The sequence below is a fragment of the Pseudomonas sp. GL_093 genome (assembly GCF_057837605.1).
The window spans coordinates 6,279,159-6,335,488 of sequence record NZ_CM174448.1 but is presented as its reverse complement, the minus strand read 5'-3'; the positions used below and the strand labels follow the sequence as shown (position 1 = coordinate 6,335,488).

The window sequence follows — 56,330 nt, the reverse complement described above, 5'->3', positions numbered from 1 at the left end:
TGGACTGATACTGACACTGAGGTGCGAAAGCGTGGGGAGCAAACAGGATTAGATACCCTGGTAGTCCACGCCGTAAACGATGTCAACTAGCCGTTGGGAGCCTTGAGCTCTTAGTGGCGCAGCTAACGCATTAAGTTGACCGCCTGGGGAGTACGGCCGCAAGGTTAAAACTCAAATGAATTGACGGGGGCCCGCACAAGCGGTGGAGCATGTGGTTTAATTCGAAGCAACGCGAAGAACCTTACCAGGCCTTGACATCCAATGAATCTGCTAGAGATAGCGGAGTGCCTTCGGGAACATTGAGACAGGTGCTGCATGGCTGTCGTCAGCTCGTGTCGTGAGATGTTGGGTTAAGTCCCGTAACGAGCGCAACCCTTGTCCTTAGTTACCAGCACGTAATGGTGGGCACTCTAAGGAGACTGCCGGTGACAAACCGGAGGAAGGTGGGGATGACGTCAAGTCATCATGGCCCTTACGGCCTGGGCTACACACGTGCTACAATGGTCGGTACAGAGGGTTGCCAAGCCGCGAGGTGGAGCTAATCCCAGAAAACCGATCGTAGTCCGGATCGCAGTCTGCAACTCGACTGCGTGAAGTCGGAATCGCTAGTAATCGCGAATCAGAATGTCGCGGTGAATACGTTCCCGGGCCTTGTACACACCGCCCGTCACACCATGGGAGTGGGTTGCACCAGAAGTAGCTAGTCTAACCTTCGGGAGGACGGTTACCACGGTGTGATTCATGACTGGGGTGAAGTCGTAACAAGGTAGCCGTAGGGGAACCTGCGGCTGGATCACCTCCTTAATCGACGACATCAGCTGCTCCATAAGCTCCCACACGAATTGCTTGATTCATTGAAGAAGACGATAAGAAGCAGCCCTAACAGGTTGTAGCTTAGTTGGTTGGAACGCACCCCATGCTCTGTGGTAAAGAGCAGGGTGAGGTCGGCCTTAAAGCTCGAAATTGGGTCTGTAGCTCAGTTGGTTAGAGCGCACCCCTGATAAGGGTGAGGTCGGCAGTTCGAATCTGCCCAGACCCACCAATTTTGTGTGGGAACCTGTAGAAATACGGGGCCATAGCTCAGCTGGGAGAGCGCCTGCCTTGCACGCAGGAGGTCAACGGTTCGATCCCGTTTGGCTCCACCACTACTGCTTCTGTTTGTTGAAAGCTTAGAAATGAGCATTCCATCGTGATGATGGTGAATGTTGATTTCTAGTCTTTGGCTAGATCGTTCTTTAAAAATTTGGGTATGTGATAGAAAGATAGACTGAACGTTACTTTCACTGGTAACGGATCAGGCTAAGGTAAAATTTGTGAGTTGCTCTTAATTGAGTATTATCGAATTTTCGGCGAATGTCGTCTTCACAGTATAACCAGATTGCTTGGGGTTATATGGTCAAGTGAAGAAGCGCATACGGTGGATGCCTTGGCAGTCAGAGGCGATGAAAGACGTGGTAGCCTGCGAAAAGCTTCGGGGAGTCGGCAAACAGACTTTGATCCGGAGATGTCTGAATGGGGGAACCCAGCCATCATAAGATGGTTATCTTAAGCTGAATACATAGGCTTAAGAGGCGAACCAGGGGAACTGAAACATCTAAGTACCCTGAGGAAAAGAAATCAACCGAGATTCCCTTAGTAGTGGCGAGCGAACGGGGACTAGCCCTTAAGTGGCTTTGAGATTAGCGGAACGCTCTGGAAAGTGCGGCCATAGTGGGTGATAGCCCTGTACGCGAAAATCTCTTAGTCATGAAATCGAGTAGGACGGAGCACGAGAAACTTTGTCTGAATATGGGGGGACCATCCTCCAAGGCTAAATACTACTGACTGACCGATAGTGAACTAGTACCGTGAGGGAAAGGCGAAAAGAACCCCGGAGAGGGGAGTGAAATAGATCCTGAAACCGTATGCGTACAAGCAGTGGGAGCCCACTTTGTTGGGTGACTGCGTACCTTTTGTATAATGGGTCAGCGACTTATTTTCAGTGGCGAGCTTAACCGAATAGGGGAGGCGTAGCGAAAGCGAGTCTTAATAGGGCGTCTAGTCGCTGGGAATAGACCCGAAACCGGGCGATCTATCCATGGGCAGGTTGAAGGTTGGGTAACACTAACTGGAGGACCGAACCGACTACCGTTGAAAAGTTAGCGGATGACCTGTGGATCGGAGTGAAAGGCTAATCAAGCTCGGAGATAGCTGGTTCTCCTCGAAAGCTATTTAGGTAGCGCCTCATGTATCACTGTAGGGGGTAGAGCACTGTTTCGGCTAGGGGGTCATCCCGACTTACCAAACCGATGCAAACTCCGAATACCTACAAGTGCCGAGCATGGGAGACACACGGCGGGTGCTAACGTCCGTCGTGAAAAGGGAAACAACCCAGACCGTCAGCTAAGGTCCCAAAGTTATGGTTAAGTGGGAAACGATGTGGGAAGGCTTAGACAGCTAGGAGGTTGGCTTAGAAGCAGCCACCCTTTAAAGAAAGCGTAATAGCTCACTAGTCGAGTCGGCCTGCGCGGAAGATGTAACGGGGCTCAAACCATACACCGAAGCTACGGGTATCACTTAGGTGATGCGGTAGAGGAGCGTTCTGTAAGCCTGTGAAGGTGAGTTGAGAAGCTTGCTGGAGGTATCAGAAGTGCGAATGCTGACATGAGTAACGACAATGGGTGTGAAAAACACCCACGCCGAAAGACCAAGGTTTCCTGCGCAACGTTAATCGACGCAGGGTTAGTCGGTCCCTAAGGCGAGGCTGAAAAGCGTAGTCGATGGAAAACAGGTTAATATTCCTGTACTTCTGGTTATTGCGATGGAGGGACGGAGAAGGCTAGGCCAGCTTGGCGTTGGTTGTCCAAGTTTAAGGTGGTAGGCTGGAATCTTAGGTAAATCCGGGATTCTAAGGCCGAGAGCTGATGACGAGTTACCCTTTGGGTGACGAAGTGGTTGATGCCATGCTTCCAAGAAAAGCTTCTAAGCTTCAGGTAACCAGGAACCGTACCCCAAACCGACACAGGTGGTTGGGTAGAGAATACCAAGGCGCTTGAGAGAACTCGGGTGAAGGAACTAGGCAAAATGGCACCGTAACTTCGGGAGAAGGTGCGCCGGTGAGGGTGAAGCATTTACTGCGTAAGCCCATGCCGGTCGAAGATACCAGGCCGCTGCGACTGTTTATTAAAAACACAGCACTCTGCAAACACGAAAGTGGACGTATAGGGTGTGACGCCTGCCCGGTGCCGGAAGGTTAATTGATGGGGTTAGCTAACGCGAAGCTCTTGATCGAAGCCCCGGTAAACGGCGGCCGTAACTATAACGGTCCTAAGGTAGCGAAATTCCTTGTCGGGTAAGTTCCGACCTGCACGAATGGCGTAACGATGGCGGCGCTGTCTCCACCCGAGACTCAGTGAAATTGAAATCGCTGTGAAGATGCAGTGTATCCGCGGCTAGACGGAAAGACCCCGTGAACCTTTACTATAGCTTTGCACTGGACTTTGAATTTGCTTGTGTAGGATAGGTGGGAGGCTTTGAAGCGTGGACGCCAGTTCGCGTGGAGCCAACCTTGAAATACCACCCTGGCAACTTTGAGGTTCTAACTCAGGTCCGTTATCCGGATCGAGGACAGTGTATGGTGGGTAGTTTGACTGGGGCGGTCTCCTCCTAAAGAGTAACGGAGGAGTACGAAGGTGCGCTCAGACCGGTCGGAAATCGGTCGTAGAGTATAAAGGCAAAAGCGCGCTTGACTGCGAGACAGACACGTCGAGCAGGTACGAAAGTAGGTCTTAGTGATCCGGTGGTTCTGTATGGAAGGGCCATCGCTCAACGGATAAAAGGTACTCCGGGGATAACAGGCTGATACCGCCCAAGAGTTCATATCGACGGCGGTGTTTGGCACCTCGATGTCGGCTCATCACATCCTGGGGCTGAAGCCGGTCCCAAGGGTATGGCTGTTCGCCATTTAAAGTGGTACGCGAGCTGGGTTTAGAACGTCGTGAGACAGTTCGGTCCCTATCTGCCGTGGACGTTTGAGATTTGAGAGGGGCTGCTCCTAGTACGAGAGGACCGGAGTGGACGAACCTCTGGTGTTCCGGTTGTCACGCCAGTGGCATTGCCGGGTAGCTATGTTCGGAATAGATAACCGCTGAAAGCATCTAAGCGGGAAACTAGCCTCAAGATGAGATCTCACTGGGACCTTGAGTCCCCTGAAGGGCCGTCGAAGACTACGACGTTGATAGGTTGGGTGTGTAAGCGCTGTGAGGCGTTGAGCTAACCAATACTAATTGCCCGTGAGGCTTGACCATATAACACCCAAGCAATTTGCGTCGAAAGGCCAGATTGCGGTGTGTGAAGACGAAACGAACCGAAAGTTCGAGATACTCACAAAACACCTGCTGTCACATACCCAATTTGCTGAAGCGAGACCAACAGGTCACGACTCAGTACCCGAATTTCTTGACGACCATAGAGCATTGGAACCACCTGATCCCATCCCGAACTCAGCAGTGAAACGATGCATCGCCGATGGTAGTGTGGGGTTTCCCCATGTGAGAGTAGGTCATCGTCAAGATTAAATTCCGAAACCCCTATCTGCGTATGCAGGTAGGGGTTTTGTTTTGCCCGCAGAAAAACTGACCTGTAGGGTTTCTATGCAATGGCGCGGGGCATGGCTATCATGCGGGCCTCATTGTGAGGCGAGACTTGCATGCTGACATTGTTAAAGCTTCTTAAAGATGGCCGATTCCATTCGGGTCAGGCCTTGGGCGTCGCCTTGGGTGTCAGTCGTAGTGCCGTTTGGAAGCAGCTTCAGCATTTAGAAGCTGAGCTGGGATTATCCATTCATAAGGTGCGGGGTCGCGGCTATCAACTGGCTGCGCCATTGACGCTGCTTGATCCTGTCGAGATAAGAGAGCAGGCGCCTTCTTGTGATTGGCCCATCCTGGTTTTCGATTCAATTGATTCTACTAATGCCGAGGCTTTGCGCGCCATAGAGCGGGGGCAGGCGGCACCCTTTCTGGTGCTTGCCGAACGGCAAACTGCGGGGCGCGGGCGGCGTGGACGTAAATGGGCGAGTCCATTTGCGGAAAACATCTATTACAGCCTCGTGCTGCGTATTGAAGGTGGAATGCGTCAGCTGGAAGGCTTGAGTCTTGTTGTTGGGCTCGCCGTCATGCAGGCCCTGCGTGAGCTTGGTATTTCGGGGGCTGGATTGAAGTGGCCCAACGATGTTCTGGTTGGTCAGAAGAAGATCGCCGGGATATTGCTCGAGCTGGTGGGAGACCCTGCTGATGTGTGTCACGTTGTGCTGGGTGTGGGAATTAATGTGAATATGCAGATTACCGATGAGGTAGATCAGCAGTGGACGTCCATGCGGCTAGAGTCGGGCAAGGTGTTTGATCGAAATCACTTGGTCGGGGAATTGGGCGCGATGCTCCAGGCATATCTGTCTCGTCATCAAGCCGACGGATTTTCAGCTATCCAGGCAGAGTGGGAGCAAAATCATCTCTGGCAGGGACGGGCCGTGTCGTTGATCGCAGGTGTTAACCATATAGATGGCGAAGTGCTGGGTATTGATAGTCAGGGTGCTCTGCGCTTGAAGGTGGGTGGTGTGGAAAAAGTCTTTAGTGGTGGTGAGCTCAGTCTGAGGTTGCGTGATGATTCTTGAGCTCGACTGCGGAAACAGTTTTATCAAGTGGCGTGTGCTCGACGCGGATGTTCGGCGGGTGATTGGCGAGGGCGTCGTTGATTCGGATCTCGCTTTGTTGGAGAGCTTGAAAGCGCTCAAGGGTCTCGCTCTCAAGTTTTGCCGGTTGGTCAGTGTCAGGACCGCAGAAGAGACCAGTGCACTGGTTTCTCTGCTGACAGAAGCTTTTGGTGTGTCGGTGGCATGTGCAGCGCCATCCCGCGAGATGTCCGGAGTTCGTAATGGCTATGAGGAGTTCGAGCGGTTAGGGCTCGACCGTTGGCTGGCGATGCTTGGGGGATTCCAACTGGCTTCGGGTGCGTGCCTTGTGCTTGATTTTGGTACGGCTGTTACTGCGGACTTCATCTCTAGGGATGGAGAGCACCTCGGAGGATTTATATGCCCGGGAATGCCTCTGATGCGAAACCAATTGCGTACCCACACCCGTAGAATTCGTTATGGCGATCTAGCCGCCGAGCGCGCTCTGGAAAGTCTTGTTCCTGGTCGGACAACTGTCGAAGCTGTCGAGCGGGGATGCTCATTGATGCTGAGAGGCTTTGTCCTGACGCAGCTAGAGTTGGCGCATAGCTATTGGGGAGATGATTTTGCTGTGTTCCTCACTGGAGGAGATGCAGACCTGGTTTCCGAGATCGTGCCTGAGGCCAGGGTGGTTCCTGATCTGGTGTTTGTAGGTTTGGCTATGGCGTGTCCCTTGTCGTGAGGTTTTTATGCGTTGGTTGTTTCTGCTGCTGCTTGTTCTCAATGTGTTCTATTACGTCTGGCACCAGCAAGAGGCTCCTCTGCGTGCGAAGGATGTAACCCCTTTGAATTTATATAGGGGTTCGCAGCAGGATATTCGCTTGTTGAGTGAAACGACTGACGCGGCTCGTGATAAAGGAAAGCCTACCCAGGCAGACGATGGATGCCTCTATCTTGGCGGTTTTACTCGTCAGGAGGCAGCTCAGGCGGTTGAGCGGCGATTGAGCGGCATGGAAATCAAGTTTGAGTCCTTGCTGAGGCCTCCCGCCGACTCTGATGGTTACTGGGTGCGTGTGGCACCAGAAAGCCGGCGTTGGCTGGATGATTCGCAGCTGAAAAACCTTTCTAGAGAATTCAATGAGTTAAAACATAAAATAATGCCGTGCGAGGGGGTTGCACCCGCCGAATAGTTTGCATAGAATGGCGCCCGCTTCGCAGTGAAGACCTTTAACGGTTAACACCGCAAAGTGATGTCAACGCAGCTAACCTCAGGTTTTTAATGAGAAAATGCTTGACAGAAGGCTGGCATGATATAGAATGCCGGCTCGCTTAGGAGGGGTTCCCGAGCGGCCAAAGGGATCAGACTGTAAATCTGACGTCTACGACTTCGAAGGTTCGAATCCTTCCCCCTCCACCATTTTTAGCGAGAGCTGCAAGCTCGCGGGTATAGTTTAGTGGTAGAACCTCAGCCTTCCAAGCTGATGATGCGGGTTCGATTCCCGCTACCCGCTCCAAGTTTGCAGATCCTGCACAGCGTTACGCTCTTGTAGCTCAGTTGGTAGAGCACACCCTTGGTAAGGGTGAGGTCAGCGGTTCAAATCCGCTCAAGAGCTCCATATAACAAGGCAGATATGAAAATATCTGCCTTTGTTTTAATGGCTTGTTTGACCTGCTTAATTCTTCTCCTAGGGGTGGTTTTGATGGCTAAGGAAAAGTTCGAACGTAATAAGCCGCACGTCAACGTTGGTACCATTGGTCACGTCGATCACGGTAAAACAACTCTGACTGCTGCTTTGACTCGCGTCTGCTCCGAGGTTTTCGGTTCGGCAAAGGTTGACTTCGACAAGATCGATAGCGCCCCTGAAGAAAAAGCTCGTGGTATTACCATCAACACCGCTCACGTTGAGTACGATTCGGCTGTGCGTCACTACGCACATGTTGACTGTCCAGGTCACGCTGACTACGTAAAAAACATGATTACCGGTGCTGCTCAGATGGATGGTGCGATTCTGGTTTGCTCGGCCGCTGATGGTCCGATGCCGCAAACCCGTGAGCATATCCTTCTGTCCCGCCAGGTTGGCGTTCCGTACATCGTTGTCTTCCTGAACAAGGCTGACATGGTCGATGATGCTGAGCTGCTGGAGCTGGTTGAGATGGAAGTGCGCGACCTGCTGAGCACTTATGATTTTCCGGGTGATGACACTCCGATCATCATTGGTTCGGCGCTGATGGCGCTGAATGGTCAAGACGACAACGAGATGGGCACTACTGCTGTCAAGAAGTTGGTCGAGACTCTGGATAGCTACATTCCGCAGCCTGAGCGTGCTATTGATAAGCCGTTCCTGATGCCGATCGAGGATGTTTTCTCGATCTCCGGTCGCGGTACTGTTGTGACTGGTCGTGTTGAGCGTGGCATTGTCCGCATTCAGGAAGAGGTTGAGATTGTTGGTCTTCGTGACACTGTCAAAACTACTTGCACTGGTGTTGAGATGTTCCGCAAGCTGCTCGACGAAGGTCGTGCTGGCGAGAACTGCGGCGTATTGCTGCGTGGTACCAAGCGTGATGATGTTGAGCGTGGCCAGGTTCTGGTTAAGCCGGGCACTGTCAAGCCGCATACCAAGTTCACTGCTGAAGTTTACGTTTTGAGCAAGGAAGAGGGTGGTCGTCATACGCCATTCTTCAAAGGCTACCGTCCACAGTTCTACTTCCGGACCACTGACGTGACCGGTAACTGCGAACTGCCGGAAGGCGTTGAGATGGTGATGCCAGGTGATAACGTCCAAATGACGGTCACTCTGATCAAAACCATCGCAATGGAAGATGGTCTGCGTTTCGCCATTCGTGAAGGCGGTCGTACCGTCGGCGCTGGTGTCGTTGCTAAGGTTATCGAGTAAATTGTTGTAATGTCTTTTTCGGGCCGGCATAATGGTCGGCCTGATTTTGTTTTAGGTCAGTAGCTCAATTGGCAGAGCGACGGTCTCCAAAACCGTAGGTTGGGGGTTCGATTCCCTCCTGACCTGCCAGATTCACTTGGTGTGTCTGGCTTTCTTTTCACAGGATCTTCATAGATGACTCCTAAAGCTGAAGCTCAAGGCTCTCGCTTCGATCTGCTCAAGTGGCTAGTAGTAGTTGCTTTGGTGGTTGTTGGCGTTGTTGGCAATCAGTATTACTCTGCTTCGCCGATCCTGTACCGCGTACTTGCTTTGCTCGCCATTGCTGCTGTAGCTGCCTTTGTAGGCCTGCAGACGGTCAAGGGCAAGTCTTTCTTTGTACTGGTTAAGGAAGCTCGCACCGAGATTCGTAAAGTCGTATGGCCAACTCGCCAAGAAACCACGCAGACCACGTTGATTGTTGTGGCTGTTGTTCTGGTTATGGCGTTGCTGTTGTGGGGGCTTGATTCCCTGCTCGGCTGGCTTGTTTCCTTGATTGTCGGCTAAGGGTGTCCCGTGGCTAAGCGTTGGTACGTTGTGCATGCTTACTCCGGTTACGAGAAGCATGTCATGCGCTCGTTGGTAGAGCGCGTAAAGCTGGCTGGCATGGAAGATGGCTTCGGCGAAATTCTGGTTCCCACTGAAGAAGTGGTTGAAATGCGTAATGGCCAGAAACGCAAAAGCGAGCGCAAGTTCTTCCCAGGTTATGTGCTGGTTCAGATGGATATGAATGAGGGTACTTGGCACTTGGTCAAGGATACTCCTCGGGTGATGGGCTTTATCGGCGGTACTGCGGATAAACCTGCACCTATTACTGATAAAGAGGCAGAAGCGATTCTGCGTCGCGTTGCTGATGGTAGCGACAAGCCGAAGCCGAAGACGTTGTTCGAGCCAGGTGAGTCGGTGCGTGTCAATGACGGTCCGTTTGCCGACTTTACCGGCACGGTCGAAGAAGTTAACTACGAGAAGAGCCGGATCCAAGTGGCAGTGCTCATTTTCGGTCGCTCTACTCCGGTAGAGCTAGAGTTCAGCCAGGTCGAAAAGGTCTAGCTGAACAAGCATCCCAACCCCGCAGCCCTAGGCTGTGGGGTTTTGTCGTCACTGGGATAAACGCGCAAGTAACCGGGGAGCCTTTCGAGGCGTTCGAACCCGTAATTGGAGTGCCTCATGGCCAAGAAGATTACCGCTTACATCAAGCTGCAAGTGAAGGCCGCTCAGGCTAACCCAAGCCCACCTGTTGGTCCTGCTCTGGGTCAGCACGGCGTGAACATCATGGAATTCTGCAAGGCTTTCAACGCCCGTACTCAGGGTATTGAACCAGGTCTGCCGACTCCAGTGATCATCACTGTCTACAGCGACCGTAGCTTCACTTTCGAAACCAAATCCACACCTGCTTCGGTTCTGCTGAAGAAAGCTGCTGGTCTGACTAGCGGTTCCGCTCGTCCGAACACAGTTAAGGTTGGCACCGTTACCCGTGCTCAGCTGGAAGAAATCGCGAAAACCAAAAACGCGGATCTGACTGCAGCTGATATGGACGCGGCCGTGCGTACTATCGCCGGTTCTGCTCGTAGCATGGGCCTTAACGTGGAGGGTGTGTAATGGCTAAGTTGACCAAGCGTCAAAAGGCTATCGCCGGCAAAATCGAAGCAGGCAAGTCCTACAACTTTGTAGACGCTGCTGCTCTGCTGGCTGAGCTGTCGACCGTCAAGTTCAGCGAGTCGTTCGACGTTGCTGTAAACTTGGGCGTTGACCCGCGTAAATCCGACCAGGTCGTTCGTAGCGCTACTGTGCTGCCACACGGCACTGGCAAGACCGTTCGCGTTGCTGTGTTCACCCAGGGTCCAGCTGCTGAGGCCGCTTTGGCTGCCGGCGCTGACCGTGTAGGTATGGACGATCTGGCTGCCGAAATGAAAGGCGGCGACCTGAACTATGACGTAGTTATCGCATCCCCGGATGCAATGCGCGTTGTTGGTCAGTTGGGTCAGATCCTGGGCCCACGTGGCCTGATGCCTAACCCTAAAGTCGGCACCGTAACGCCAGACGTAGCTACCGCGGTTAAGAACGCCAAGGCTGGTCAGGTTCGTTATCGCACCGACAAAAACGGCATCATCCACACCTCCGTTGGCAAGGTTGGCTTCGACGCCGTCAAACTGAAGGAAAACGTTGAAGCCCTGATCGCTGATCTGAAGCGTATCAAGCCTGCTTCCTCGAAAGGTATTTACGTCAAGCGCGTTACCCTGAGCACCACCATGGGTCCAGGCCTGGTCATCGACCAAGGTTCGCTCGACGCGTAAGACACAGGTTGGCGCAAGCGATTGCGCCAATTGAAAGATTGGGGTCCCTGCCTGGCGGGGGCTATCCAAGACCGTAGGCGACGCAAGTCTTAAACCTCAAGCCTACGCAGATGGTGCTCCCGGTTCCTTACCGAATCAGACACCAAAACGACATCTGGCCTCGGTTGGATGAAACGGTAACAAGCAGGAGTTTTTCCCGTGGCAATTAAACTTGAAGACAAGAAGGCCATCGTCGCTGAAGTCAACAAGGCTGCCCAAGTTGCTCTGTCCGCTGTCGTGGCTGATGCCCGTGGCGTAACAGTAGGCGCTATGACCGGACTCCGTAAAGAGGCTCGTGAAGCTGGCGTTTACGTACGTGTTGTACGTAACACCCTGCTCAAGCGCGCCGTTGCTGGCACTCAATATGACGTGCTCAACGACGTGTTCACCGGCCCGACCTTGATTGCATTCTCCAAAGATCATCCGGGCGCTGCTGCTCGTATCTTCAAAGAGTTCGCAAAAGGTCAGGATAAGTTCGAGATCAAGGCAGCTGCGTTCGAGGGCAAGTTCCTCGCAGCTAATCAGATCGACGTACTGGCAAGCCTGCCGACCCGTGACGAAGCAATTTCTCAGCTGATGAGCGTGATTCAAGGCGCAACCAGCAAATTGGCTCGTACTCTGGCGGCTCTTCGCGACCAGAAAGAAGCTGCCGCAGCCTAAGGCTGAGCGACTCCTTTCAGCGTTTATTGTTTATTTCGATGGCCGCGTAGGCTGTCACCCCAATACAGGAATTTATAGTCATGTCTCTGACTAACGACCAAATCATCGAAGCAATCGGCGAAAAATCCGTTCTGGAAATCGTTGAGCTGATCAAGGCCATGGAAGAGAAGTTCGGCGTTTCCGCTGCCGCTGCTTCCGCTGGTCCAGCTGCTGTCGCTGCCGTTGTTGAAGAACAAACTGAATTCAACGTCATGCTGCTGGAAGCTGGCGAGAAGAAAGTTAACGTGATCAAGGCAGTACGTGAACTGACCGGTCTGGGCCTGAAAGAAGCCAAGGCTGTAGTTGACGGCGCTCCTGGCGTTGTTCTGGAAGCTGTTTCGAAAGACGCAGCTGACAAAGCAAAAGCCACTCTGGAAGAAGCAGGCGCTAAAGTCGAGCTGAAGTAAGCATCGACTTTGCGTCTCCAGCCCGAGCGTTAAGCGAAAGGCTGATGGCTGGTGGCTCTTGCCACCGGCCTTTTTCCGTTATTGGCAGCCGACTGGGTCGGTGCTGATAACGAGCTGTAACCACCCGATGCGGTGGCGCAAACCATGGGGTTTGCACGATTTTCTGGCTGCTCCCGTCGGGAGGGGCCAAACAAGCAGGTGACCAAGCTGGGGAACGCTGATGGCTTACTCATATACTGAGAAAAAACGTATCCGCAAGGACTTTAGCAAGTTGCCGGACGTCATGGATGTGCCGTACCTCCTGGCCATCCAGCTGGATTCGTATCGTGAATTCTTGCAAGCGGGAGCGACTAAAGATCAGTTCCGCGACGTGGGCCTGCATGCGGCCTTCAAATCCGTTTTCCCGATCATCAGCTACTCCGGCAATGCTGCGCTGGAGTACGTCGGTTATCGCCTGGGCGAACCGGCATTTGATGTCAAAGAATGCGTATTGCGCGGTGTAACTTATGCCGTACCTTTGCGGGTAAAAGTGCGCCTGATCATTTTCGACAAAGAATCGTCGAACAAAGCGATCAAGGACATTAAAGAGCAAGAAGTCTACATGGGTGAAATCCCCCTGATGACTGAGAACGGTACCTTCGTAATCAACGGTACCGAGCGTGTAATCGTTTCCCAGCTGCACCGTTCCCCGGGCGTGTTCTTCGACCACGACCGTGGCAAGACGCACAGCTCCGGCAAACTGTTGTACTCGGCGCGTATCATTCCTTACCGCGGTTCGTGGCTGGACTTCGAGTTCGACCCGAAAGACTGCGTATTCGTGCGTATCGACCGTCGTCGCAAGCTGCCTGCATCGGTACTGCTGCGCGCGCTCGGCTATACCACCGAAGAAGTGCTGGACGCTTTCTACACCACCAACGTTTTCCACCTGAGCGGCGAAACCCTCAGTCTGGAACTGATTGCTTCGCGTCTGCGTGGTGAAATCGCTGTTCTTGATATTCAGGACGAGAAGGGCAAGGTCATCGTTGAGGCTGGTCGTCGTATTACTGCGCGCCACATCAACCAGATCGAAAAAGCCGGTCTCAAGACCCTGGAAGTGCCTCTGGACTACGTCCTGGGTCGCACTACCGCCAAGGCCATCGTGCATCCGGCAACCGGCGAAATCCTGGCTGAGTGCAACACCGAGCTGAACACCGAGATCCTGGCAAAAATCGCCAAGGCCCAGGTTGTTCGCATCGAAACTCTGTACACCAACGATATCGACTGCGGTCCGTTCGTCTCCGACACGCTGAAGATCGACTCCACCAGCAACCAATTGGAAGCGCTGGTCGAGATCTATCGCATGATGCGTCCAGGCGAGCCGCCAACCAAAGACGCTGCCGAGACTCTGTTCAACAACCTGTTCTTCAGCCCTGAGCGCTATGACCTGTCTGCGGTCGGCCGGATGAAGTTCAACCGTCGTATCGGTCGTACCGAGATCGAAGGTTCGGGCGTGTTGTGCAAGGAAGACATCGTTGCGGTGCTGAAGACTCTGGTCGACATCCGTAACGGCAAAGGCATCGTCGATGACATCGACCACTTGGGTAACCGTCGTGTTCGCTGCGTAGGCGAAATGGCCGAGAACCAGTTCCGCGTTGGCCTGGTACGTGTTGAGCGTGCGGTCAAAGAGCGTCTGTCGATGGCTGAAAGCGAAGGCCTGATGCCGCAAGACCTGATCAACGCCAAGCCAGTGGCTGCGGCGGTGAAAGAGTTCTTCGGTTCCAGCCAGCTTTCCCAGTTCATGGACCAGAACAACCCGCTGTCCGAGATCACCCACAAGCGTCGTGTTTCTGCACTCGGCCCTGGCGGTTTGACTCGTGAGCGTGCTGGCTTTGAAGTTCGTGACGTACACCCGACTCACTACGGTCGTGTATGCCCGATTGAAACGCCGGAAGGTCCGAACATCGGTCTGATCAACTCCCTGGCCGCTTATGCGCGCACCAACCAGTACGGCTTCCTCGAGAGCCCGTACCGTGTGGTGAAAGACGCTCTGGTCACCGACGAGATCGTGTTCCTGTCCGCCATCGAAGAAGCTGATCACGTGATCGCTCAGGCTTCGGCCACGATGAACGACAAGAAAATGCTGATCGACGAGCTGGTAGCTGTTCGTCACTTGAACGAGTTCACCGTCAAGGCGCCGGAAGACGTCACCTTGATGGACGTTTCTCCGAAGCAGGTAGTTTCGGTTGCAGCGTCGCTGATCCCGTTCCTCGAGCACGATGACGCCAACCGTGCGTTGATGGGTTCGAACATGCAGCGTCAAGCTGTACCAACCCTGCGCGCTGACAAGCCGCTGGTCGGTACTGGCATGGAGCGTAACGTAGCTCGTGACTCCGGCGTTTGCGTCGTGGCTCGTCGTGGTGGCGTTATCGATTCCGTCGACGCCAGCCGTATCGTGGTTCGTGTTGCTGATGATGAAGTTGAAACCGGTGAAGCTGGTGTCGACATCTACAACCTGACCAAATACACCCGCTCCAACCAGAACACCTGCATCAACCAGCGTCCGCTGGTGCGTAAAGGTGATCGGGTTCAGCGTAGCGACATCATGGCTGACGGCCCGTCCACCGACATGGGTGAACTGGCGCTGGGTCAGAACATGCGCATCGCGTTCATGGCCTGGAACGGTTACAACTTCGAAGACTCCATCTGCCTGTCGGAACGAGTTGTTCAAGAAGATCGCTTTACCACGATCCACATTCAGGAACTGACCTGTGTGGCACGTGACACCAAGCTTGGGCCAGAGGAAATCACTGCAGACATCCCGAACGTGGGTGAAGCTGCACTGAACAAGCTGGACGAAGCCGGTATCGTTTACGTAGGTGCTGAAGTTGGCGCAGGCGACATCCTGGTTGGTAAGGTCACTCCGAAAGGCGAGACCCAGCTGACTCCGGAAGAAAAACTGCTGCGTGCCATCTTCGGTGAAAAAGCCAGCGACGTTAAAGACACCTCCCTGCGCGTGCCTACCGGCACCAAGGGTACCGTCATCGACGTACAGGTCTTCACCCGCGACGGCGTTGAGCGTGATGCTCGTGCACTGTCGATCGAGAAGACTCAACTCGACGAGATCCGCAAGGACCTGAACGAAGAGTTCCGTATCGTTGAGGGCGCTACTTTCGAACGTCTGCGTTCCGCTCTGGTCGGCCGCAAAGCCGAAGGCGGCGCCGGTCTGAAGAAAGGTCAGGAAATCACCGACGAAGTTCTCGACGGTCTTGAGCATGGTCAGTGGTTCAAACTGCGCATGGCTGAAGATGCTCTGAACGAGCAGCTCGAGAAGGCTCAGGCCTACATCGTTGATCGCCGCCGTCTGCTGGACGACAAGTTCGAAGACAAGAAGCGCAAACTGCAGCAGGGCGATGACCTGGCTCCAGGCGTGCTGAAAATCGTCAAGGTTTACCTGGCAATCCGTCGCCGCATCCAGCCGGGCGACAAGATGGCCGGTCGTCACGGTAACAAAGGTGTGGTCTCCGTGATCATGCCGGTTGAAGACATGCCGCACGATGCCAATGGCACCCCGGTCGACGTCGTCCTCAACCCGTTGGGCGTACCTTCGCGTATGAACGTTGGTCAGATCCTTGAAACCCACCTGGGCCTCGCGGCTAAAGGCTTGGGCGAGAAGATCAACCGGATGATCGAAGAGCAGCGCAAAGTCGCTGAGCTTCGTAAATTCCTGGACGAGATCTACAACCAGATCGGCGGTCGTAACGAAGATCTGGATAGCTTCTCCGACCAGGAAATCCTGGATCTGGCGAAGAACCTGCGTGGCGGCGTTCCAATGGCCACTCCAGTGTTCGACGGCGCCAAGGAAAGCGAAATCAAGGCCATGCTGAAACTGGCAGACCTGCCAGAAAGCGGCCAGATGCAGCTGACCGACGGCCGTACCGGCAACAAGTTCGAGCGCCCGGTTACTGTTGGCTACATGTACATGCTGAAGCTGAACCACTTGGTAGACGACAAGATGCACGCTCGTTCTACCGGTTCGTACAGCCTGGTTACTCAGCAGCCGCTGGGTGGTAAGGCGCAGTTCGGTGGTCAGCGTTTCGGGGAGATGGAGGTCTGGGCACTGGAAGCATACGGTGCTGCTTACACTCTGCAAGAAATGCTCACAGTGAAGTCGGACGATGTGAACGGCCGTACCAAGATGTACAAAAACATCGTGGATGGCGATCACCGTATGGAGCCGGGCATGCCCGAGTCCTTCAACGTGTTGATCAAGGAAATTCGTTCCCTCGGCATCGATATCGATCTGGAAACCGAATAACACGTGACGCGAATCGAGAGCGGGGCAGGATTGCCCGCTCTCTGCTCCGCCAGGAGGAAAGGCCTTGAAAGACCTACTGAATTTGCTGAAAAACCAGGGTCAAGTCGAAGAGTTCGACGCCATCCGTATTGGATTGGCATCGCCTGAGATGATCCGTTCGTGGTCGTTCGGTGAAGTTAAAAAGCCGGAAACCATCAACTACCGTACGTTCAAACCTGAGCGTGACGGCCTGTTCTGCGCCAAGATCTTTGGCCCGGTAAAGGATTACGAGTGCCTGTGCGGTAAGTACAAGCGCTTGAAGCACCGCGGTGTGATCTGCGAGAAGTGCGGCGTTGAAGTCGCGCTGGCCAAAGTTCGTCGTGAGCGCATGGCGCACATCGAACTGGCCTCGCCAGTTGCCCACATCTGGTTCCTGAAATCGCTGCCGTCGCGTATCGGCTTGCTGATGGACATGACCCTGCGTGATATCGAACGCGTTCTCTACTTCGAGAGCTATGTCGTTATCGATCCAGGCATGACCACCCTTGAAAAAGGTCAGCTGCTCAACGATGAGCAGTACTTCGAAGCGCTGGAAGAGTTCGGCGACGATTTCGATGCCCGCATGGGTGCCGAAGCTGTCCGTGAACTGCTGCACGCTATCGACCTGGAGCACGAGATTGGCCGTCTGCGTGAAGAAATTCCGCAAACCAACTCCGAAACCAAAATCAAGAAGCTGTCCAAGCGTCTGAAGTTGATGGAAGCCTTCCAGGGTTCCGGCAACCTTCCAGAATGGATGGTGCTGACCGTTCTGCCGGTTCTGCCGCCAGATCTGCGTCCACTGGTCCCGCTGGATGGCGGTCGCTTCGCGACTTCCGACCTCAACGATCTGTATCGTCGAGTGATCAACCGTAACAACCGCTTGAAGCGCCTGCTTGATCTGTCCGCTCCGGACATCATCGTGCGCAACGAAAAGCGTATGTTGCAGGAAGCTGTCGACGCACTGCTCGATAACGGTCGTCGTGGCCGCGCTATCACCGGTTCCAACAAGCGTCCTCTGAAATCCCTGGCTGACATGATCAAGGGTAAACAAGGTCGTTTCCGTCAGAACTTGCTCGGTAAGCGTGTTGACTACTCCGGTCGTTCGGTAATTACCGTAGGTCCGACCCTGCGTCTGCACCAGTGCGGTCTGCCGAAGAAAATGGCTCTCGAGCTGTTCAAACCGTTCATTTTCGGCAAGCTGGAAATGCGTGGTCTCGCGACCACCATCAAAGCTGCCAAGAAGATGGTCGAGCGCGAGCTGCCAGAGGTTTGGGACGTTCTCGCTGAAGTGATCCGTGAACACCCGGTTCTCCTCAACCGTGCACCGACCCTTCACCGTCTGGGTATCCAGGCGTTTGAACCGGTACTGATCGAAGGTAAGGCTATCCAGCTGCACCCGTTGGTCTGTGCTGCGTACAACGCCGACTTCGACGGCGACCAAATGGCCGTGCACGTACCGCTGACACTGGAAGCCCAGTTGGAAGCGCGTGCGTTGATGATGTCGACCAACAACATTCTGTCGCCAGCCAACGGTGAGCCAATCATCGTTCCGTCGCAGGACGTTGTATTGGGTCTGTACTACATGACTCGTGAAGCGATCAACGCCAAGGGCGAAGGTCGTGTGTTTGCGGATCTGCAAGAAGTTGACCGTGTGTTCCGTGCCGGCGAAGCCGCACTGCACGCTAAAGTCAAAGTGCGGATCAACGAAACCGTCAACGACCGTGATGGCGGCAGCGTGAGCGGCACTCGTATCGTCGACACCACTGTCGGCCGTGCGCTGTTGTTCCAGGTTGTTCCACCTGGCCTGTCGTACGACGTCGTCAACCAGCCGATGAAGAAAAAGGCGATCTCCAAGCTGATCAACCAGTGCTACCGCGTGGTTGGTTTGAAAGAGACCGTGATCTTCGCTGACCAGTTGATGTACACCGGTTTTGCCTATTCGACCATTTCCGGCGTTTCCATCGGTGTTAACGACTTCGTTATCCCGGATGAAAAAGCCCGCATCATCAATGCTGCTACTGATGAAGTGAAAGAGATCGAAAGTCAGTACGCCTCCGGCCTGGTAACCCAGGGCGAGAAGTACAACAAAGTGATCGACCTTTGGTCCAAGGCGAACGACGAAGTTTCCAAGGCGATGATGGCCAACCTCTCGAAAGAGAAAGTCATCGACCGCCATGGCGTCGAAGTCGACCAGGAATCCTTCAACTCGATGTACATGATGGCCGACTCGGGCGCACGGGGTTCTGCTGCGCAGATCCGTCAGCTCGCCGGTATGCGTGGCCTGATGGCCAAGCCGGATGGTTCCATCATCGAAACGCCGATTACTGCGAACTTCCGTGAAGGTTTGAGCGTACTTCAGTACTTCATCTCCACTCACGGTGCTCGTAAAGGTTTGGCGGATACCGCGTTGAAAACTGCGAACTCCGGTTACCTGACTCGTCGTCTGGTAGACGTGGCGCAGGATCTGGTTGTGACCGAGATCGATTGCGGCACCGAGCATGGCCTGGTAATGACTCCGCACATTGAAGGCGGTGACGTTGTTGAGCCGCTGGGTGAGCGCGTATTGGGTCGTGTTATTGCCCGTGACGTGTTCAAGCCAGGTACCGAAGAAATCATCGTTCCTGCCGGCACGCTGGTAGACGAGAAGTGGGTTGAGTTCATCGAGCTGAACAGCATCGATGAAGTGATCGTGCGTTCGCCGATCAGCTGCGAAACCCGCTATGGCATTTGCGCCAAGTGCTACGGCCGTGACTTGGCTCGTGGTCACCAGGTGAACATCGGTGAAGCGGTCGGCGTTATCGCTGCCCAGTCCATCGGTGAACCGGGTACCCAGCTGACCATGCGTACGTTCCACATCGGTGGTGCCGCTAGCCGGACCTCCGCTGCGGACAGCGTCCAGGTGAAGAATGGCGGTACCGTTCGTCTGCACAATTTGAAGCACGTTGAGCGAGTGGATGGTTGCCTGGTTGCTGTGTCCCGTTCCGGTGAGCTGGCAATCGCTGATGACTTCGGTCGTGAGCGCGAGCGTTACAAGCTGCCGTACGGTGCTGTGATTTCGGTTAAAGAAGGTGACAAGGTCGACGCTGGCGCAATCGTGGCCAAGTGGGATCCGCACACTCACCCAATCGTTACCGAAATGAAAGGTACCGTGACCTACGTGGGCATGGAAGAAGGCATCACGATCAAGCGTCAGACTGACGAATTGACCGGTATGACCAACATTGAAGTACTCGACGCCAAAGACCGTCCAGCTGCCGGTAAAGATATCCGTCCTGCTGTGAAGATGGTTGATGACAACGGCAAGGATCTCTTGCTGCCGGGTACCGACGTAATTGCTCAGTACTTCCTGCCTGCTAACGCCCTGGTTGGTGTAGCGGACGGTGCGAAGATTGCGATCGGTGACGTTATCGCTCGTATCCCGCAAGAGACTTCGAAGACCCGTGACATCACCGGTGGTCTGCCACGTGTTGCCGACTTGTTCGAAGCACGTCGTCCGAAAGAAGCCTCGATTCTGGCTGAAGTCAGCGGCACCATCGCGTTCGGTAAAGAGACCAAAGGCAAGCGCCGTCTGGTTATCACCCCGAACGACGGTACCGATCCGTACGAAGAGCTGATTCCTAAGTGGCGTCACCTGAACGTCTTCGAAGGCGAACAGGTAAACCGCGGCGAAGTTATCTCCGATGGCCCGAGCGATCCACACGACATCCTGCGTCTGCTGGGTGTGAGTGCGCTGGCCAAGTACATCGTGAACGAGATCCAGGACGTTTATCGTCTGCAAGGCGTGAAGATCAACGATAAGCACATCGAGACCATCCTGCGTCAGATGTTGCGTAAGGTTGAAATCGCTGAATCCGGCGACTCGACTTTCATCAAGGGCGACCAGATGGAGTTGACTCACGTTCTGGTAGAGAACGAGCGTTTGGCTGGCGACGAGAAATTCGTTTCCAAGTTCACTCGCGTGCTGCTGGGTATCACCAAGGCGTCGTTGTCCACCGAATCGTTCATCTCGGCGGCTTCCTTCCAGGAAACCACTCGCGTACTGACCGAAGCGGCGGTAACCGGCAAGCGCGATTACCTGCGCGGCCTGAAAGAAAACGTGGTCGTGGGTCGTCTGATCCCGGCTGGTACTGGTCTGGCTTATCACAGCGAGCGCAAACGCCGTCGTGATGCTGACAAACCGTTGCGCGTAAGCGCCAGTGAAGTGGAAGCTGCACTGACCGAAGCGCTGAACTCGAGCGGTAACTGAGTTCTGCGGTAAATGAGCGTAAGGCCCTGGCCATTCCGTTCATCGAATCGAGACAATTTGTCGAGGTTGGATGAGTGAGGAGGTCGGGGCCTTGCCTTGACTGGGGGCAAGATCCTCTTTAGACTCTTGTACCCCTAAATTTGGCGGGAATTCGTTCCTGCCATTTTGCTTTTCTTGCAAGACAATAGCGTCGCAAGACAACAGTGGAGCTAGTAGATGGCAACTATCAACCAGCTGGTACGTCAGCCGCGTAAGCGTATCGTCGAGAAATCCGACGTGCCTGCGCTGCAGAACTGCCCGCAACGTCGTGGCGTATGCACCCGTGTGTATACCACCACGCCGAAAAAACCTAACTCGGCACTGCGTAAAGTATGCCGTGTGCGTCTGACCAACGGTTTCGAGGTTTCCTCGTACATCGGCGGTGAAGGCCACAACCTGCAAGAGCACAGCGTGGTACTGATCCGCGGCGGTCGTGTAAAAGACTTGCCAGGTGTTCGTTACCACACCGTACGCGGTTCTTTGGATACTTCCGGCGTTAAAGGTCGTAACCAGGGTCGCTCGAAGTACGGTACCAAGAAGCCTAAGTAGTAGTGGCTTTTTGTAAAAACTGATTTTCTATTTTTCTGAGTCGATAAGAGTAAGGTCGGAGGCGTCCCGAAAGGGCACCGATTCCGAGCGAACCTGAAGACCGTTTGAGGGCTTATCCATGCCAAGAAGACGCGTAGCAGCCAAGCGCGAAGTGCTTGACGATCCAAAATACGGAAGCCAAATCCTGGCCAAGTTCATGAACCACGTTATGGAAAGCGGCAAGAAAGCCGTTGCCGAGCGTATCGTTTATGGCGCGCTGGAGAAGGTTAAAGAACGCAAGAACAGCGACCCCCTGGAAATCTTCGAGAAAGCTCTCGACGCCATCGCTCCGCTGGTCGAAGTAAAGTCGCGCCGTGTAGGCGGTGCTACTTACCAGGTTCCGGTTGAAGTTCGTCCGTCCCGTCGTAACGCCCTGGCAATGCGCTGGTTGGTAGACTTCGCCCGTAAGCGCGGCGAGAAGTCTATGGCTCTGCGTTTGGCTGGCGAACTGTTGGACGCTGCCGAAGGTAAAGGTGCTGCAGTTAAGAAGCGTGAAGACGTGCACCGTATGGCTGAAGCCAACAAGGCTTTCTCGCACTACCGCTTCTAATTTTAGCGTCACTAATTTTGCGAGGGCTTTATGGCTCGTACTACACCGATTAATCGCTACCGTAACATTGGTATCGTTGCTCACGTGGATGCTGGTAAAACCACCACCACCGAGCGCGTCCTTTTTTACACTGGCAAAAGTCACAAGATGGGCGAGGTGCATGACGGCGCCGCGACCACAGACTGGATGGTGCAGGAGCAGGAGCGTGGTATTACCATTACTTCTGCTGCTATTACCGCCTTCTGGCAGGGTTCCGAGAAGCAGCACAAGGACCAATACCGCTTTAACGTTATTGATACCCCGGGCCACGTTGACTTCACTATTGAAGTTGAACGTTCCCTGCGTGTACTCGATGGCGCGGTCGTTGTGTTCTGCGGCACCTCGGGCGTTGAGCCTCAGTCGGAAACCGTATGGCGTCAAGCCAACAAATACGGCGTTCCACGTCTTGTTTACGTAAACAAGATGGACCGTGCTGGTGCGAACTTCCTGCGCGTGATCGGTCAGATCAAGCAGCGTCTGGGTCACACCCCGGTGCCAATCCAGTTGGCTATCGGTTCCGAAGACAACTTCCAGGGTCAGATCGATCTGATGGCTATGGAAGCTGTTTACTGGAATGACGCTGACAAAGGCATGGTTCCAGTTCGCAAGCCTATCCCTGCTGAACTGCAGGAACTGGCTGACGAATGGCGCGGCAACATGGTTGAAGCTGCGGCTGAAGCCAGCGAAGAGCTGATGAACAAGTACCTCGAGGGTGAAGAACTCACCAACGAGGAAATCAAGGCTGCTCTGCGTCAGCGTACTATCGCTGGTGAGATCGTCTTGGCTGTTTGCGGTTCTTCCTTCAAGAACAAGGGTGTTCCCCTGGTTCTCGACGCCGTTATCGACTACCTGCCTGCTCCAAGCGACATTCCTGCCATCAAGGGTACTGACCCTGATGACGAGACCCAGGAAATGGAGCGTCACGCAGACGACAGCGAGCCGTTCTCGGCTCTGGCGTTCAAGATCGCTACCGACCCATTCGTGGGTACCTTGACCTTTGTTCGAGTTTACTCGGGCGTGTTGGCCTCCGGCGACGGCGTGATCAACTCGGTTAAAGGCAAGAAAGAGCGTGTGGGTCGTATGGTGCAAATGCACGCAAACGCCCGTGAAGAAATCAAGGAAGTACGCGCTGGTGACATCGCGGCCTTGATCGGCATGAAGGACGTCACCACTGGTGAAACTTTGTGCAACGCTGACAAGCCAATCATCCTGGTTCGCATGGACTTCCCGGAGCCGGTTATTTCGGTTGCCGTAGAGCCTAAGACCAAGGACGACCAGGAAAAAATGGGTATCGCTCTGGGCAAGCTTGCTCAGGAAGATCCATCTTTCCGCGTCAAGACTGATGAAGAGACTGGTCAAACGATCATCTCCGGCATGGGCGAGTTGCACCTGGACATCCTGGTTGACCGGATGCGCCGTGAGTTCAACGTCGAAGCCAACATCGGTAAGCCTCAAGTTTCGTACCGTGAGCGCATCACGAAGAGCTGCGAAATTGAAGGCAAGTTCGTTCGCCAATCCGGCGGTCGTGGCCAGTTCGGTCACTGCTGGATTCGTTTTGCTCCTGCTGACGAAGGTCAGGAAGGTCTGCAATTCCTGAACGAAGTAGTGGGTGGTGTGGTTCCTAAGGAATACATCCCGGCTATCCAGAAGGGTATCGAAGAGCAGATGAAGAACGGCGTTGTTGCCGGCTATCCGCTGATCGGCCTGAAGGCTACCGTGTTTGATGGTTCCTACCACGACGTCGACTCCAACGAGATGGCGTTTAAGGTGGCTGCTTCCATGGCGACCAAGCAACTGGCCCAGAAGGGCGGTGGTGAGTTGCTTGAGCCGATCATGGCGGTAGAGGTTGTTACGCCTGAAGACTATATGGGTGACGTGATGGGCGACCTTAACCGTCGTCGCGGCATGATCCTGGGTATGGAAGACACGGTTTCCGGCAAAGTGATTCGCGCCGAGGTTCCGCTGGGTGAGATGTTCGGTTACGCAACCGACGTTCGTTCCATGTCCCAAGGTCGCGCAAGCTACTCTATGGAATTCAAAAAATACAATACAGCTCCGTCGCATATCGTCGAAACTGTTACCAAAAAACAAGGCTGATTCAGCCCCTTTAGGCTAGGAGTTAATTGTCGTGGCTAAAGAAAAATTTGACCGTACCCTCCCGCACGTCAACGTTGGCACCATCGGTCACGTCGACCACGGTAAAACCACGCTGACCGCTGCTCTGACTCGCGTCTGCTCCGAAATCTTCGGTTCGGCCGTTGTTGCTTTCGACAAAATCGACAGCGCTCCGGAAGAAAAGGCTCGTGGTATCACCATCAACACCGCACACGTTGAATACAACTCGCTGATCCGTCACTACGCTCACGTTGACTGCCCAGGTCACGCTGACTATGTGAAGAACATGATCACCGGTGCTGCTCAAATGGACGGCGCTATCCTGGTTTGCTCGGCCGCTGATGGTCCGATGCCGCAAACCCGTGAGCACATCCTGCTGTCCCGTCAGGTTGGCGTTCCGTACATCGTTGTCTTCCTGAACAAGGCTGACATGGTTGACGACGCTGAGCTGCTGGAACTGGTTGAGATGGAAGTGCGCGATCTGCTGAGCACTTACGACTTCCCAGGTGACGACACTCCGATCATCATCGGTTCGGCTCTGATGGCTCTGAACGGCCAAGACGACAACGAAATGGGTACCACCGCTGTTAAGCGCCTGGTAGAAACTCTGGACAGCTACATTCCGGATCCAGTTCGTGTTATCGACAAGCCGTTCCTGATGCCAATCGAAGACGTATTCTCGATCTCGGGTCGCGGTACTGTTGTAACTGGCCGTATCGAGCGCGGTATCGTCAAGGTTCAGGATCCACTGGAAATCGTTGGTCTGCGTGACACTACCGTCACCACCTGCACCGGTGTTGAAATGTTCCGTAAGCTGCTCGACGAAGGTCGTGCTGGCGAGAACTGCGGCGTGCTGCTGCGCGGCACCAAGCGTGACGACGTTGAGCGTGGCCAGGTTCTGGTCAAGCCAGGTTCGGTTAAGCCGCACACTACCTTCGAAGCTGAAGTGTACGTGTTGAGCAAAGAAGAAGGCGGTCGCCACACTCCGTTCTTCAAAGGCTACCGTCCACAGTTCTACTTCCGGACCACTGACGTGACCGGTAACTGCGAACTGCCGGAAGGCGTTGAAATGGTAATGCCAGGCGACAACATCAAAATGGTTGTCACCCTGATCAAAACCATCGCAATGGAAGATGGTCTGCGTTTCGCTATTCGTGAAGGCGGTCGTACCGTCGGCGCTGGCGTCGTAGCCAAAATCATCGCTTAATAAGTGATGACTTGAAAAAGCCCCCGCCTAGCGGGGGCTTTTTTATTGGGTTGACACTGTAGTAGCCCGTCTATAGAATTGCGCCTCCTTTTAACGGGCGTATTGCGCTCGCTGGGAATAGCAGCCGGAGTCTGAAATCCAATGCAAAATCAGCAAATCCGTATCAGGTTGAAGGCTTTTGACCATCGCCTGATCGACCAATCCACCCAGGAAATCGTGGAAACCGCGAAACGTACTGGTGCTCAAGTGCGTGGTCCAATTCCACTGCCTACCCGTAAAGAGCGGTTCACCGTTCTGGTCTCCCCGCACGTCAACAAAGACGCGCGTGACCAGTATGAGATCCGTACTCATAAGCGCGTTCTGGACATCGTCCAGCCAACGGATAAAACCGTTGATGCTCTTATGAAGCTTGATCTTGCGGCCGGTGTGGAAGTGCAGATCAGCCTCGGCTAAGACTCGGTCTTAGTCGTGTAACGCTCTGAAATGGGCGGCCATAGCGGGTGAAAGCCCCGTACACTCATGAGGTTTACAACATGACTATTGGTGTAGTCGGTCGTAAATGCGGTATGACCCGTATTTTCACCGAAGAAGGTGTCTCCATTCCGGTCACGGTCATTGAGATCGAACCGAATCGCGTCACCCAGTTCAAAACTGAAGAGACCGATGGCTATCGTGCAGTGCAAGTCACTGTAGGCGAGCGTCGTGCTTCGCGTGTTACAGCTGCTCAAGCTGGCCACTTCGCTAAAGCGAACGTTGCCGCTGGTCGTACCGTAATGGAATTCCGTCTTGAAGAAGGCGAGTACCAGGCCGGCGATCTGATCAACGCTGAAATCTTCGCCGCTGGTCAACTGGTTGATGTAACCGGTCAGTCCAAAGGTAAAGGCTTCCAGGGTACGATCAAGCGTTGGAATTTCCGCGGGCAAGATAATACCCACGGTAACTCCGTATCCCACCGCGTTCCAGGCTCTATCGGCCAGTGCCAGACTCCTGGTCGTGTATTCAAGGGCAAAAAAATGTCCGGTCATATGGGCGCTGAGCGCGTGACCGTGCAGTCCCTCGAAGTAGTGCGCGTGGACGCTGAACGCAATCTGTTGTTGGTCAAGGGCGCTGTTCCTGGCGCTACTGGCGGCAACTTGGTTGTACGTCCAGCAGCCAAGGCTCGCGGTTAAGGGGAAGCTGACATGCAATTAAATGTAAATGACGCTCAAGCGATCGAAGTTTCCGAACTGACGTTTGGCGGCGAGTTCAACGAGACGCTGGTTCACCAAGCAGTCGTGGCCTACATGGCCGGCGGCCGTCAAGGTACCAAGCAGCAAAAGACCCGTTCCGACGTTCGTGGTGGCGGTAAGCGCCCATGGCGTCAGAAAGGTACTGGCCGTGCTCGTGCCGGTACTATCCGTAGCCCAATCTGGCGTGGCGGCGGTACCACTTTCGCAGCTCGTCCTCAGGATCACTCCCAGAAGCTGAACAAGAAGATGTATCGCGCAGCAATGCGTTCCATCCTTGCTGAGCTGGTGCGTACTGATCGTCTGGTTGTGGTTCAGGACTTCGCTGTTGATGCACCGAAGACCAAAGATCTGCTGAACAAACTGACCGGCATGGGCCTGACTGACGTCTTGATCGTGTCTGAAGTAGTTGATCAGAACCTGTACCTGGCTGCTCGTAACCTGCCACACGTTGATGTACGTGACGTGCAAGGTTCCGATCCAGTTAGTCTGATCGCATACGACAAGGTGTTGATCACCGTGTCGGCCGTGAAGAAATTCGAGGAGCTGCTGGGATGAACCAGGAACGCGTATTTAAAGTTCTGCTTGGCCCGCACGTTTCCGAGAAGGCTACGGTTCTGGCTGACAAGAAAGGCCAGTTCGTTTTCAAGGTTGCAACTGACGCAACCAAGCTGGAAATCAAGAAGGCCGTCGAAAGCCTGTTCAGCGTGAAAGTAGAGCGTGTTACTACCCTGAATGTTCTGGGTAAGAGCAAGCGCACTGCTCGCGGTCTGGGCAAGCGTAATGACTGGAAGAAGGCAGTTATCTCCCTTCAGCCAGGCCAAGATCTCGATTTCAGCAGCAGTGCTGAGTAAGGAAGGGGTGCATCATGGCAATCGTTAAATGCAAACCGACTTCCCCTGGCCGCCGTTTTGTGGTCAAGGTGGTCAACCAGGAGCTGCATAAAGGCGCTCCTCACGCACCGCTGCTCGAGAAAAAATCGAAGACTGGTGGTCGTAACAACAATGGTCGTATTACCACTCGTCACATCGGTGGTGGCCATAAGCAGCATTATCGTCTGGTCGATTTCCGTCGCAACGACAAAGATGGCATCTCTGCCACTGTCGAGCGTATTGAATACGATCCAAACCGTACTGCTCACATCGCTCTGCTGCTGTATGCAGATGGCGAGCGTCGCTACATCATCGCCCCTAAAGGCGTGAGTGCTGGCGACCAGCTGATCGCAGGTGCTCTGGCACCGATCAAGCCGGGCAACGCTCTGCAACTGCGTAACATTCCAGTTGGTAGCACCGTACACGGCATCGAATTGAAGCCAGGTAAAGGCGCGCAAATCGCTCGTTCCGCTGGTGCTTCGGCTCAGCTGATCGCTCGTGAAGGTGTCTACGTGACCCTGCGTCTGCGTTCTGGTGAGATGCGTAAAGTGCTGGCTGAATGCCGCGCGACCCTGGGTGAAGTCTCGAACTCCGAGCACAGCCTGCGTTCGCTGGGTAAAGCTGGTGCCAAACGCTGGCGTGGCGTTCGCCCAACCGTTCGTGGTGTTGCCATGAACCCGGTTGACCACCCACATGGTGGTGGTGAAGGTCGTACCTCTGGTGGTCGTCATCCGGTATCGCCATGGGGCTTCCCGACTAAGGGCGCGAAGACTCGTGGTAATAAGCGTACCGACAAAATGATCGTCCGTCGTCGCAAGTAAATAGAGGGATACGACAGTGCCACGTTCTCTGAAAAAAGGTCCTTTTATCGATCTTCACCTACTGAAGAAGATCGAAGTGGCGGCGGAAAAGAATGATCGCAAACCGGTGAAAACCTGGTCGCGTCGTTCGATGATCCTGCCACAAATGGTCGGTTTGACCATCGCAGTACACAACGGTCGTCAACACGTCCCAGTTCTCGTTAACGAAGACATGGTCGGCCACAAACTGGGCGAGTTCGCCGGTACCCGCACTTATCGTGGGCACGTGGCAGACAAGAAAGCCAAGCGTTAAGGGGTTAGGAAATGGAAGTAGCCGCTAAGTTGTCGGGCGCTCGAATCTCCGCCCAGAAAGCCCGCTTGGTCGCCGACCAGATCCGCGGGAAGAAGGTGGGCGAAGCGCTCAACTTGTTGGCTTTCAGCAGTAAGAAAGCCGCCGAGATCATGAAGAAAGTGCTGGAGTCGGCCGTAGCCAACGCCGAGCATAACGAAGGCGCAGACGTTGATGACCTTAAAGTCAGCACCGTTTTCGTCAACGAAGGGCGTTCGCTGAAGCGCATCATGCCACGTGCCAAAGGCCGTGCTGATCGCATCGTCAAGCGGTCTTGCCATATCACTGTCAAGGTTGCTGACAAGTAACGGAGTCGAAGAGATGGGTCAGAAAGTACATCCCATTGGCATTCGCCTGGGAATCGTCAAGGAGCACACCTCCGTCTGGTACGCAGACGGTCGGACTTATGCGGACTATTTGTTCGCTGATCTGAAGGTGCGCGAGTATCTCCAAGACAAACTAAAAAGCGCGTCCGTAAGCCGTATCGATATCCATCGTCCGGCTCAGACTGCACGTATCACCATCCACACCGCTCGTCCAGGTATCGTTATCGGGAAGAAAGGTGAAGATGTTGAGAAACTGCGTCAGGACCTGACCAAGCAAATGGGTGTGCCTGTGCACATCAATATCGAAGAGATCCGCAAGCCGGAACTCGACGGTATGCTGGTTGCGCAGAGCGTAGCTCAGCAGCTGGAGCGTCGCGTAATGTTCCGTCGCGCTATGAAGCGCGCTGTTCAGAACGCCATGCGCATTGGTGCCAAAGGCATCAAAATCCAAGTGAGCGGTCGTCTCGGCGGTGCTGAAATCGCACGTACTGAATGGTATCGCGAAGGTCGTGTGCCACTGCACACCCTGCGTGCCGACATCGACTATGCCAACTACGAAGCTCACACCACTTACGGTGTGATCGGTGTAAAGGTTTGGATCTTCAAAGGCGAAGTAATTGGTGGTCGCCAAGAAGAACTGAAACCACAAGCACCAGCGCCTCGTAAAAAAGCTGCTAAGTAAGGGGTACGCCAAATGTTGCAACCAAAGCGTACGAAGTTCCGCAAGCAGATGACAGGCCACAACCGTGGTCTGGCACAGCGCGGTAGCAAAGTCAGCTTCGGCGAGTTCGCGCTGAAGTCTGTAGCTCGTGGTCGTCTCACCGCTCGTCAGATCGAGTCAGCGCGTCGTGCTCTGACCCGTCACGTTAAACGTGGCGGCAAGATCTGGATCCGTGTATTCCCGGACAAGCCTATTTCCAAAAAGCCACTCGAAGTTCGGATGGGTAAAGGTAAGGGTAGTGTGGAGTACTGGGTTGCCCAGATTCAGCCAGGCAAAGTCCTGTATGAAATCGAGGGTGTTACTGAAGAGCTGGCGCGTGAGGCTTTTGCCCTGGCTGCTGCAAAGCTGCCGCTCGCCACCGCCTTTGTTAAACGGACGGTGATGTGATGAAAGCGAATGAACTTCGTGAAAAATCCGCACAGCAGCTGAACGAGCAACTGCTCGGCCTGCTGCGCGACCAGTTCAATCTGCGTATGCAGAAAGCAACTGGCCAGTTGGGGCAGTCTCATCTGCTCTCGCAAGTTAAACGTGACATCGCTCGCGTGAAGACTGTGCTTAACCAGCAGGCAGGTAAGTAATCATGGCTGAAGCCGAAAAAACTGTCCGTACGCTGACTGGCCGTGTTGTCAGCGACAAGATGGACAAAACCATCACCGTTCTGATCGAGCGTCGCGTTAAGCACCCGATCTACGGTAAATACGTTAAGCGTTCGACTAAGCTGCACGCGCACGACGAAACCAATCAGTGCCACATCGGCGACAAAGTCACTATTCGTGAAACTCGTCCTTTGGCCAAGACCAAGTCTTGGGCGCTGGTTGATGTTCTCGAACGCGCTGTGGAAGTCTAAGGACTAGGGGTCGGAGAAATTATATGATTCAGACTCAATCCATGCTCGATGTGGCCGATAACAGCGGCGCTCGCCGTGTTATGTGCATCAAGGTGCTGGGTGGCTCCCATCGTCGTTACGCTGGTATCGGTGACATCATCAAAGTTACCGTGAAGGAAGCAATTCCTCGCGGTAAAGTGAAAAAAGGCCAAGTGATGACTGCTGTTGTAGTCCGCACTCGTCACGGCGTACGTCGTGCTGATGGCTCCATTATCCGCTTTGATGGCAACGCTGCTGTTCTTCTGAACAACAAGCAAGAGCCGATCGGCACCCGTATCTTTGGGCCAGTGACCCGTGAACTTCGTACTGAGAAGTTCATGAAGATCGTCTCGCTCGCCCCAGAAGTGCTGTAAGGAGATCCGACATGCAAAAGATTCGTCGTGACGACGAGATCATCGTGATCGCCGGCAAAGACAAAGGTAAGCGCGGTAAGGTGCTTAAGGTTCTCGCTAATAACCGTCTGGTTATTGGTGGTCTGAACCTGGTTAAGCGTCATACCAAGCCTAACCCGGCGTCGGGCGTACAAGGCGGTATCGTCGAAAAAGAAGCTCCACTGGACGCTTCTAACGTCGCCATTTTCAACGGCGAAACCAACAAGGCTGACCGCGTTGGTTTCAAAGTAGAAGACGGCAAGAAAATTCGTGTCTTCAAGTCGACCCAAAAAGCGGTTGATGCTTGAACACTGCTAGGTAGAAGACCATGGCACGACTAAAAGAGATTTACTGGAAGGAAATCGCACCGAAGCTTAAGGAAGAACTTAAGCTTTCGAACGTGATGGAAGTTCCACGCGTTACAAAAATCACCCTGAACATGGGTCTGGGCGAAGCGGTCGGTGACAAAAAAGTCATCGAGCACGCTGTTGCCGACCTGGAAAAGATCACCGGCCAGAAAGTCGTTGTGACCTACGCTCGGAAATCCATCGCTGGCTTTAAAGTCCGTGAAGGTTGGCCGATCGGCGTCAAAGTGACCCTGCGCCGTGAGCGTATGTACGAATTCCTGGATCGTCTGCTGTCGATCTCCCTGCCTCGGGTCCGCGACTTCCGCGGCCTGAATGCCAAGTCCTTCGATGGTCGTGGTAACTACAGCATGGGCGTTAAAGAGCAGATCATCTTCCCGGAAATCGACTACGACAAGATCGATGCTCTCCGCGGTCTGGACATTACCCTGACCACCACTGCCAAGAACGATGATGAAGGTCGCGCGCTGCTGCGTGCTTTCAAATTCCCGTTCCGCAACTGATTGGAGTAGGAAAATGGCCAAGATGAGCATGAAAAACCGCGAGCTGAAGCGTCAGCTCACGGTTGCCAAGTACGCCAAAAAGCGTGCAGCACTGAAAGCTATCATCGTAGATCTGAACGCAAGTCCAGAAGCGCGTTGGGAAGCTACAGTAGCTCTGCAGAAGCAGCCACGTGACGCAAGCGCCTCGCGCATGCGTAACCGCTGCCGCCTGACCGGTCGTCCACACGGCGTTTACCGCAAGTTCGGCCTCGGCCGTAACAAACTGCGTGAAGCTGCAATGCGTGGTGACGTACCTGGTCTGGTTAAAGCCAGCTGGTAAGCACTATCAAAGTCTCGGTGGTCCGGATCGCAAGATCCTGACCATCGGTGACCTTGAACTTGAATCAAGCCCCTTTTGGGGCTTGATTCATTTGTGGGGTGTGTCTAGAATACCCGGCTCGCCTGAGCCCGTGCTTTTTCCGCATGGATGAGCTCGGCGATAAGTAGTAGCCGCAAGGCTAATTTTTTTGTATTAGGAGCGTCTAGCCCATGAGTATGCAGGACCCGTTAGCGGACATGCTAACTCGAATCCGTAATGCCCAGATGGCTGAAAAGTCCGTCGTAAGCATGCCATCTTCTACTTTGAAGGTAGCTGTTGCCAAAGTCCTGAAGGACGAAGGTTACATTGCGGGTTATCAGATCAGCAGCGAAATCAAACCACTGCTGTCCATCGAGCTGAAGTACTTCGAAGGCCGTCCGGTCATCGAGGAAGTGAAGCGCGTTAGCCGTCCAGGCCTGCGTCAGTACAAGTCCGTCGATGATCTGCCAAAAGTTCGTGGCGGTCTCGGTGTGTCTATCGTCTCCACCAACAAAGGTGTGATGACGGATCGTGCTGCGCGCGCTGCCGGTGTCGGCGGCGAAGTTCTTTGCACTGTGTTCTAAGGGGGGATAAGCATGTCACGCGTCGCTAAGAACCCCGTTAAGCTGCCAGCCGGTGTCGAAGTCAAATTCGCAGGCCAACAGCTTTCGGTGAAGGGTGCCAAGGGCACTCTCGAACTGAACATCCATTCGTCCGTTGAGATCGTTGAAGAAGCTGGTGAGCTGCGTTTCGCTGCTCGCAATGGCGATCAACAAACTCGCGCAATGGCTGGTACCACTCGTGCGTTGGTAAACAACATGGTCCAAGGCGTAAGCCAAGGCTTCGAGCGCAAGCTCCAGCTGGTCGGTGTTGGTTACAAAGCGCAAGCAAAAGGCACAGTGCTGAACCTGGCTCTTGGCTTCTCGCACCCAGTGGATTATGAACTGCCGGAAGGCATCACCGCTGAGACTCCTAGCCAGACCGATATCCTGATCAAGGGCATCGATAAGCAGCTGGTAGGTCAAGTGGCCGCCGAGATCCGCGACTTCCGTCCACCAGAGCCGTACAAAGGCAAAGGTGTGCGCTACGCGGACGAAGTCGTCCGTCGTAAAGAAGCCAAGAAGAAGTAGGGCATAGCAAATGACCGACAAAAAAGTTACTCGACTGCGTCGCGCTCGCAAAGCACGCCTGAAAATGCACGAACTCGAAGTCGTGCGTCTCTGCGTGTTCCGCTCGTCGCAGCACATCTACGCCCAGGTCATTTCGGCCGACGGCAACAAAGTCCTGGCATCTGCCTCGACTTTGGATAAAGAACTGCGTGATGGCGCCACTGGCAACATCGACGCGGCCACTAAGGTTGGCCAGCTGGTCGCTACGCGTGCTAAAGCCGCTGGCGTCTCGCAGGTGGCTTTCGACCGCTCTGGCTTCAAGTATCACGGCCGCGTCAAGGCGCTGGCTGATGCTGCTCGTGAAGCTGGGCTGGAGTTCTAAGTTATGTCAAATAACGACCAAAAGCGCGACGAAGGCTACATCGAGAAGCTGGTTCAAGTTAACCGCGTAGCCAAAACCGTTAAAGGCGGCCGTATCTTCACTTTCACCGCGTTGACCGTGGTGGGTGATGGTAAAGGGCGTGTTGGCTTCGGCCGTGGCAAGTCGCGTGAAGTGCCTGCTGCGATCCAGAAGGCAATGGAAGCTGCTCGCCGCAACATGATCCAAGTTGACCTGAACGGCACCACTCTGCAGTACGCAATGAAGTCCGGTCACGGCGCTTCGAAGGTGTACATGCAGCCTGCTTCTGAAGGTACCGGTATCATCGCTGGCGGCGCTATGCGTGCTGTCCTCGAAGTTGCTGGCGTTCAGAACGTTCTGGCCAAGTGCTACGGCTCGACTAACCCGGTAAACGTGGTTCACGCCACTTTCAAAGGTTTGAAAGCTATGCAGTCTCCTGAATCCATTGCCGCCAAGCGTGGCAAAAGCGTCAAGGAGATCTTCTGATCATGGCTACCGTTAAAGTTACGCTGATCAAAAGCATGACCGGCCGCATCCCTAACCACAAACTGTGCGTTAAGGGTCTGGGTCTGCGTCGCATCGGTCACACTGTAGAAGTACTTGATACTCCCGAGAATCGCGGGATGATCAACAAGGCTTACTACATGCTGCGTGTCGAGGGTTAATCGATGAAACTCAATGATCTGAGTCCAGCGCCGGGTTCCCGTCGCGAAAAGCATCGTCCGGGCCGTGGTATCGGTAGTGGTTTGGGCAAGACCGGTGGCCGTGGCCACAAAGGTCAGTCCTCCCGCTCCGGTGGCACCATTGCTCCAGGCTTTGAAGGCGGTCAACAGCCGCTGCATCGTCGCCTGCCGAAATTCGGTTTCGTTTCCCTGAAAGCCATGGATCGCGCAGAAGTGCGTTTGTCCGAGCTGGCTAAAGTGGAAGGCGACATCGTCACCGTGCAGTCCCTGAAAGATGCCAACGTGATCAACGTCAACGTTCAGCGTGTGAAAATCATGCTGTCCGGCGAAGTTACTCGCGCTGTCACCATCGGAAAGGGAATCGGCGCCACCAAAGGTGCGCGTGCGGCTATCGAAGCAGCTGGCGGCAAGTTCGAGGAATAAATGGCTAAGCAAGGTGCTCTCTCTGCGCTCGGCAAAGGCGGTATGTCTGAACTCTGGGCTCGTCTGCGTTTTCTGTTCCTGGCGATTATCGTCTACCGAATAGGCGCACACATCCCGGTTCCAGGTATCAACCCGGACCGACTCGCGGACCTGTTTCGACAGAATGAGGGGACCATTCTTAGCTTGTTCAACATGTTTTCCGGCGGCGCGCTGGAGCGGATGAGCATTTTTGCACTGGGGATCATGCCGTACATTTCGGCATCGATCATCATGCAACTGATGACCGCCGTTAGCCCGCAGCTGGAACAGTTGAAGAAGGAAGGTGAAGCTGGCCGTCGCAAGATCAGCCAGTACACCCGCTACGGCACTGTCGTTCTCGCTCTCGTTCAGGCAATTGGCATGTCCATTGGTCTGGCAGGGCAGGGCGTTGCGTTCACTGGTGACTTTGGCTTCCATTTCGTCGCGGTATCCACTTTTGTGGCTGGTGCGATGTTCATGATGTGGCTGGGTGAGCAGATTACTGAGCGTGGTGTTGGCAACGGTATCTCGATGTTGATTTTTTCGGGTATCGTCGCCGGTCTTCCGAGAGCGATCGGGCAGTCTTTCGAGTCTGCGCGTCAGGGTGATATCAACATCTTCGCCCTGGTTGCCATCGGTTTGCTGGCAGTAGCGATTATCGGTTTCGTGGTGTTCATTGAGCGTGGTCAGCGTCGTATTGCTGTTCACTACGCCAAGCGTCAGCAGGGCCGCAAGGTCTTCGCTGCGCAGACTAGCCACTTGCCGCTGAAGGTGAACATGGCCGGTGTTATTCCGGCCATTTTCGCGAGCAGCATTTTGCTGTTCCCGGCTTCGTTGGGTGCCTGGTTCGGCCAGTCTGAAGGTATGGGCTGGTTGCAGGACATCTCGCAGTCGATCGCTCCTGGTCAGCCGTTGAATATTCTGCTGTTTAGTGCAGGGATTATTTTCTTCTGCTTCTTCTATACGGCGTTGATGTTCAATCCGAAAGACGTAGCGGAAAACCTGAAGAAGTCCGGTGCCTTTATTCCGGGCATCCGTCCAGGTGAGCAGTCTGCGCGCTACATTGATGGCGTTCTGACTCGCTTGACCATGTTCGGTGCTCTTTACATGACGGCCGTGTGCCTGTTGCCCCAGTTTCTGGTGGTTGCAGCAAACGTACCGTTCTACCTTGGCGGGACCTCGTTGCTGATCGTCGTCGTGGTTGTGATGGACTTCATGTCCCAAGTACAATCGCACCTCGTTTCGCACCAGTACGAATCCCTGATGAAGAAAGCCAACCTGAAGGGTTACGGCAGCGGCATGTTGCGCTGAGTACCCATAAGGTTCGAGGAGTTGGTGATGAAAGTTCGTGCATCGGTGAAAAAGCTGTGCCGTAACTGCAAGATTATTCGCCGCGAAGGTGTTGTTCGAGTAATTTGCAGCGCGGAACCGCGTCACAAACAGCGCCAAGGCTGAGTGTGATTGTGCTTCAAGCCCGGCAGCTAGTGCGCTGCCGGGTTGATTATTTGTTATTACAGCGATATTATCTCGCGCCCTATTTCTTGGCTTCCGGGGCGTAGGTAGCTGTCAATTGGAGTCCCACTGAATGGCCCGTATTGCAGGCGTTAACATTCCAGATAACAAGCATACTGTTATCTCGCTGACCTACATCTATGGTGTTGGTCGCACTACTGCACAGAAGATCTGTGCAGTGACTGGGGTAAACCCAGCCGCAAAGATCAAAGATCTGAGCGACGAGCAGATTGAACAGCTGCGTGGCGAAGTGGCGAAGTTCACCACTGAAGGTGACCTGCGTCGCGAAATCAACATGAAAATCAAGCGTTTGATGGACCTCGGTTGCTATCGCGGTCTGCGTCATCGTCGTGGTCTTCCAGTGCGCGGTCAGCGTACCAAGACTAACGCGCGTACCCGTAAAGGTCCGCGTAAGCCGATCCGCAAGTAATCGCCCCAGCGAATCGACAGGAAATTAATCATGGCTAAACCTGCTGCTCGTCCTCGTAAAAAAGTTAAAAAGACAGTGGTTGATGGCATCGCCCACATCCATGCATCTTTTAACAACACAATCGTGACCATCACCGACCGTCAAGGCAACGCTCTTTCCTGGGCTACCTCCGGTGGTTCGGGTTTCCGCGGTTCCCGCAAGTCCACCCCGTTTGCTGCTCAAGTAGCTGCTGAACGTGCTGGTCAAGCTGCGCTGGAATACGGCCTGAAAAACCTCGACGTTAACGTCAAAGGTCCAGGTCCAGGTCGTGAATCTGCAGTCCGCGCTTTGAACGGCTGTGGCTACAAGATCGCCAGCATCACCGACGTGACGCCAATCCCGCACAACGGGTGCCGTCCGCCGAAGAAGCGCCGCGTGTAATCCAGGAGATTGTAAAGAATGGCTCGTTACATTGGTCCAAAATGCAAACTCGCTCGTCGCGAAGGCACCGATCTCTTCTTGAAGAGCGGCGTGCGCGCGATCGAATCGAAGTGCAACATTGAAGCAGCACCTGGTATCCACGGCCAACGCCGCGGTCGCCAGTCCGATTACGGCACCCAACTGCGTGAAAAGCAGAAGGTCCGTCGTATCTACGGCGTTCTCGAGCGTCAATTCAGCGGCTACTACAAAGAAGCTGCTGGCAAGAAAGGTGCAACTGGCGAAAACCTGTTGCAACTGCTCGAATGCCGTCTGGACAACGTTGTATACCGTATGGGTTTTGGCTCTACTCGTGCCGAATCCCGTCAGCTGGTATCGCACAAATCCGTAAGCGTTAACGGTCAGACCGTAAACGTGCCGTCGTACCAGGTTCGTGCTGGTGACGTGGTCGCGATTCGCGAGAAAGCAAAGAACCAACTTCGCATTGTCCAAGCTCTCGATCTGTGTGCCCAACGTGGCCGCGTAGAATGGGTAGAAGTAGACACTGAGAAGAAGTCGGGCGTTTTCAAGAACGTTCCTGCTCGCAGTGATCTGTCCGCCGACATCAACGAAAGCCTGATTGTCGAGCTCTACTCCAAGTAAGGGCTAGAAAATAGGTGCATCCATGCAGATTTCGGTAAATGAGTTCCTGACACCCCGCCATATTGATGTGCAGGTTGTCAGTCCAACCCGCGCCAAGATCACTCTCGAGCCTCTCGAGCGTGGTTTCGGCCACACCCTGGGCAACGCGCTGCGCCGCATCCTGTTGTCCTCAATGCCCGGCTGCGCAGTAGTCGAGGCCGAGATTGACGGTGTGCTCCATGAGTACAGCGCCATCGAAGGTGTACAGGAAGACGTAATTGAAATCCTGTTGAACCTTAAAGGTCTGGCTATCAAGCTGCACGGCCGTGACGAAGTTACGCTGACCTTGTCGAAGAAGGGTTCGGGGGTGGTTACCGCTGCCGATATTCAGCTGGATCATGATGTCGAGATCGTTAATCCCGATCACGTAATCGCTAACCTGGCGTCTAACGGCGCCCTGAACATGAAGCTCACCGTAGCTCGTGGTCGTGGTTATGAACCGGCAGACTCGCGTCAGAGCGATGAAGACGAAAGCCGCAGCATCGGTCGCTTGCAGCTTGACTCTTCGTTCAGCCCGGTTCGCCGTATCGCATACGTGGTGGAAAACGCCCGTGTCGAGCAGCGTACTAACCTGGACAAGCTGGTTATTGATCTGGAAACCAACGGTACTCTGGATCCTGAAGAGGCAATTCGCCGCGCTGCAACCATTCTGCAACAGCAGTTGGCTGCGTTCGTCGACCTCAAAGGTGACAGTGAGCCAGTGGTTGTTGAGCAGGAAGACGAGATCGATCCGATCCTGCTTCGCCCGGTTGACGATCTGGAACTGACTGTACGTTCGGCTAACTGCCTTAAGGCGGAAAACATCTACTACATCGGTGACCTGATTCAGCGTACCGAAGTAGAGCTGTTGAAGACTCCGAACCTTGGCAAGAAATCCTTGACTGAAATCAAGGACGTTCTGGCCTCCCGCGGTCTGTCCCTCGGCATGCGCCTCGACAACTGGCCGCCTGCAAGTCTTAAGAAGGACGACAAGGCGACTGCCTGATCGTCGTAATCACCGAACGTTGTGTTTGGTAAGGAATGAACCATGCGTCATCGTAAAAGTGGTCGTCACCTGAGCCGCACTAGCTCGCACCGCAAGGCCATGTTTCAAAACATGGCAGTGTCGCTGTTCGAGCACGAGCTGATCAAAACTACACTGCCGAAAGCTAAAGAACTGCGTCGCGTTGCTGAGCCGCTGATCACTTTGGCCAAGACAGACAGCCTGGCTAACCGCCGTCTGGCTTTCGACCGTACTCGTTCGAAAGCTATCGTTGGTAAGCTCTTCAACGACCTGGGCAAGCGTTACGCTACCCGTGAGGGTGGCTACCTGCGCATCCTCAAGTGCGGTTTCCGCACTGGCGACAACGCGCCTATGGCGTACGTCGAGTTGGTTGATCGTCCTGCCGGTGGTGAAGCTGTATCCGCTGAGTAAGACGTCAGTCTGAAACGAAGAACCGGGCCTAGCGCCCGGTTTTTTGTGCGCGCTCGAAAAGTATCGAAATGCCTAAGCGATAAAGCTTCATTAGTATTTATCTATCGATTCTCACAATTTAATGAATTTGATGGTGTCATGTTGATGGTCAATACTCCCTCTCAGCCGATTAGCCGGCAGTAGGAAAGACTGACAGAGGAAGACATTGCATGAGCCAAAATAAAACACTTACCACCGCCAGTGGCGCTCCTGTCGCTGATAACCAGAATTCCCGTTCCGCCGGCCTTCGTGGCCCGCTGCTGCTCGACGACTTTCACCTGATCGAGAAGCTTGCCCACTTCAACCGTGAAAACATCCCTGAGCGCCGTGTACACGCCAAAGGTTCGGGTGCTTACGGTACGTTCACCGTAACTCGGGACATCACCGAGTACACAAGCGCCAAACTGTTTGAGTCTGTCGGCAAGCAAACCCCAACCTTCCTGCGGTTTTCCACCGTTGGCGGTGAGCGTGGTTCGGCCGACACCGAGCGCGATCCACGTGGTTTCGCCCTGAAGTTCTACACCGAAGAAGGCAACTGGGACATCGTCGGCAACAACACGCCAGTGTTCTTCATCCGCGATCCTTTGAAATTCCCGGACTTTATTCACACCCAGAAACGTCTGCCACAAAGCAATCTGAAAAGCGCGCAAATGATGTGGGACTTCTGGTCGCACTCACCTGAGGCGTTGCATCAGGTCACTATTCTGTTCTCGGATCGCGGCATCCCCGATGGCTACCGTCACATGCACGGCTTCGGCAGCCACACCTACAGCCTGATCAACGCCAATGGCGAACGTCACTGGGTGAAGTGGCACTACAAGACCAAGCAAGGGATTAAAAACCTGGCGCCAGCAGAAGCAGCACGCCTGGCTGGTACCGATCCGGATTATGCGCAGCGTGATCTGTTCGGCGCGATCGAGCGCGGTGATTTTCCGAAATGGCGCGTGTGCATCCAGATCATGACTGAGGCTCAGGCCGCAGCGCACTACGAGAACCCGTTTGACGTGACCAAAACCTGGTCGCAGAAAGAGTTTCCGCTGATCGAAGTGGGCGAATTGGAGCTTAACCGCAACCCGCAGAACTATTTTGCTGAAGTCGAGCAAGCGGCGTTCGGTCCGAGCAACATGGTCCCAGGTGTCGGTTTGTCGCCTGACCGCATGCTGCAGGGTCGAGTGTTCGCTTACGCCGATGCTCACCGCTACCGTATTGGCACCAACCACCAGCAACTGCCGGTGAACGCGCCTCGCAGCCCGGTGAACAGCTATCAGCGTGATGGTTCAATGGCGTTTGGCAGCAATGGCGGAGCGACACCTAACTACGAGCCGAACGGCTACGTCGAATCACCGAAGCAAGCACCTCGTTATGCAGAGCCGCCATTGGCGCTAAGTGGTTCGGCTGATCGCTACGATCACCGCGAGGATACCGACTACTACAGCCACGCCGGTGCGTTGTTCCGTTTGATGAGCGATGAGCAGAAAGCGCTGTTGTTCGGCAACATTGCCGGCGCAATGACCGGAGTTTCCAGCGATGTAGTTGACCGCCAATTGCAGCATTTCTACAAAGCTGATCCGGCGTACGGAGAAGCAATCGCAAAGCTGCTCAACGTACAGCTTAACGAAGTCTAAACGAGAAGCAGAACTGCCCTCATTTGGGCAGTTTTTGCGTTATTTAAACTACTTTTCTCAGAATATCTTCGCTTTTATCGCGCAAGCAGAGTGACCAAACAGTCTGCTTGGTTCAAACTACAGACTTTCAAGCAGGGAGATGTAGGGCGATGCAAGGCCACCCAGACGTAATCGATTACCTCAACACGTTGCTGACCGGCGAACTGGCGGCGCGTGATCAATATTTCATCCATTCGCGGATGTACGAGGACTGGGGTTTCACCGAGCTCTACGAACGTATCAACCACGAGATGGAAGAAGAGGCCGGGCACGCTGATGCCCTGATGCGCCGAATTCTGATGCTCGAAGGTACGCCGCGCATGCGTCCGGACGACCTTGATGTCGGCACTACCGTGCCGGACATGCTCGCCGCTGACCTGCGGTTGGAATACAAAGTCCGCGCCGCACTCTGCAAGGGCATCAAGCTCTGCGAGCAGCACAAGGACTATGTCAGCCGCGAGATGCTGCGCGTTCAATTGCATGACACCGAAGAAGACCACACCTACTGGCTCGAGAAGCAGCTGGGTCTGATCAAGCTGATCGGTCTGGAGAATTACCTGCAATCGCAGTTCTGATTCCACCGGCTACAAAAAAGCCCCTGTCACCGATGAAGTGACAGGGGCTTTTTCATGGGCCTGATTCAGGCTTTGTCGCGAGCCAGCAGCGGCTTGAGGTAGAAGCCCGTGTGCGATTGCTTCATCTCCGACACTTCTTCCGGCGTACCGACGGCAATGATCTGGCCGCCCTTGGAACCGCCTTCCGGCCCCAAGTCCACCAGCCAGTCGGCCGTCTTGATAACGTCCAGGTTGTGCTCGATCACCACCACAGTGTTGCCGTGGTCGCGCAATCGATGCAAAACGTCGAGCAGCTGCTGAATATCAGCGAAGTGCAGGCCGGTCGTCGGCTCATCGAGGATGTACAGCGTCTTGCCGGTGTCGCGCTTGGACAGTTCGCGGGACAGCTTCACCCGCTGGGCTTCACCACCCGACAGCGTGGTCGCTGACTGCCCGAGCTTGATGTACGACAGGCCAACATCCATCAGCGTCTGAAGCTTGCGCGCCAGGGCCGGAACCGCGTCGAAGAACACCCGCGCTTCCTCGATCGTCATCTCGAGGGTTTCGTGGATGCTCTTGCCCTTGTACTTGATCTCCAGAGTCTCGCGGTTGTAGCGCTTGCTCTTGCAGACGTCGCACGGGACATAGATGTCCGGCAGGAAGTGCATTTCCACCTTGATCAGGCCATCGCCCTGACACGCTTCGCAACGTCCGCCCTTCACGTTGAAGGAGAAGCGTCCAGGACCATAACCGCGGGAGCGGGACTCCGGCACACCGGCGAACAGTTCGCGAATCGGTGTGAACAACCCGGTGTAGGTCGCCGGGTTGGAGCGCGGCGTTCGACCGATAGGGCTCTGGTCGATGTCGACAACCTTATCCAGATGCTCCAGACCTTTGATGCTGTCGTGAGCGGCCGCTTCGAGCGTCGTCGCACCGTTCAATGCCGTAGCGCTAAGCGGGAACAGCGTGTTGTTGATCAGCGTCGACTTGCCCGAGCCGGACACGCCGGTTACACAGGTCAGCAGGCCGATCGGAATGTCCAGATCGACATCGCGCAAGTTGTTGCCACGGGCGCCCTTGAGGGACAGCGACAACTTCTTGTTACGCGGCGTGCGTTTGGCCGGGACTGCAATCTTCACCCGGCCCGACAAGTACTTGCCGGTCAACGAGTCTGGATGCGCCATGACTTCGGCTGGCGTACCTTCGGCGACAATGTGTCCGCCGTGTACACCTGCGCCTGGACCGATATCCACCACGTAGTCAGCCAGGCGAATCGCATCTTCGTCGTGCTCGACCACAATCACCGTATTACCGATGTCCCGCAGGTGCTTGAGCGTACCGAGCAGCCGATCGTTGTCCCGTTGGTGCAAACCAATCGACGGTTCGTCGAGGATGTACAGAACGCCCACCAGGCCGGCGCCAATCTGGCTGGCCAGACGGATACGCTGCGCTTCACCACCGGACAACGTGTCCGCACTGCGATCCAGCGACAAATAGTCCAGGCCAACGTTGACCAGGAACTGCAGTCGCTCGCGAATTTCCTTGAGAATCTTGTCAGCGATTTCGCCACGGCGGCCAGTGAGTTTCAGCACGCCGAAATATTCACAGGCATCGCCAATCGGCAGATTGGTCACCGCCGGCAGCGTCTTCTCGCCAACCCACACATGCCGCGCCTCACGACGCAGGCGAGTACCACGGCAATCCGGGCAAGGCTGGGTGCTGAGGAACTTGGCCAGCTCTTCACGCACCGAGGCGGACTCGGTTTCACGGTAGCGACGGTCCAGATTCGGCACGATGCCTTCGAACGGGTGCGAGCGTTTGACGATGTCCCCGCGGTCGTTCAGGTATTTGAAGTCGACGTTTTGCGACCCGCTGCCGTGCAGGATGAACTTCTGCTGATCGGCCGTCAGTTCGTTGAATGGCACTTCCAGGCTGAACTTGTAGTGTGAAGCCAACGAGCCGAGCATCTGGAAGTAATAGACGTTGCGCCGGTCCCAGCCACGAATCGCGCCCTCGGCCAGCGTCAGTTCACCATTGACCAATCGCTTGATGTCGAAGAACTGCTTAACACCCAGGCCATCACACGTCGGGCAAGCGCCGGCCGGATTGTTGAAGGAGAACAGTTTGGGTTCCAGCTCGCTGATGGCATGGCCACAGATCGGGCAGGCGAAGCGCGCGGAGAAGATGATTTCTTCGCCGGGCTCGTCGTCCATCGGCGCGACCAGGGCGATGCCGTCTGCCAGCTTCAGCGCGGTCTCGAACGACTCGGCCAGGCGCTGCTGCAGGTCGGCGCGCACCTTGAAGCGGTCAACCACCACATCGATCGAGTGCTTCTTCTGCTTATCCAGCTTCGGCAATTCGTCCAGCTCACAGAGCCTGCCGTTGACCCGGGCCCGTACAAAGCCTTGGGCGCGCAGTTCTTCGAAGACCGAAAGATGTTCGCCTTTACGCTCGCGGATCACCGGGGCCAGCAGCATAAGCTTGCTGCCCTCCGGTTGGGCGAGGACCAGGTCGACCATCTGGCTGACGGTCTGGGCTTCCAGCGGAATGTCGTGATCCGGGCAACGCGGAATACCCACGCGAGCGTAAAGCAGGCGCAGATAGTCGTAGATTTCGGTGATGGTGCCGACCGTCGAACGCGGGTTGTGCGAGGTCGACTTCTGCTCGATGGAAATGGCTGGCGACAAACCTTCGATGGTGTCGACGTCAGGCTTTTCCATCATCGACAAAAATTGCCGAGCGTAGGCCGACAGCGATTCGACGTAGCGGCGCTGGCCTTCGGCGTACAGCGTGTCGAATGCCAGGGATGATTTTCCGGAGCCGGACAGGCCGGTGATGACAATCAGTTTGTCCCTGGGCAGGGTCAGGTCGATGTTCTTCAGGTTGTGGGTTCGGGCCCCACGAATCAGGATCTTGTCCAAAGTGGCCTCGCTCGGCGGGCGTCGAAAACGTAGGAGTATACGGCCAAATACTGGATGGATGCACACTATCAAATGAGCGGGTTGCAGGCTTACATGAAGAGTCTGTCAGCAGAGCGCGTCAAAGCGTCGCGATATACCCCGTCAATCGATGGGACTGGTAGAATCGCCGCCGGTTCACATGAGGTTTTTCCATGCACGATCCCCACAGCGAACGCATGAGTGGCAGCGAGACCCGCGCAGCAAGCGGTCTGGCCCTGGTGTTCGCCTTCCGTATGCTTGGCATGTTCATGGTGTTGCCGGTACTGGCGACCTATGGGATGGATCTGGCAGGAGCGACCCCGGCCCTTATCGGGCTGGCGATTGGCGCTTACGGCCTGACCCAGGCGATCTTTCAAATTCCCTTCGGCTTCATTTCCGACCGTATCGGCCGTCGTCCGGTGATTTACCTGGGGCTGATCGTCTTCGCCCTCGGTAGCGTGCTGGCGGCCAATGCCGACTCGATCTGGGGCGTGATCGCCGGACGGATCCTGCAAGGCGCCGGGGCGATTTCCGCGGCGGTGATGGCGTTGCTGTCAGACTTGACCCGTGAACAGCATCGGACCAAAGCCATGGCCATGATCGGCATGACGATCGGTCTGTCGTTCGCTGTCGCGATGGTTGTAGGACCGTTGCTGACCCGCGCCTTCGGCCTGTCCGGGTTGTTCCTCGCCACGGGCGGCATGGCGCTGTTCGGGATCGTGATCGTGATGTTCATGGTGCCGCGCTCGACCGGGCCGTTGCAGCACCGCGAGTCCGGTGTTGCGCGCCAGGCGCTGATACCGACGCTCAAGCATCCAGACCTGCTGCGTCTGGACCTGGGCATTTTTGTGTTGCACGCGATGTTGATGTCGAGCTTCGTTGCGTTGCCTTTGGCGCTGGTCGAAAAAGCCGGGTTGCCTAAAGAGCAGCACTGGTGGGTCTACCTCACTGCGCTGCTGATTTCCTTCTTCGCCATGATCCCGTTCATTATCTACGGCGAGAAGAAACGCAAAATGAAACGAGTTTTACTCGGCGCCGTCGCGACGCTGATGCTCACTGAGCTATTCTTCTGGCAGTTCGGCGATAGTTTGCGAGCTCTGGTGATCGGGACGGTGGTGTTCTTTACCGCGTTCAACTTGCTGGAAGCTTCTCTACCATCGCTGATCAGCAAGGTTTCACCAGCAGGCGGCAAAGGCACGGCGATGGGGGTTTATTCCACCAGTCAGTTCCTCGGTTCGGCACTGGGCGGGATCCTCGGCGGCTGGTTGTTCCAGCATGGCGGTCTGTCGGTTGTGTTCCTTGGATGCGCCGGTCTGGCTGCCCTCTGGCTGGCCTTTGCTGTTACCATGCGCGAACCACCCTACGTGACGAGCCTGCGCTTGCCGTTGTCGCCCGAGGCGATCCGCGAAGCGGGTCTGGTTGAGCGCCTGAAGGCCGTCGTAGGGGTAACAGATGCGGTGATCGTTGCTGATGAAGCGGCGATTTACATCAAATTGGACACAGAACTATTGGATCGCACGACCCTTGAGCGCCTGGTGAACAACCCGGCCGAGGCAGCGTGCGTAGCCTAGGAGAACGTTATGGCCCGTGGGGTTAACAAAGTCATATTGGTCGGCACTTGCGGCCAGGATCCCGAAGTTCGCTACTTGCCTAACGGTAACGCCGTGACCAACCTGAGTCTGGCGACCAGCGAACAGTGGACCGACAAGCAAACCGGTCAGAAGGTCGAGAAGACCGAATGGCACCGTGTGTCGATGTTCGGCAAAGTTGCCGAGATCGCCGGTGAGTACCTGCGTAAAGGTTCGCAGGTCTACATCGAAGGCAAGCTGCAGACCCGCGAGTGGGAAAAAGACGGTATCAAGCGTTACACCACTGAAATCGTGGTCGACATGCAAGGCACCATGCAGCTGCTGGGCGGCCGTCCACAGCAGGGCGACCAACAAGGAGGGGGCAATAACTACCAGCAGTCCGCCCCGGCCCCACGCCAACAGGCTCCGCGTCCACAGCAGTCGGCAGCACCGCAACAGTCGCGTCCGGCTCCACAGCAGCAGGCCGCTCCGCAACCGGCTCCGGATTTCGACAGCTTTGATGACGACATCCCGTTCTAAAAAGCAGTTATCCAGTCAGTAACAAAAAAGCGAAGCCATCTGGCTTCGCTTTTTTGTTGGCGCTATTAACTGGATAACGCGGTCACATTGGCCCGTGCCGAGTGCAGTTTCTTGTAGCTATCGATCAACCGCAGGTGCCTGTCGAGCCCCTCCAGTTTCATGCTGGTCGGCGTCAAGCCATGGAAACGCACGCTGCCGTCCACCGATCCGATTGCTGCGTCGGTGCGCTCGTTGCCAAACATCCGGCGGAAATTGGCCTCGTAGTCTTCCAGTTCCAGGTCTTCGTCCAGCTTCATCTCCAGCACCACATTGACGGCCTGGTAGAACAAACCACGCTCAACCGTGTTGTCGTTGTACTGCAGGAACATTTCTACCGCCTCTTTCGCCTCTTCATATTGCTGCAAGGCGAGATAAATCAGCAGCTTCAACTCAAGAATCGTCAGCTGACCCCACGCCGTATTGTCGTCAAATTCGATGCCGATCAGGCTGGTGATGTCGGTGTAGTCGTCCAGCTCACTTTCCACCAGACGCTCAACCAACGCTCGCAGTTCGTCTTCGTCCAGGCGATGCAGGTTCAGGATATCGGCGCGGAAGAAAAGCGCTTTGTTGGTGTTGTCCCAGATCAGATCATCCGCGGGATAGATCTCCGAATAATCCGGTACGAGGATGCGGCACGCCTTGGCGCCGATATGCTCGTAGACCGCCATGTACACTTCCTTGCCCATGCCTTCGAGAATGCCGAACAAGGTCGCGGCTTCTTCGGCATTCGAGTTTTCACCCTGGCCGGAGAAATCCCACTCCACGAATTCGTAATCGGACTTGGAGCTGAAGAAGCGCCACGACACCACGCCGCTGGAATCGATGAAGTGCTCGACGAAGTTATTCGGCTCGGTCACCGCATGGCCTTCAAACGTCGGCTGGGGCAAGTCGTTGAGGCCTTCGAAGCTGCGGCCCTGGAGCAGTTCGGTCAGGCTGCGCTCCAGCGCCACTTCCAGGCTCGGGTGCGCGCCGAACGAGGCGAACACACCGCCGGTACGCGGGTTCATCAACGTGACGCACATCACCGGGAATTCACCGCCCAGGGATGCATCCTTCACCAATACGGGGAACCCTTGCTCTTCCAGCGCCTGAATACCGGCCAGTATCCCGGGGTACTTCGCCAGCACATCGGCGGGCACATCCGGCAGTGCAAATTCACCTTCGATGATTTCGCGTTTTACCGCACGCTCGAAGATCTCCGACAGGCATTGCACCTGGGCTTCGGCCAGCGTGTTGCCGGCACTCATGCCGTTGCTCAGGAACAGGTTTTCAATCAGGTTGGACGGGAAATACACCACTTCGCCGTCCGACTGGCGCACGTATGGCAGCGAGCAGATGCCGCGCTCTTCATTGCCCGAGTTGGTGTCGATCAGGTGGGAGCCACGCAACTCGCCGTCGCGGTTGTAAATCTTCAGGCAGTACGCGTCGAGGATTTCGGCCGGCAGTTCATCTTTACGGCCAGGCTTGAACCAGCGTTCGTCCGGGTAATGCACAAACGGCGCGTTGGCGATCTCTTCGCCCCAGAACTGATCGTTGTAGAAGAAGTTGCAGTTGAGTCGCTCGATAAACTCGCCCAACGCCGACGCCAGCGCGCCTTCCTTGGTTACGCCCTTGCCGTTGGTAAAACACATCGGCGAGTGCGCATCGCGGATATGCAGCGACCACACGTTGGGAACGATATTGCGCCACGAGGCGATTTCAATCTTCATGCCCAGGTCCGCCAGAATGGCCGACATGTTGGCGATGGTCTGCTCCAGCGGCAGATCCTTGCCCGCGATATAGGTGTGCGCCTCTGAATTAGACGCAGGCATCAGCAGCGCCTGGGCATCGGCGTCGAGGTTTTCCACTTCTTCGATCACAAACTCAGGCCCGGCTTGCACCACTTTTTTCACGGTGCAACGGTCGATGGAACGCAGGATGCCCTGGCGGTCCTTGTCGGAGATGTCCGCTGGTAGCTCGACCTGGATCTTGAAAATCTGGTTGTAGCGGTTTTCCGGATCAACAATGTTGTTCTGCGACAGGCGGATGTTTTCGGTGGGAATACTGCGAGTGTCGCAGTACAGCTTCACGAAGTAAGCCGCACACAACGCTGACGAAGCCAGGAAGTAGTCGAACGGACCCGGTGCCGAGCCATCGCCCTTGTAGCGGATAGGTTGATCGGCCACCACCGTGAAGTCGTCGAACTTGGCTTCAAGTCGAAGGTTGTCGAGAAAGTTGACCTTGATTTCCATGGGGGATTACCAGAATAACGGCTAGACGATTTGGCCGCCATTATCCGGCTTTTCGGCCGTAAGTCTCAGAAAAAAGGCCAGTCATGTGCGCACGCGACTGGCCTTCTTTGTTTCGGGAGCGTCAGATTGCAGCACCCGAGGCAGAAGCGTTGGTCAGTGATGCGCCGCCAGGAACTCGTCAGTGGACACCACGCTTGCATAGGCGAAGCCCAGGGCCGACATGAAGGCGGCATGAACGTGGGCTGCCGGAACGGTGACGCCGTTGAACTCCAGATCACGGGTAGCGCAGGCGTCGTGAATCACGGTAACGCTGTAGCCAAAGTCCGCGGCGGCGCGGGTGATGCCATCGACACACATGTGGCTCATGCTGCCGACGACCACGAGCTCCTTGATGCCTTGTTCGTCGAGGATCGATTTCAGTTGTGTTTCACGGAACGAGTTGACGAAATGCTTGAGCACCACAGGCTCATCGGCGCGATTCAGTACTTTGGGGTGCAGCTTCGCGCCCTCGGAGCCCGGAGTGAAAAAGGGCGCTTCGTCGGAGGTGAATTCGTGGCGGATGTGCACCACCGAATCACCGGCATCGCGGAAGGCTTTGAGCAGACGAACGGCATTGTCCGCCGCGGCATCGGCGCCGACCAGCGGCCACTTGCCTTGGGGGAAGTAGTCATTTTGGATATCGACTACGATGAGTGCTTGCTTGGCCATGACTGTTTCCTCGAAGTGCTTGTTGGTGTGAAATGAAGTATTGGGTCTGGCAGGCCGTCCGAGGATTGGCCGCACCGACAATAGAAGGGGGAAAACTGACAATGGACGCAGAAAGGCCAATCACCGAGTTGGGCGTGCTGATCTATCCCGGTGCGCAGATGGCGGCGGTGCATGGATTGACGGACTTGTTCGGGGTGGCGAACCGGATTGCCGCCGAGCATCAGGCGGCGCAGTTGCCGTTGCTGCGGGTCAGCCATTGGCAGGTTGATGGCGATCAGGCGCCCGAGCGGGTCTACGACAGTCATCCCGCTGCGGACGGTGCGTTGGTGGCGGTGTTGATCCCGCCGTCGATTGCCGGTTTTTCCGAAGGCCAGGCACCGCAGGCGCTGTTTCGCTGGCTGCGTCAGCAACACGCCAATGGCGCGACACTCGGCGGGGTTTGCGTGGGGTCGATTCTGTTGGCCGAGAGCGGCCTGCTCGACGGCCGTAGCGCCACTACTCACTGGACCTCGGCCAAAGCCTTCGCCGAGCGTTATCCGGCGATCAAGCTCAAGGCCGATACACCCATCGTTGACGACGGCGACCTGATCACCACTGCGGGGCTGATGGCCTGGTCCGAACTGGGCTTGCGCCTGGTCAATCGCCTGCTGGGGCCGAGCATCGCCACCAGTACCGCGCGATTTCTGGTGGTGGAACACAGCGACAGCGCAAGCGAGTGCGGCAGCAATTTTTCACCCATTCTCAGCCATGGTGACGCCTCGATTCTCAAGGTCCAGCATTGGCTGCAAAGCACCGGAGCGACCGATGTGTCACTGCCGACGATGGCCGAGCGGGCAGGGCTGGAAGAACGCACGTTCCTGCGTCGATTTCGCGCCGCAACCGGGCTTAAACCCACCGAGTACTGCCAGCATCTGCGGGTCGGCAAGGCCCGGGAAATGCTCGAGTTCACCAACGGCACCATCGATCACATCGCCTGGACGGTGGGTTATCAGGATCCGAGTGCCTTTCGGGCGACGTTCAAGAAGATTACCGGGTTGGCGCCGAGTGATTACCGGACACGGTTTGGAGTGACACCGACTGCGGCAACCCGGTAGAAGCCTCACTCCCACATTGGGTCAGTGGAAGGCTTGAATCGTGCAAAATGCCGGAATCTTGAAGGCTGTCGTGCAGAATCAAATAGGCAGGGTGCCATCATGTTTTTCGCAACTGGCTGATTTGAAAAATGTTTGTCTTCGGCCCTCCTTGGCCTGATCTCTGCACCCCTTCAACTACATTCATCACGCGCAGATTGAAGGGGGACGCATGACCCCAACAAACCGCAAGAAGCTGGTGGTCGCCCACTCCGTGCGGCCTGAGGCTCCGTTGCACGAAGTAGAAACCAATCGTGCGCTGGCCCGTTGGCTGGCACAGATCCTGGGGCTTAAATACGGCGGCAATTACGACCCGGAACTGCACAACGGTCGAGACCTGTATCTGTTGCCGACCCAGACGCTTGTGGGCGTCGCTGCCGCCCGTCAATTGGGCGTCAAGGGGCCTGAGGATTTGTGGGGCGGTTACGTCGACCATGATTTCATCTGCACCAAAGCCATCAGTCACGGGTTGCGTAACAAAAATGCTCACGCTCCGGAAGGCTGGTCACCGTTGTTTTCCGAACGTGTACGCAGCGTGGTGCTCGACGGCCTCAGTGTTTTTTCCATGGACGATGCGCGTCCTGCGGCGGAGCATCTGCTCTACAGCGGCCCGATCCGCATCAAGCCTATTCATGCCTGCGCCGGACGCGGTCAGGAAGTGATCAAAAGCCTCGACCAGTTCGATGCCATCCTCGCCAGACCCGATGCCAGAACGCTGTTCACCGAAGGCGTGGTGCTGGAGCAGGACCTGGACCACGTGATCACCCACAGCGTCGGTCAGAGTTTTATCGGCGACACGGTGCTGAGTTATTGCGGTGATCAATACTTGACCAAAGACGGTCAGGGCGAGCAGGTTTATGGAGGGTCCAACCTGCTGGTTGTGCGGGGTCACTACGACGATTTGCTCGAACTGGAACTGCCGGACGATGTACGGCTGGCGATCCGGCAGGCGCAAGTGTTCGACCGTGCCGCGGATGAGGCTTATCCCGGTTTCTACGCCTCGCGGCGCAACTACGACATCGCCCAAGGTGTGGATAGTAATGGCAAACAGCGCAGCGGCGTGCTCGAGCAGTCCTGGCGGATGGGCGGTGCCAGCAGCGCCGAAGTCGCCGCCTTGCAAAGCTTCGTCAACGACCCCGGGATGCGCGCGATTCGCGTGTCTTCGGTTGAGACCTACATCGACCAGCCGCTGCCGGCGGACGCCATCGAGGTGTATCGCGGGCCGGCGCAAAACAGTGACTTTCTTCTCAAGTACGTAACGGTTAAATCCTATGACGGCTAGAAGCGAAACCATTCAAATCGACATCGACGATGAACAGATGATCGGGACTTTTCTCAGCCCCAAATCAAAAGTGCCCGGCGTGCTCTTTGTGCACGGTTGGGGCGGCAGTCAGGAGCGGGACCTGGAGCGGGCCAAAGGCATCGCCGGCCTGGGTTGCGTGTGCCTGACGTTCGACTTGCGCGGGCACACCGGCGGCACGGGTATTGCGCTGAGTCGAGTAACGCGCGAAGACAACCTGCGCGACCTGCTGGCAGCGTATGACCGCTTGCTCGCGCACCCGGCGCTCGATACATCGGCGATTGCCGTGGTCGGCACCAGTTATGGCGGTTACCTGGCCTCGATCCTGACGTCATTGCGTCCGGTGCGCTGGCTGGCGCTGCGGGTGCCGGCGCTGTATCGCGATGATCAATGGCACACACCCAAACGTGACCTGGACAAGCTCGATTTACGTGATTACCGCCGCACGTTAGTCCGCGCCGACAGCAATCGTGCGCTGCATGCCTGTTCGCAATTTACCGGGGATGTGCTGCTGGTGGAGTCCGAGACCGACGACTATGTGCCCCACTCAACCATCATGAGTTACCGCGCGGCCTGTCAGCAGACTCACTCGCTGACCCACCGGATTATCGACGGCGCCGATCACGCCTTGAGCGAGCCTGTTTCGCAACAGGCATACACCTCGATCCTGGTGGACTGGATCACCGAAATGGTGGTGGGCGAGCGGTTGAGCATCATCCAGTCATCGTGAAAATACGGACTGTTAATGCCTAATGCAGATAGATAAAGAACAACACAATTTGTAGCAGCTGGCGAAGCCTGCGTTCGGCTGCGAAGCAGTCGTGAAACCAGAGATTGCGATCTTCCTGAAACACCGCATCGCCTGATTTCACGACTGCTTCGCAGCCGAACGCAGGCTTCGCCAGCTGCTACGGATCGCGTTTTGGCTTAACTGATCGGCATTAGGCTGTCAGTGCCTCGGTTTCTTCTCGATCCGCAACGACTTGGCCTTGGCTTCCACGATCAGGTACATCACCAGGGTAATCAGTAGCGGCAAGATGAAATAGATCGCCCGATAGGCCAGCAATCCGGCCACCAGGCTGCCTCGGGACACTTCATGTTGCAGCAGCGCCACGAACACCGCTTCAAGCACGCCGAGCCCGGCGGGGATGTGCGTGATGACCCCGGCAATCGCGCTGATCAACAACACCCCAAGCACCAGCGGGTAATCCAGTTTGCTCGGCAGCAAAGTGAAAATCACTGCCGCCATCAGCGACCAGTTCAGCGCCCCGAGAGCCAGTTGCAGCACTGCCATGCGCAGGGACGGCAGGTCGATTTCCACCCCGCGTATCGCCCACTCCCGTCGCTTGGAGAACTGACACGCTGCCAGATACCCCGCGCTCACCAGCAGCAACAACACGCCCACACCTTGCAAGGCGTCGCTGCTCAGCTTCCAGCCTGGCGGCATTCGCACCAATCCGCTGCTGAACACCGCACCGGCAATCACCATGTAACCGAACCAGTTGGTTGCCAGGCTCAACCCGAGAATTTTCGCGATATTGCCCTTGTTCACCCCAAGTCGCGAATACAGCCGATAACGCATGGCAATGCCGCCGACCCAGGCACTCAGGTTGAGGTTGAAGGCATAGCTGATAATCCCCACCGGCAAGATCTGCTTCCACGTCAGGTCCTGGCGAATGTAGGTACGGCCGATCAGGTCGAAGCAGGCGTAGACCAGAAAACTCAGCAAGGTCAGGCTGGACGCGATGATCAGCGTGCGCACCTTGAAATCGGCGAGGTTATCGAACACTTCATCCCATTCGATGCGCTGGGCAAGCATCGTGAACAGCACGATCAGCGCCAGGAAAAACAGCATTGTCAGCGGCCGTTTCCAGCGGCTCCAGCGGGATTTGGTCGGGTTGTCGGCGTGGGTCGCCGGTTGTGTATCAGAGTGGCTCATCAGGTGTCACTCCCGGCGGAATGGGAAAAAGGTTTCAGGCGCGGCTTGTGCGCCGGCAGCCAACCGGCCCAGGCCGGGAAGTGCCGCAGAAAGTGAAACACCAGAAAGCCGACGGTCATGTGCCAGACCCGCCCGCGCGGGGACTTGTCTGCGGACATGACCTTGCAATGGTTGTTGCTCAGGTCTTCGAGGCGCTCGAACAGGTCGCGGTTGAAGGCGCGATCGCGGATCAACACATTGGCTTCCAGGTTCAAGGACAGGCTCAACGGGTCGAGGTTGCTCGAACCGACCGTGCTCCAATCCTCATCCACCAGCGCGACTTTGCCGTGCAGCGGACGGTCGCAATATTCGTAAATCTGCACGCCGGATTTGAGCAGGTAGTCATAGGTCATGCGCGCGGCGAGTTTGGCCGCCAGCATATCGGGCTGACCTTGCAGGATCAGCCGCACATCGACGCCACGGCGCGCCGCGTTGCGGATCTCGCGCAGCAGGCGATAGCCCGGAAAGAAGTAGGCATTGGCGATCACCACCCGGCGCCGGGCACTGCGCAGCACCCGTCGGTAAACCTCTTCGATGTCGGTCGGATGCTCGCCATTGTCGCGGTACACCAGGCGAACCTGGCCGTCATGATCGGTGAACGCCAGCTCCGAGCGCCTTTGCCTGCGTCGTTGCCACCAGTATTTGGCGCGAGCCGGGCGACCGCATTGCAGCAGTGCGAAGTGATGGATGTCGGCCACCGCCGGGCCTTGCACTTCAACGGAATAATCCTGCTTGGCCTCAGGGCCGAAGTCAGCCAAATGGTCGGCAGAAAAGTTGATGCCGCCGATGAACGCAATCGTGCCGTCGACCACCACGATCTTGCGGTGCAGGCGGCGGAACCAGTTGGTGCGGATGCCCAGAAGTTTGGGCGCCGGGTCGAAAATCTGGATGCGCACGCCGGCCTCGCTCAGGGCGGAGAGGTATCCCGTCCCCAGTTCTCCGCAGCCAAAGCCATCGAGACTGGCGGTGATCCGCACGCCGCGTTGAGCTGCGGCGATCAGTACTTCCTGCAGCTCATTGCCGACTTTGTCCTCGAACACAATGAAGGTTTCCAGCAGGATTTCAGTCTTGGCCTGACGCATGGCTTCGAACACCCGAGGGAAATACGCTTCGCCGTTTTCCAGCAGGTCTACGCGGTTGTTGCCTTGCCAGCCATATTCGACGTCGACCACGCCCGGCTCACGGACCGGCGGGGTTGTGGATAAGTGCTCCACATGGGTTTTTTCCATCGACGGGCTGCTCATAGCTCGATCTCCACCGATAGCGGCGCATGGTCGGAAAGGTGTGACCATGGCCGCGCGGCCAGCACTTGCGGTTGGCTGGCCTTGAGGTTGCGCACATAGATGCGGTCAAGGCGCAACGCTGGCAATCGCGCTGGAAAACTGCGCGCCGGTTTGCCGTGGAGTTCGGCGAAAACCTCCCGTAAACCACTGGGTTTGAGCAGCGCGTCGGCACGCTGACGCCAGTCGTTGAAGTCACCGGCAACGATCACCGGGGCATCGCTGGGCAGTTCTTCGAGGCGCTGGGCCAGCAACTTGAGTTGTTCGGTCCGGTGGGTTTCGCGAAGGCCCAGATGCACGCAAATGGCATGCACTTCCTGGCCGTCACCGGGCAGGCGCAGTACGCAATGCAGGATGCCGCGGTTTTCGTGACCGCTGATGGACACGTCGAGGTTGTCGTGGCGAATGATCTGGAATTTCGACAGCAGCGCATTGCCGTGATCGCCCGCCGGATAGACCGCGTTGCGCCCATAGGCGAATTGCGGCCACAGGGTGTCGGCGAGGAACTCGTATTGCGGCATCGCCGGCCAATTGCTGTAGCGCTGGGGATGATGTTCGTGGGTGCCGTGGACTTCCTGCAAAAACACCACGTCGGCGGACACGCTGCGCACCGCTTCGCGCAATTCCGGCAGGATGAAGCGCCGGTTGAGCGCGGTGAACCCCTTGTGCGTGTTGACCGTCAGCACGGTAAAGCGGCGCACGGAGGTGATGATGGGTTGCTGTTCGTCGGTGGTGCCGACCGGTTCGGAAATGCTCATGACAGCACTCCTTCGGCGGCCAGTTCACCGGGACGGGTGGCGAGGTCTTTATCCAGATGAAAGCGCTCCAGCAAGCGGCGGGCATCGAAGGGCGCGCGGACTTTGATGTCATTGTCGAAGTAGCAAAACACCTCACGGGACTTGCGCGCCTTGGGCTTTTGCCGGGGCGCGATCAGCTGCGGGTCGGGCGGTTGCTGGCCGTGGTACCAGGCCTCGATCCGGTCGCCCCAGCGTTTCAGCGCCTCGGGGGTGTAACCGCTGGCATAGAGTTCTTCGGCACCGTGCAGGCGCAGGTAAACGAAGTCGCTGGTGAGGTCTTCGCGGTACGGCCATTTACCGGCGGTGTCGGCGATCACCAGCGCAGCATTGTGGCGTTTGAGCAGGCGGATGAAGGCGGGGTCGACGAAGCTCTCGTTTCTGATTTCTACGGCATGGCGCAACGGCTTTTTTCCGTAGGCCTTCATGCTGGCGTGACCGTTCACGTGCGAATCATGCTGGCGGGCGAGGGCGGCGGCCTCTTCGGTGTTGTGGGGCAACTGCTCCAGAAAGGTCTCGAACAGCTCGGCATCGAATCTGAAATTGGGCGGGAATTGCCAGAGGATCGGGCCGAGTTTTTCTTTGAGTTCCAGCACCCCGGACGCAAAGAAATT

The 56,330-nt window shown here is 55.7% G+C and carries 58 protein-coding genes, 6 tRNA genes and 3 rRNA genes (2 of these 67 cut by a window edge); 60 read left to right on the top strand and 7 right to left on the bottom strand.

Annotated features, from left to right (window positions below; all coding sequences use genetic code 11):
• The 55 genes from AC3IUE_RS29320 to bfr all read left to right on the top strand — a co-directional run.
• Positions 1-804: ribosomal RNA gene (locus tag AC3IUE_RS29320) — 16S ribosomal RNA — on the top strand; it begins 735 nt to the left of the window's first position.
• 161 nt (positions 805-965) lie between these two features.
• Positions 966-1,042, top strand: a tRNA-Ile gene (locus AC3IUE_RS29315).
• A 27-nt stretch (positions 1,043-1,069) separates the two neighbouring features.
• Positions 1,070-1,145 (top strand) — tRNA-Ala (locus AC3IUE_RS29310).
• Positions 1,146-1,394: 249 nt separating this feature from the next.
• Positions 1,395-4,286 (top strand): 23S ribosomal RNA (locus AC3IUE_RS29305).
• 150 nt (positions 4,287-4,436) lie between these two features.
• Positions 4,437-4,552 (top strand): 5S ribosomal RNA (rrf, locus tag AC3IUE_RS29300).
• Together the 16S, 23S and 5S rRNA genes with 2 tRNA genes alongside form the textbook arrangement of a ribosomal RNA operon.
• 135 nt (positions 4,553-4,687) lie before the next feature.
• On the top strand, positions 4,688-5,647 hold the full coding sequence (gene birA / locus AC3IUE_RS29295; protein WP_462000004.1) for a bifunctional biotin--[acetyl-CoA-carboxylase] ligase/biotin operon repressor BirA: 960 nt from the start codon (positions 4,688-4,690) through the stop codon (positions 5,645-5,647).
• Entirely contained in the window at positions 5,637-6,386 is a 750-nt protein-coding gene (locus AC3IUE_RS29290; RefSeq protein ID WP_489264438.1) for a pantothenate kinase, read from the top strand. The genes birA and AC3IUE_RS29290 overlap by 11 nt, the downstream gene beginning before the upstream one ends.
• A 7-nt stretch (positions 6,387-6,393) precedes the next feature.
• Positions 6,394-6,834, top strand: coding sequence for a hypothetical protein (locus AC3IUE_RS29285; RefSeq protein ID WP_056743442.1), 441 nt, complete (start codon positions 6,394-6,396; stop codon positions 6,832-6,834).
• Between the two features lie 142 nt (positions 6,835-6,976).
• Positions 6,977-7,061, top strand: a tRNA-Tyr gene (locus tag AC3IUE_RS29280).
• Positions 7,062-7,084: 23 nt separating this feature from the next.
• Positions 7,085-7,158 (top strand) — tRNA-Gly (locus tag AC3IUE_RS29275).
• A gap of 26 nt (positions 7,159-7,184) precedes the next feature.
• Positions 7,185-7,260 (top strand) — tRNA-Thr (locus tag AC3IUE_RS29270).
• 84 nt (positions 7,261-7,344) lie between these two features.
• Positions 7,345-8,538, top strand: coding sequence for an elongation factor Tu (gene tuf, locus AC3IUE_RS29265; RefSeq protein WP_007896619.1), 1,194 nt, complete (start codon positions 7,345-7,347; stop codon positions 8,536-8,538).
• Positions 8,539-8,591: 53 nt separating this feature from the next.
• Positions 8,592-8,667 (top strand) — tRNA-Trp (locus AC3IUE_RS29260).
• Between the two features lie 45 nt (positions 8,668-8,712).
• Positions 8,713-9,081 carry a preprotein translocase subunit SecE gene (gene secE, locus AC3IUE_RS29255; protein WP_008145488.1) on the top strand — a complete coding sequence of 123 codons (369 nt, stop codon included), beginning with the start codon at positions 8,713-8,715 and terminating at the stop codon, positions 9,079-9,081.
• Positions 9,082-9,090: 9 nt separating this feature from the next.
• On the top strand, positions 9,091-9,624 hold the full coding sequence (gene nusG / locus AC3IUE_RS29250) for a transcription termination/antitermination protein NusG (protein ID WP_007896622.1): 534 nt from the start codon (positions 9,091-9,093) through the stop codon (positions 9,622-9,624).
• 117 nt (positions 9,625-9,741) lie between these two features.
• Positions 9,742-10,173: a 50S ribosomal protein L11 gene (gene rplK / locus AC3IUE_RS29245; protein WP_003210097.1), complete on the top strand. Its 432-nt coding sequence runs from the start codon at positions 9,742-9,744 to the stop codon at positions 10,171-10,173.
• Positions 10,173-10,868 carry a 50S ribosomal protein L1 gene (gene rplA / locus AC3IUE_RS29240; protein ID WP_007896626.1) on the top strand — a complete coding sequence of 232 codons (696 nt, stop codon included), beginning with the start codon at positions 10,173-10,175 and terminating at the stop codon, positions 10,866-10,868. Before rplK ends, rplA begins: the two co-directional genes overlap by 1 nt.
• A gap of 198 nt (positions 10,869-11,066) precedes the next feature.
• Positions 11,067-11,567 carry a 50S ribosomal protein L10 gene (rplJ, locus tag AC3IUE_RS29235; protein ID WP_008145489.1) on the top strand — a complete coding sequence of 167 codons (501 nt, stop codon included), beginning with the start codon at positions 11,067-11,069 and terminating at the stop codon, positions 11,565-11,567.
• An 80-nt stretch (positions 11,568-11,647) separates the two neighbouring features.
• Positions 11,648-12,013: a 50S ribosomal protein L7/L12 gene (gene rplL / locus AC3IUE_RS29230; protein WP_008145490.1), complete on the top strand. Its 366-nt coding sequence runs from the start codon at positions 11,648-11,650 to the stop codon at positions 12,011-12,013.
• A 220-nt stretch (positions 12,014-12,233) separates the two neighbouring features.
• A complete protein-coding gene (gene rpoB / locus AC3IUE_RS29225; RefSeq protein ID WP_056743440.1) occupies positions 12,234-16,307 on the top strand; it encodes a DNA-directed RNA polymerase subunit beta in 4,074 nt (1,357 codons plus the stop codon).
• 64 nt (positions 16,308-16,371) lie between these two features.
• Positions 16,372-20,571 (top strand): DNA-directed RNA polymerase subunit beta', encoded by a 4,200-nt coding sequence (gene rpoC, locus AC3IUE_RS29220; RefSeq protein WP_046047315.1) that lies wholly within the window; start codon positions 16,372-16,374, stop codon positions 20,569-20,571.
• 216 nt (positions 20,572-20,787) lie between these two features.
• Positions 20,788-21,159: a 30S ribosomal protein S12 gene (gene rpsL / locus AC3IUE_RS29215; RefSeq protein ID WP_002555494.1), complete on the top strand. Its 372-nt coding sequence runs from the start codon at positions 20,788-20,790 to the stop codon at positions 21,157-21,159.
• 118 nt (positions 21,160-21,277) lie between these two features.
• Positions 21,278-21,748 (top strand): 30S ribosomal protein S7, encoded by a 471-nt coding sequence (gene rpsG, locus AC3IUE_RS29210; RefSeq protein ID WP_002555493.1) that lies wholly within the window; start codon positions 21,278-21,280, stop codon positions 21,746-21,748.
• A gap of 30 nt (positions 21,749-21,778) precedes the next feature.
• Entirely contained in the window at positions 21,779-23,884 is a 2,106-nt protein-coding gene (gene fusA / locus AC3IUE_RS29205; protein ID WP_056743438.1) for an elongation factor G, read from the top strand.
• Between the two features lie 31 nt (positions 23,885-23,915).
• Complete coding sequence (tuf, locus tag AC3IUE_RS29200) at positions 23,916-25,109, top strand: elongation factor Tu (RefSeq protein WP_046047317.1); 1,194 nt, start codon at positions 23,916-23,918, stop codon at positions 25,107-25,109.
• A gap of 141 nt (positions 25,110-25,250) precedes the next feature.
• Positions 25,251-25,562, top strand: coding sequence for a 30S ribosomal protein S10 (rpsJ, locus tag AC3IUE_RS29195; RefSeq protein WP_003186070.1), 312 nt, complete (start codon positions 25,251-25,253; stop codon positions 25,560-25,562).
• Between the two features lie 80 nt (positions 25,563-25,642).
• On the top strand, positions 25,643-26,278 hold the full coding sequence (rplC, locus tag AC3IUE_RS29190) for a 50S ribosomal protein L3 (RefSeq protein WP_003186059.1): 636 nt from the start codon (positions 25,643-25,645) through the stop codon (positions 26,276-26,278).
• Between the two features lie 12 nt (positions 26,279-26,290).
• On the top strand, positions 26,291-26,893 hold the full coding sequence (gene rplD / locus AC3IUE_RS29185) for a 50S ribosomal protein L4 (protein WP_046047318.1): 603 nt from the start codon (positions 26,291-26,293) through the stop codon (positions 26,891-26,893).
• Positions 26,890-27,189 (top strand): 50S ribosomal protein L23, encoded by a 300-nt coding sequence (gene rplW, locus AC3IUE_RS29180; RefSeq protein WP_002555488.1) that lies wholly within the window; start codon positions 26,890-26,892, stop codon positions 27,187-27,189. The genes rplD and rplW overlap by 4 nt, the downstream gene beginning before the upstream one ends.
• A 14-nt stretch (positions 27,190-27,203) precedes the next feature.
• Positions 27,204-28,028: a 50S ribosomal protein L2 gene (gene rplB / locus AC3IUE_RS29175; protein ID WP_003176423.1), complete on the top strand. Its 825-nt coding sequence runs from the start codon at positions 27,204-27,206 to the stop codon at positions 28,026-28,028.
• A 16-nt stretch (positions 28,029-28,044) separates the two neighbouring features.
• The gene (gene rpsS, locus AC3IUE_RS29170; RefSeq protein ID WP_002555486.1) at positions 28,045-28,320 is read left to right on the top strand and encodes a 30S ribosomal protein S19; all 276 of its coding nucleotides are present in this window, start codon (positions 28,045-28,047) and stop codon (positions 28,318-28,320) included.
• Between the two features lie 11 nt (positions 28,321-28,331).
• The gene (gene rplV / locus AC3IUE_RS29165; RefSeq protein WP_003103908.1) at positions 28,332-28,664 is read left to right on the top strand and encodes a 50S ribosomal protein L22; all 333 of its coding nucleotides are present in this window, start codon (positions 28,332-28,334) and stop codon (positions 28,662-28,664) included.
• A 13-nt stretch (positions 28,665-28,677) separates the two neighbouring features.
• Positions 28,678-29,364, top strand: coding sequence for a 30S ribosomal protein S3 (gene rpsC / locus AC3IUE_RS29160; protein ID WP_003176422.1), 687 nt, complete (start codon positions 28,678-28,680; stop codon positions 29,362-29,364).
• A gap of 12 nt (positions 29,365-29,376) precedes the next feature.
• A complete protein-coding gene (rplP, locus tag AC3IUE_RS29155) occupies positions 29,377-29,790 on the top strand; it encodes a 50S ribosomal protein L16 (protein WP_008145497.1) in 414 nt (137 codons plus the stop codon).
• Complete coding sequence (gene rpmC, locus AC3IUE_RS29150) at positions 29,790-29,981, top strand: 50S ribosomal protein L29 (protein ID WP_002555481.1); 192 nt, start codon at positions 29,790-29,792, stop codon at positions 29,979-29,981. Before rplP ends, rpmC begins: the two co-directional genes overlap by 1 nt.
• Before the next feature lie 2 nt (positions 29,982-29,983).
• Positions 29,984-30,250, top strand: a complete 267-nt coding sequence (gene rpsQ, locus AC3IUE_RS29145; protein ID WP_003176419.1) for a 30S ribosomal protein S17 — start codon at positions 29,984-29,986, stop codon at positions 30,248-30,250.
• Positions 30,251-30,273: 23 nt separating this feature from the next.
• The gene (gene rplN, locus AC3IUE_RS29140) at positions 30,274-30,642 is read left to right on the top strand and encodes a 50S ribosomal protein L14 (RefSeq protein WP_002555479.1); all 369 of its coding nucleotides are present in this window, start codon (positions 30,274-30,276) and stop codon (positions 30,640-30,642) included.
• An 11-nt stretch (positions 30,643-30,653) separates the two neighbouring features.
• Positions 30,654-30,968, top strand: coding sequence for a 50S ribosomal protein L24 (gene rplX / locus AC3IUE_RS29135; protein WP_008145498.1), 315 nt, complete (start codon positions 30,654-30,656; stop codon positions 30,966-30,968).
• Positions 30,969-30,988: 20 nt separating this feature from the next.
• Positions 30,989-31,528: a 50S ribosomal protein L5 gene (gene rplE / locus AC3IUE_RS29130; RefSeq protein WP_003176415.1), complete on the top strand. Its 540-nt coding sequence runs from the start codon at positions 30,989-30,991 to the stop codon at positions 31,526-31,528.
• 13 nt (positions 31,529-31,541) lie between these two features.
• Positions 31,542-31,847: a 30S ribosomal protein S14 gene (rpsN, locus tag AC3IUE_RS29125; protein WP_003176414.1), complete on the top strand. Its 306-nt coding sequence runs from the start codon at positions 31,542-31,544 to the stop codon at positions 31,845-31,847.
• Positions 31,848-32,056: 209 nt separating this feature from the next.
• A complete protein-coding gene (gene rpsH, locus AC3IUE_RS29120; protein WP_003186040.1) occupies positions 32,057-32,449 on the top strand; it encodes a 30S ribosomal protein S8 in 393 nt (130 codons plus the stop codon).
• Between the two features lie 12 nt (positions 32,450-32,461).
• A complete protein-coding gene (gene rplF, locus AC3IUE_RS29115; RefSeq protein WP_003176412.1) occupies positions 32,462-32,995 on the top strand; it encodes a 50S ribosomal protein L6 in 534 nt (177 codons plus the stop codon).
• A gap of 10 nt (positions 32,996-33,005) precedes the next feature.
• Complete coding sequence (rplR, locus tag AC3IUE_RS29110; protein ID WP_003186037.1) at positions 33,006-33,356, top strand: 50S ribosomal protein L18; 351 nt, start codon at positions 33,006-33,008, stop codon at positions 33,354-33,356.
• 3 nt (positions 33,357-33,359) lie between these two features.
• Complete coding sequence (rpsE, locus tag AC3IUE_RS29105) at positions 33,360-33,860, top strand: 30S ribosomal protein S5 (RefSeq protein ID WP_007943782.1); 501 nt, start codon at positions 33,360-33,362, stop codon at positions 33,858-33,860.
• Between the two features lie 2 nt (positions 33,861-33,862).
• On the top strand, positions 33,863-34,039 hold the full coding sequence (rpmD, locus tag AC3IUE_RS29100) for a 50S ribosomal protein L30 (RefSeq protein WP_003186033.1): 177 nt from the start codon (positions 33,863-33,865) through the stop codon (positions 34,037-34,039).
• A 3-nt stretch (positions 34,040-34,042) separates the two neighbouring features.
• Positions 34,043-34,480, top strand: coding sequence for a 50S ribosomal protein L15 (gene rplO, locus AC3IUE_RS29095; protein ID WP_007896782.1), 438 nt, complete (start codon positions 34,043-34,045; stop codon positions 34,478-34,480).
• Complete coding sequence (secY, locus tag AC3IUE_RS29090; protein WP_003228718.1) at positions 34,481-35,809, top strand: preprotein translocase subunit SecY; 1,329 nt, start codon at positions 34,481-34,483, stop codon at positions 35,807-35,809. It abuts the gene before it with no gap.
• Between the two features lie 27 nt (positions 35,810-35,836).
• Entirely contained in the window at positions 35,837-35,953 is a 117-nt protein-coding gene (gene rpmJ / locus AC3IUE_RS29085; RefSeq protein WP_002555468.1) for a 50S ribosomal protein L36, read from the top strand.
• Positions 35,954-36,083: 130 nt separating this feature from the next.
• Entirely contained in the window at positions 36,084-36,440 is a 357-nt protein-coding gene (gene rpsM / locus AC3IUE_RS29080; protein WP_003186020.1) for a 30S ribosomal protein S13, read from the top strand.
• A 30-nt stretch (positions 36,441-36,470) separates the two neighbouring features.
• The gene (rpsK, locus tag AC3IUE_RS29075; RefSeq protein ID WP_002555466.1) at positions 36,471-36,860 is read left to right on the top strand and encodes a 30S ribosomal protein S11; all 390 of its coding nucleotides are present in this window, start codon (positions 36,471-36,473) and stop codon (positions 36,858-36,860) included.
• An 18-nt stretch (positions 36,861-36,878) separates the two neighbouring features.
• Positions 36,879-37,499 (top strand): 30S ribosomal protein S4, encoded by a 621-nt coding sequence (gene rpsD, locus AC3IUE_RS29070; protein ID WP_003210056.1) that lies wholly within the window; start codon positions 36,879-36,881, stop codon positions 37,497-37,499.
• 22 nt (positions 37,500-37,521) lie between these two features.
• The gene (locus tag AC3IUE_RS29065) at positions 37,522-38,523 is read left to right on the top strand and encodes a DNA-directed RNA polymerase subunit alpha (RefSeq protein ID WP_003186012.1); all 1,002 of its coding nucleotides are present in this window, start codon (positions 37,522-37,524) and stop codon (positions 38,521-38,523) included.
• Positions 38,524-38,565: 42 nt separating this feature from the next.
• Positions 38,566-38,952 carry a 50S ribosomal protein L17 gene (rplQ, locus tag AC3IUE_RS29060; RefSeq protein WP_008145500.1) on the top strand — a complete coding sequence of 129 codons (387 nt, stop codon included), beginning with the start codon at positions 38,566-38,568 and terminating at the stop codon, positions 38,950-38,952.
• Positions 38,953-39,161: 209 nt separating this feature from the next.
• Positions 39,162-40,616, top strand: coding sequence for a catalase (locus AC3IUE_RS29055; protein ID WP_489264437.1), 1,455 nt, complete (start codon positions 39,162-39,164; stop codon positions 40,614-40,616).
• A gap of 149 nt (positions 40,617-40,765) precedes the next feature.
• The gene (bfr, locus tag AC3IUE_RS29050; RefSeq protein ID WP_056743433.1) at positions 40,766-41,230 is read left to right on the top strand and encodes a bacterioferritin; all 465 of its coding nucleotides are present in this window, start codon (positions 40,766-40,768) and stop codon (positions 41,228-41,230) included.
• A 65-nt stretch (positions 41,231-41,295) separates the two neighbouring features.
• Here bfr and uvrA read toward each other — a convergent pair whose 3' ends face one another.
• Positions 41,296-44,130: an excinuclease ABC subunit UvrA gene (gene uvrA / locus AC3IUE_RS29045; RefSeq protein ID WP_033059462.1), complete on the bottom strand. Its 2,835-nt coding sequence runs from the start codon at positions 44,128-44,130 to the stop codon at positions 41,296-41,298.
• A gap of 191 nt (positions 44,131-44,321) precedes the next feature.
• On the opposite strand from uvrA, the gene AC3IUE_RS29040 reads away from it, so the two are divergent.
• Together AC3IUE_RS29040 and AC3IUE_RS29035 are read left to right on the top strand one after the other, a co-directional pair.
• Positions 44,322-45,719 carry an MFS transporter gene (locus AC3IUE_RS29040; protein WP_033059461.1) on the top strand — a complete coding sequence of 466 codons (1,398 nt, stop codon included), beginning with the start codon at positions 44,322-44,324 and terminating at the stop codon, positions 45,717-45,719.
• A gap of 9 nt (positions 45,720-45,728) precedes the next feature.
• Positions 45,729-46,256 (top strand): single-stranded DNA-binding protein, encoded by a 528-nt coding sequence (locus AC3IUE_RS29035; RefSeq protein WP_056743429.1) that lies wholly within the window; start codon positions 45,729-45,731, stop codon positions 46,254-46,256.
• Between the two features lie 65 nt (positions 46,257-46,321).
• Here AC3IUE_RS29035 and AC3IUE_RS29030 read toward each other — a convergent pair whose 3' ends face one another.
• Entirely contained in the window at positions 46,322-48,526 is a 2,205-nt protein-coding gene (locus AC3IUE_RS29030; RefSeq protein WP_489264436.1) for an OsmC domain/YcaO domain-containing protein, read from the bottom strand.
• Positions 48,527-48,679: 153 nt separating this feature from the next.
• Entirely contained in the window at positions 48,680-49,234 is a 555-nt protein-coding gene (locus AC3IUE_RS29025; RefSeq protein WP_462000000.1) for a cysteine hydrolase family protein, read from the bottom strand.
• A 101-nt stretch (positions 49,235-49,335) separates the two neighbouring features.
• Here AC3IUE_RS29025 and AC3IUE_RS29020 point away from each other — a divergent pair, with 101 nt between their 5' ends.
• The 3 genes from AC3IUE_RS29020 (at position 49,336) to AC3IUE_RS29010 (ending at position 52,394) form a co-directional block, all read left to right on the top strand.
• Positions 49,336-50,328: a GlxA family transcriptional regulator gene (locus AC3IUE_RS29020; RefSeq protein WP_461999999.1), complete on the top strand. Its 993-nt coding sequence runs from the start codon at positions 49,336-49,338 to the stop codon at positions 50,326-50,328.
• 208 nt (positions 50,329-50,536) lie between these two features.
• Positions 50,537-51,646 (top strand): DUF3182 family protein, encoded by a 1,110-nt coding sequence (locus AC3IUE_RS29015; RefSeq protein ID WP_489264435.1) that lies wholly within the window; start codon positions 50,537-50,539, stop codon positions 51,644-51,646.
• Positions 51,636-52,394: an alpha/beta hydrolase family protein gene (locus AC3IUE_RS29010; RefSeq protein WP_489264434.1), complete on the top strand. Its 759-nt coding sequence runs from the start codon at positions 51,636-51,638 to the stop codon at positions 52,392-52,394. Before AC3IUE_RS29015 ends, AC3IUE_RS29010 begins: the two co-directional genes overlap by 11 nt.
• A gap of 219 nt (positions 52,395-52,613) precedes the next feature.
• On the opposite strand, the gene AC3IUE_RS29005 is transcribed toward AC3IUE_RS29010, so the two are convergent.
• The 4 genes in view from AC3IUE_RS29005 to AC3IUE_RS28990 are tightly spaced (each overlapping or abutting the next) and all read right to left on the bottom strand, a layout consistent with a single transcriptional unit that may run on beyond the window.
• Positions 52,614-53,603 carry a lysylphosphatidylglycerol synthase domain-containing protein gene (locus AC3IUE_RS29005; protein ID WP_489264433.1) on the bottom strand — a complete coding sequence of 330 codons (990 nt, stop codon included), beginning with the start codon at positions 53,601-53,603 and terminating at the stop codon, positions 52,614-52,616.
• Positions 53,603-54,886: a cardiolipin synthase ClsB gene (gene clsB, locus AC3IUE_RS29000; RefSeq protein WP_489264432.1), complete on the bottom strand. Its 1,284-nt coding sequence runs from the start codon at positions 54,884-54,886 to the stop codon at positions 53,603-53,605. The genes AC3IUE_RS29005 and clsB overlap by 1 nt, the downstream gene beginning before the upstream one ends.
• Positions 54,883-55,680: an endonuclease/exonuclease/phosphatase family protein gene (locus tag AC3IUE_RS28995; protein WP_489264431.1), complete on the bottom strand. Its 798-nt coding sequence runs from the start codon at positions 55,678-55,680 to the stop codon at positions 54,883-54,885. Before AC3IUE_RS28995 ends, clsB begins: the two co-directional genes overlap by 4 nt.
• Positions 55,677-56,330: the 3' portion of a DUF72 domain-containing protein gene (locus AC3IUE_RS28990; RefSeq protein ID WP_489264430.1), read on the bottom strand. The gene runs 273 nt beyond the window's last position; 654 of the gene's 927 nt are visible here — the last part of the coding sequence; its start codon lies off the right edge, out of view; the stop codon is at positions 55,677-55,679. Before AC3IUE_RS28990 ends, AC3IUE_RS28995 begins: the two co-directional genes overlap by 4 nt.

Coding starts and splice junctions, on each gene's coding strand:
- rplL (WP_008145490.1), top strand. CDS start 11,648: ATGTCTCTGACTAACGACCAAATCATCGAAGCAATCGGCGAAAAATCC.
- AC3IUE_RS29010 (WP_489264434.1), top strand. CDS start 51,636: ATGACGGCTAGAAGCGAAACCATTCAAATCGACATCGACGATGAACAG.
- rplO (WP_007896782.1), top strand. CDS start 34,043: ATGAAACTCAATGATCTGAGTCCAGCGCCGGGTTCCCGTCGCGAAAAG.
- AC3IUE_RS28995 (WP_489264431.1), bottom strand. CDS start 55,680: ATGAGCATTTCCGAACCGGTCGGCACCACCGACGAACAGCAACCCATC.
- AC3IUE_RS29025 (WP_462000000.1), bottom strand. CDS start 49,234: ATGGCCAAGCAAGCACTCATCGTAGTCGATATCCAAAATGACTACTTC.
- rpsK (WP_002555466.1), top strand. CDS start 36,471: ATGGCTAAACCTGCTGCTCGTCCTCGTAAAAAAGTTAAAAAGACAGTG.
- tuf (WP_007896619.1), top strand. CDS start 7,345: ATGGCTAAGGAAAAGTTCGAACGTAATAAGCCGCACGTCAACGTTGGT.
- rplX (WP_008145498.1), top strand. CDS start 30,654: ATGCAAAAGATTCGTCGTGACGACGAGATCATCGTGATCGCCGGCAAA.
- rplW (WP_002555488.1), top strand. CDS start 26,890: ATGAACCAGGAACGCGTATTTAAAGTTCTGCTTGGCCCGCACGTTTCC.
- rplC (WP_003186059.1), top strand. CDS start 25,643: ATGACTATTGGTGTAGTCGGTCGTAAATGCGGTATGACCCGTATTTTC.
- rpsL (WP_002555494.1), top strand. CDS start 20,788: ATGGCAACTATCAACCAGCTGGTACGTCAGCCGCGTAAGCGTATCGTC.
- rpsH (WP_003186040.1), top strand. CDS start 32,057: ATGAGTATGCAGGACCCGTTAGCGGACATGCTAACTCGAATCCGTAAT.
- rpmC (WP_002555481.1), top strand. CDS start 29,790: ATGAAAGCGAATGAACTTCGTGAAAAATCCGCACAGCAGCTGAACGAG.
- rpsE (WP_007943782.1), top strand. CDS start 33,360: ATGTCAAATAACGACCAAAAGCGCGACGAAGGCTACATCGAGAAGCTG.
- rplR (WP_003186037.1), top strand. CDS start 33,006: ATGACCGACAAAAAAGTTACTCGACTGCGTCGCGCTCGCAAAGCACGC.
- AC3IUE_RS29290 (WP_489264438.1), top strand. CDS start 5,637: ATGATTCTTGAGCTCGACTGCGGAAACAGTTTTATCAAGTGGCGTGTG.
- rpoB (WP_056743440.1), top strand. CDS start 12,234: ATGGCTTACTCATATACTGAGAAAAAACGTATCCGCAAGGACTTTAGC.
- rplA (WP_007896626.1), top strand. CDS start 10,173: ATGGCTAAGTTGACCAAGCGTCAAAAGGCTATCGCCGGCAAAATCGAA.
- AC3IUE_RS29030 (WP_489264436.1), bottom strand. CDS start 48,526: ATGGAAATCAAGGTCAACTTTCTCGACAACCTTCGACTTGAAGCCAAG.
- rpsN (WP_003176414.1), top strand. CDS start 31,542: ATGGCCAAGATGAGCATGAAAAACCGCGAGCTGAAGCGTCAGCTCACG.
- rpsC (WP_003176422.1), top strand. CDS start 28,678: ATGGGTCAGAAAGTACATCCCATTGGCATTCGCCTGGGAATCGTCAAG.
- rplD (WP_046047318.1), top strand. CDS start 26,291: ATGCAATTAAATGTAAATGACGCTCAAGCGATCGAAGTTTCCGAACTG.
- AC3IUE_RS29035 (WP_056743429.1), top strand. CDS start 45,729: ATGGCCCGTGGGGTTAACAAAGTCATATTGGTCGGCACTTGCGGCCAG.
- AC3IUE_RS29015 (WP_489264435.1), top strand. CDS start 50,537: ATGACCCCAACAAACCGCAAGAAGCTGGTGGTCGCCCACTCCGTGCGG.
- clsB (WP_489264432.1), bottom strand. CDS start 54,886: ATGAGCAGCCCGTCGATGGAAAAAACCCATGTGGAGCACTTATCCACA.
- rplQ (WP_008145500.1), top strand. CDS start 38,566: ATGCGTCATCGTAAAAGTGGTCGTCACCTGAGCCGCACTAGCTCGCAC.
- rpsQ (WP_003176419.1), top strand. CDS start 29,984: ATGGCTGAAGCCGAAAAAACTGTCCGTACGCTGACTGGCCGTGTTGTC.
- AC3IUE_RS29020 (WP_461999999.1), top strand. CDS start 49,336: ATGGACGCAGAAAGGCCAATCACCGAGTTGGGCGTGCTGATCTATCCC.
- secY (WP_003228718.1), top strand. CDS start 34,481: ATGGCTAAGCAAGGTGCTCTCTCTGCGCTCGGCAAAGGCGGTATGTCT.
- fusA (WP_056743438.1), top strand. CDS start 21,779: ATGGCTCGTACTACACCGATTAATCGCTACCGTAACATTGGTATCGTT.
- AC3IUE_RS29040 (WP_033059461.1), top strand. CDS start 44,322: ATGCACGATCCCCACAGCGAACGCATGAGTGGCAGCGAGACCCGCGCA.
- rplK (WP_003210097.1), top strand. CDS start 9,742: ATGGCCAAGAAGATTACCGCTTACATCAAGCTGCAAGTGAAGGCCGCT.
- rplP (WP_008145497.1), top strand. CDS start 29,377: ATGTTGCAACCAAAGCGTACGAAGTTCCGCAAGCAGATGACAGGCCAC.
- rplV (WP_003103908.1), top strand. CDS start 28,332: ATGGAAGTAGCCGCTAAGTTGTCGGGCGCTCGAATCTCCGCCCAGAAA.
- rplE (WP_003176415.1), top strand. CDS start 30,989: ATGGCACGACTAAAAGAGATTTACTGGAAGGAAATCGCACCGAAGCTT.
- AC3IUE_RS29005 (WP_489264433.1), bottom strand. CDS start 53,603: ATGAGCCACTCTGATACACAACCGGCGACCCACGCCGACAACCCGACC.
- rpmD (WP_003186033.1), top strand. CDS start 33,863: ATGGCTACCGTTAAAGTTACGCTGATCAAAAGCATGACCGGCCGCATC.
- rplB (WP_003176423.1), top strand. CDS start 27,204: ATGGCAATCGTTAAATGCAAACCGACTTCCCCTGGCCGCCGTTTTGTG.
- rpsD (WP_003210056.1), top strand. CDS start 36,879: ATGGCTCGTTACATTGGTCCAAAATGCAAACTCGCTCGTCGCGAAGGC.
- rplF (WP_003176412.1), top strand. CDS start 32,462: ATGTCACGCGTCGCTAAGAACCCCGTTAAGCTGCCAGCCGGTGTCGAA.
- rplN (WP_002555479.1), top strand. CDS start 30,274: ATGATTCAGACTCAATCCATGCTCGATGTGGCCGATAACAGCGGCGCT.
- secE (WP_008145488.1), top strand. CDS start 8,713: ATGACTCCTAAAGCTGAAGCTCAAGGCTCTCGCTTCGATCTGCTCAAG.
- AC3IUE_RS29065 (WP_003186012.1), top strand. CDS start 37,522: ATGCAGATTTCGGTAAATGAGTTCCTGACACCCCGCCATATTGATGTG.
- AC3IUE_RS29285 (WP_056743442.1), top strand. CDS start 6,394: ATGCGTTGGTTGTTTCTGCTGCTGCTTGTTCTCAATGTGTTCTATTAC.
- rpsG (WP_002555493.1), top strand. CDS start 21,278: ATGCCAAGAAGACGCGTAGCAGCCAAGCGCGAAGTGCTTGACGATCCA.
- AC3IUE_RS29055 (WP_489264437.1), top strand. CDS start 39,162: ATGAGCCAAAATAAAACACTTACCACCGCCAGTGGCGCTCCTGTCGCT.
- rpmJ (WP_002555468.1), top strand. CDS start 35,837: ATGAAAGTTCGTGCATCGGTGAAAAAGCTGTGCCGTAACTGCAAGATT.
- rpsM (WP_003186020.1), top strand. CDS start 36,084: ATGGCCCGTATTGCAGGCGTTAACATTCCAGATAACAAGCATACTGTT.
- birA (WP_462000004.1), top strand. CDS start 4,688: ATGCTGACATTGTTAAAGCTTCTTAAAGATGGCCGATTCCATTCGGGT.
- bfr (WP_056743433.1), top strand. CDS start 40,766: ATGCAAGGCCACCCAGACGTAATCGATTACCTCAACACGTTGCTGACC.
- rpsJ (WP_003186070.1), top strand. CDS start 25,251: ATGCAAAATCAGCAAATCCGTATCAGGTTGAAGGCTTTTGACCATCGC.